At 68.0% G+C, this 55,866-nt stretch carries 59 protein-coding genes and 1 pseudogene (1 of these 60 only partly in view); 31 read left to right on the forward strand and 29 right to left on the reverse strand.

Annotated features, from left to right (window positions below; all coding sequences use genetic code 11):
• A pseudogene (locus B1790_RS07265) lies at window positions 1-491 on the forward strand (hypothetical protein); the annotation flags it as partial.
• Window positions 492-564: 73 nt separating this feature from the next.
• Here B1790_RS07265 and B1790_RS07270 read toward each other — a convergent pair.
• Both B1790_RS07270 and B1790_RS07275 read right to left on the reverse strand, forming a co-directional pair.
• Window positions 565-714 carry a DUF1059 domain-containing protein gene (locus B1790_RS07270; protein ID WP_079922554.1) on the reverse strand — a complete coding sequence of 50 codons (150 nt, stop codon included), beginning with the start codon at window positions 712-714 and terminating at the stop codon, window positions 565-567.
• 3 nt (window positions 715-717) lie between these two features.
• A complete protein-coding gene (locus tag B1790_RS07275) occupies window positions 718-1,302 on the reverse strand; it encodes an HhH-GPD-type base excision DNA repair protein (protein ID WP_079922555.1) in 585 nt (194 codons plus the stop codon).
• Between the two features lie 56 nt (window positions 1,303-1,358).
• On the opposite strand from B1790_RS07275, the gene B1790_RS07280 reads away from it, so the two are divergent.
• The 7 genes from B1790_RS07280 to B1790_RS07310 all read left to right on the forward strand — a co-directional run bounded on the left by B1790_RS07280 (window position 1,359) and on the right by B1790_RS07310 (window position 8,868).
• Window positions 1,359-2,558, forward strand: coding sequence for a sensor histidine kinase (locus tag B1790_RS07280; RefSeq protein ID WP_079922615.1), 1,200 nt, complete (start codon window positions 1,359-1,361; stop codon window positions 2,556-2,558).
• Complete coding sequence (locus B1790_RS07285) at window positions 2,555-3,358, forward strand: LytTR family DNA-binding domain-containing protein (protein WP_079922556.1); 804 nt, start codon at window positions 2,555-2,557, stop codon at window positions 3,356-3,358. The genes B1790_RS07280 and B1790_RS07285 overlap by 4 nt, the downstream gene beginning before the upstream one ends.
• On the forward strand, window positions 3,351-3,722 hold the full coding sequence (locus B1790_RS07290; protein ID WP_079922557.1) for a hypothetical protein: 372 nt from the start codon (window positions 3,351-3,353) through the stop codon (window positions 3,720-3,722). The genes B1790_RS07285 and B1790_RS07290 overlap by 8 nt, the downstream gene beginning before the upstream one ends.
• Complete coding sequence (locus B1790_RS07295; protein ID WP_079922558.1) at window positions 3,719-5,455, forward strand: cation acetate symporter; 1,737 nt, start codon at window positions 3,719-3,721, stop codon at window positions 5,453-5,455. The genes B1790_RS07290 and B1790_RS07295 overlap by 4 nt, the downstream gene beginning before the upstream one ends.
• Window positions 5,456-5,683: 228 nt before the next feature.
• Window positions 5,684-5,974, forward strand: coding sequence for a DUF485 domain-containing protein (locus tag B1790_RS07300; RefSeq protein ID WP_142271120.1), 291 nt, complete (start codon window positions 5,684-5,686; stop codon window positions 5,972-5,974).
• On the forward strand, window positions 5,971-7,599 hold the full coding sequence (locus B1790_RS07305) for a cation acetate symporter (protein ID WP_079922560.1): 1,629 nt from the start codon (window positions 5,971-5,973) through the stop codon (window positions 7,597-7,599). Before B1790_RS07300 ends, B1790_RS07305 begins: the two co-directional genes overlap by 4 nt.
• A 69-nt stretch (window positions 7,600-7,668) precedes the next feature.
• Complete coding sequence (locus tag B1790_RS07310) at window positions 7,669-8,868, forward strand: MFS transporter (protein ID WP_255407252.1); 1,200 nt, start codon at window positions 7,669-7,671, stop codon at window positions 8,866-8,868.
• Between the two features lie 10 nt (window positions 8,869-8,878).
• Here B1790_RS07310 and B1790_RS07315 read toward each other — a convergent pair whose 3' ends face one another.
• Entirely contained in the window at window positions 8,879-9,652 is a 774-nt protein-coding gene (locus B1790_RS07315; RefSeq protein WP_079922562.1) for an IclR family transcriptional regulator, read from the reverse strand.
• A gap of 143 nt (window positions 9,653-9,795) precedes the next feature.
• On the opposite strand from B1790_RS07315, the gene B1790_RS07320 reads away from it, so the two are divergent.
• From B1790_RS07320 to B1790_RS07365, 10 genes are all read left to right on the forward strand, one after another.
• Entirely contained in the window at window positions 9,796-10,758 is a 963-nt protein-coding gene (locus B1790_RS07320; protein WP_142271108.1) for a hypothetical protein, read from the forward strand.
• 20 nt (window positions 10,759-10,778) lie between these two features.
• The gene (locus tag B1790_RS07325) at window positions 10,779-11,720 is read left to right on the forward strand and encodes an acetaldehyde dehydrogenase (acetylating) (RefSeq protein WP_079922564.1); all 942 of its coding nucleotides are present in this window, start codon (window positions 10,779-10,781) and stop codon (window positions 11,718-11,720) included.
• A complete protein-coding gene (gene dmpG / locus B1790_RS07330) occupies window positions 11,717-12,721 on the forward strand; it encodes a 4-hydroxy-2-oxovalerate aldolase (protein ID WP_079922565.1) in 1,005 nt (334 codons plus the stop codon). The genes B1790_RS07325 and dmpG overlap by 4 nt, the downstream gene beginning before the upstream one ends.
• A 67-nt stretch (window positions 12,722-12,788) precedes the next feature.
• Entirely contained in the window at window positions 12,789-14,339 is a 1,551-nt protein-coding gene (locus B1790_RS07335) for an APC family permease (RefSeq protein ID WP_079922566.1), read from the forward strand.
• A gap of 154 nt (window positions 14,340-14,493) precedes the next feature.
• Window positions 14,494-15,015: a TetR/AcrR family transcriptional regulator gene (locus B1790_RS07340; protein WP_198951940.1), complete on the forward strand. Its 522-nt coding sequence runs from the start codon at window positions 14,494-14,496 to the stop codon at window positions 15,013-15,015.
• Window positions 15,016-15,018: 3 nt separating this feature from the next.
• On the forward strand, window positions 15,019-16,455 hold the full coding sequence (locus B1790_RS07345) for an aminobutyraldehyde dehydrogenase (RefSeq protein WP_079922568.1): 1,437 nt from the start codon (window positions 15,019-15,021) through the stop codon (window positions 16,453-16,455).
• Entirely contained in the window at window positions 16,455-16,772 is a 318-nt protein-coding gene (locus B1790_RS07350) for a hypothetical protein (RefSeq protein ID WP_079922569.1), read from the forward strand. The genes B1790_RS07345 and B1790_RS07350 overlap by 1 nt, the downstream gene beginning before the upstream one ends.
• Before the next feature lies 1 nt (window position 16,773).
• Window positions 16,774-18,501 carry an NAD(P)/FAD-dependent oxidoreductase gene (locus tag B1790_RS07355; RefSeq protein ID WP_079922570.1) on the forward strand — a complete coding sequence of 576 codons (1,728 nt, stop codon included), beginning with the start codon at window positions 16,774-16,776 and terminating at the stop codon, window positions 18,499-18,501.
• Window positions 18,502-18,503: 2 nt separating this feature from the next.
• The gene (locus B1790_RS07360) at window positions 18,504-20,255 is read left to right on the forward strand and encodes a dihydroxy-acid dehydratase (RefSeq protein ID WP_079922571.1); all 1,752 of its coding nucleotides are present in this window, start codon (window positions 18,504-18,506) and stop codon (window positions 20,253-20,255) included.
• Between the two features lie 63 nt (window positions 20,256-20,318).
• On the forward strand, window positions 20,319-21,632 hold the full coding sequence (locus tag B1790_RS07365) for an acyltransferase (RefSeq protein ID WP_079922572.1): 1,314 nt from the start codon (window positions 20,319-20,321) through the stop codon (window positions 21,630-21,632).
• On the opposite strand, the gene B1790_RS34170 is transcribed toward B1790_RS07365, so the two are convergent.
• Both B1790_RS34170 and B1790_RS07370 read right to left on the reverse strand, forming a co-directional pair.
• Entirely contained in the window at window positions 21,629-21,799 is a 171-nt protein-coding gene (locus tag B1790_RS34170; protein WP_142271110.1) for a DUF5302 domain-containing protein, read from the reverse strand. The genes B1790_RS07365 and B1790_RS34170 overlap by 4 nt on opposite strands.
• 19 nt (window positions 21,800-21,818) lie before the next feature.
• Window positions 21,819-22,265 carry a PPOX class F420-dependent oxidoreductase gene (locus tag B1790_RS07370; RefSeq protein ID WP_079922573.1) on the reverse strand — a complete coding sequence of 149 codons (447 nt, stop codon included), beginning with the start codon at window positions 22,263-22,265 and terminating at the stop codon, window positions 21,819-21,821.
• 69 nt (window positions 22,266-22,334) lie between these two features.
• On the opposite strand from B1790_RS07370, the gene B1790_RS07375 reads away from it, so the two are divergent.
• The 3 genes from B1790_RS07375 to B1790_RS07385 are packed head-to-tail and all read left to right on the forward strand — an operon-like array spanning window position 22,335 to window position 24,525.
• Entirely contained in the window at window positions 22,335-23,186 is an 852-nt protein-coding gene (locus tag B1790_RS07375) for a class I SAM-dependent methyltransferase (RefSeq protein WP_079922574.1), read from the forward strand.
• Window positions 23,183-23,707 carry a DUF1697 domain-containing protein gene (locus B1790_RS07380; protein ID WP_079922575.1) on the forward strand — a complete coding sequence of 175 codons (525 nt, stop codon included), beginning with the start codon at window positions 23,183-23,185 and terminating at the stop codon, window positions 23,705-23,707. Before B1790_RS07375 ends, B1790_RS07380 begins: the two co-directional genes overlap by 4 nt.
• Entirely contained in the window at window positions 23,704-24,525 is an 822-nt protein-coding gene (locus B1790_RS07385; protein ID WP_079922576.1) for a class I SAM-dependent methyltransferase, read from the forward strand. Before B1790_RS07380 ends, B1790_RS07385 begins: the two co-directional genes overlap by 4 nt.
• Here B1790_RS07385 and B1790_RS07390 read toward each other — a convergent pair.
• Window positions 24,522-24,887 carry a GntR family transcriptional regulator gene (locus tag B1790_RS07390; RefSeq protein WP_056559418.1) on the reverse strand — a complete coding sequence of 122 codons (366 nt, stop codon included), beginning with the start codon at window positions 24,885-24,887 and terminating at the stop codon, window positions 24,522-24,524. The genes B1790_RS07385 and B1790_RS07390 overlap by 4 nt on opposite strands.
• A 36-nt stretch (window positions 24,888-24,923) precedes the next feature.
• Here B1790_RS07390 and B1790_RS07395 point away from each other — a divergent pair, with 36 nt between their 5' ends.
• On the forward strand, window positions 24,924-25,637 hold the full coding sequence (locus tag B1790_RS07395) for an NAD-dependent deacylase (protein WP_198951941.1): 714 nt from the start codon (window positions 24,924-24,926) through the stop codon (window positions 25,635-25,637).
• Here the strand turns inward: B1790_RS07395 and B1790_RS07400 are convergent.
• Entirely contained in the window at window positions 25,634-25,945 is a 312-nt protein-coding gene (locus tag B1790_RS07400) for a hypothetical protein (protein ID WP_079922578.1), read from the reverse strand. The two genes, B1790_RS07395 and B1790_RS07400, sit on opposite strands and share 4 nt — an antisense overlap.
• Before the next feature lie 318 nt (window positions 25,946-26,263).
• Between B1790_RS07400 and B1790_RS07405 the strand changes: the two genes are divergently transcribed.
• Entirely contained in the window at window positions 26,264-26,701 is a 438-nt protein-coding gene (locus B1790_RS07405; protein ID WP_079922579.1) for a hypothetical protein, read from the forward strand.
• 6 nt (window positions 26,702-26,707) lie between these two features.
• On the opposite strand, the gene B1790_RS07410 is transcribed toward B1790_RS07405, so the two are convergent.
• The 3 genes from B1790_RS07410 to B1790_RS07420 are packed head-to-tail and all read right to left on the reverse strand — an operon-like array spanning window position 26,708 to window position 30,346.
• Window positions 26,708-27,340, reverse strand: a complete 633-nt coding sequence (locus B1790_RS07410) for a class I SAM-dependent methyltransferase (RefSeq protein ID WP_079922580.1) — start codon at window positions 27,338-27,340, stop codon at window positions 26,708-26,710.
• Window positions 27,340-28,020 (reverse strand): TetR/AcrR family transcriptional regulator, encoded by a 681-nt coding sequence (locus tag B1790_RS07415; protein WP_079922581.1) that lies wholly within the window; start codon window positions 28,018-28,020, stop codon window positions 27,340-27,342. Before B1790_RS07415 ends, B1790_RS07410 begins: the two co-directional genes overlap by 1 nt.
• Window position 28,021: 1 nt before the next feature.
• Window positions 28,022-30,346 carry an MMPL family transporter gene (locus B1790_RS07420; RefSeq protein ID WP_079922582.1) on the reverse strand — a complete coding sequence of 775 codons (2,325 nt, stop codon included), beginning with the start codon at window positions 30,344-30,346 and terminating at the stop codon, window positions 28,022-28,024.
• Window positions 30,347-30,468: 122 nt separating this feature from the next.
• On the opposite strand from B1790_RS07420, the gene B1790_RS07425 reads away from it, so the two are divergent.
• The 3 genes from B1790_RS07425 (at window position 30,469) to B1790_RS35625 (ending at window position 31,540) form a co-directional block, all read left to right on the forward strand.
• Window positions 30,469-31,014 carry a DoxX family protein gene (locus B1790_RS07425; RefSeq protein ID WP_079922616.1) on the forward strand — a complete coding sequence of 182 codons (546 nt, stop codon included), beginning with the start codon at window positions 30,469-30,471 and terminating at the stop codon, window positions 31,012-31,014.
• A gap of 84 nt (window positions 31,015-31,098) precedes the next feature.
• Window positions 31,099-31,221 carry a hypothetical protein gene (locus B1790_RS35620; RefSeq protein ID WP_142271112.1) on the forward strand — a complete coding sequence of 41 codons (123 nt, stop codon included), beginning with the start codon at window positions 31,099-31,101 and terminating at the stop codon, window positions 31,219-31,221.
• A gap of 196 nt (window positions 31,222-31,417) precedes the next feature.
• Window positions 31,418-31,540: a hypothetical protein gene (locus B1790_RS35625; protein ID WP_255354949.1), complete on the forward strand. Its 123-nt coding sequence runs from the start codon at window positions 31,418-31,420 to the stop codon at window positions 31,538-31,540.
• Between the two features lie 67 nt (window positions 31,541-31,607).
• Here B1790_RS35625 and B1790_RS07430 read toward each other — a convergent pair whose 3' ends face one another.
• The 3 genes from B1790_RS07430 to B1790_RS07440 are packed head-to-tail and all read right to left on the reverse strand — an operon-like array spanning window position 31,608 to window position 34,500.
• Window positions 31,608-32,603 carry a nitronate monooxygenase family protein gene (locus B1790_RS07430; protein ID WP_079922583.1) on the reverse strand — a complete coding sequence of 332 codons (996 nt, stop codon included), beginning with the start codon at window positions 32,601-32,603 and terminating at the stop codon, window positions 31,608-31,610.
• Window positions 32,600-33,352 (reverse strand): 3-hydroxyacyl-CoA dehydrogenase, encoded by a 753-nt coding sequence (locus B1790_RS07435; RefSeq protein WP_056559401.1) that lies wholly within the window; start codon window positions 33,350-33,352, stop codon window positions 32,600-32,602. Before B1790_RS07435 ends, B1790_RS07430 begins: the two co-directional genes overlap by 4 nt.
• Window positions 33,353-33,396: 44 nt before the next feature.
• Window positions 33,397-34,500 (reverse strand): CaiB/BaiF CoA-transferase family protein, encoded by a 1,104-nt coding sequence (locus tag B1790_RS07440; RefSeq protein ID WP_079922584.1) that lies wholly within the window; start codon window positions 34,498-34,500, stop codon window positions 33,397-33,399.
• A 105-nt stretch (window positions 34,501-34,605) separates the two neighbouring features.
• Between B1790_RS07440 and B1790_RS07445 the strand changes: the two genes are divergently transcribed.
• Together B1790_RS07445 and tet(V) are read left to right on the forward strand one after the other, a co-directional pair.
• Window positions 34,606-35,409: an enoyl-CoA hydratase gene (locus B1790_RS07445; RefSeq protein WP_079922585.1), complete on the forward strand. Its 804-nt coding sequence runs from the start codon at window positions 34,606-34,608 to the stop codon at window positions 35,407-35,409.
• Between the two features lie 112 nt (window positions 35,410-35,521).
• Window positions 35,522-36,805, forward strand: a complete 1,284-nt coding sequence (tet(V), locus tag B1790_RS07450; RefSeq protein ID WP_079922586.1) for a tetracycline efflux MFS transporter Tet(V) — start codon at window positions 35,522-35,524, stop codon at window positions 36,803-36,805.
• Window positions 36,806-36,810: 5 nt separating this feature from the next.
• On the opposite strand, the gene B1790_RS07455 is transcribed toward tet(V), so the two are convergent.
• The 13 genes from B1790_RS07455 to B1790_RS07515 all read right to left on the reverse strand — a co-directional run bounded on the left by B1790_RS07455 (window position 36,811) and on the right by B1790_RS07515 (window position 50,165).
• Window positions 36,811-37,506: a lysostaphin resistance A-like protein gene (locus B1790_RS07455; RefSeq protein ID WP_369832303.1), complete on the reverse strand. Its 696-nt coding sequence runs from the start codon at window positions 37,504-37,506 to the stop codon at window positions 36,811-36,813.
• On the reverse strand, window positions 37,506-38,651 hold the full coding sequence (locus B1790_RS07460) for an NAD(P)H-binding protein (RefSeq protein ID WP_079922588.1): 1,146 nt from the start codon (window positions 38,649-38,651) through the stop codon (window positions 37,506-37,508). Before B1790_RS07460 ends, B1790_RS07455 begins: the two co-directional genes overlap by 1 nt.
• 90 nt (window positions 38,652-38,741) lie before the next feature.
• Window positions 38,742-39,272, reverse strand: coding sequence for a gamma carbonic anhydrase family protein (locus tag B1790_RS07465; RefSeq protein WP_079922617.1), 531 nt, complete (start codon window positions 39,270-39,272; stop codon window positions 38,742-38,744).
• 57 nt (window positions 39,273-39,329) lie between these two features.
• Window positions 39,330-39,650, reverse strand: coding sequence for an AzlD domain-containing protein (locus B1790_RS34630; protein WP_158083784.1), 321 nt, complete (start codon window positions 39,648-39,650; stop codon window positions 39,330-39,332).
• On the reverse strand, window positions 39,647-40,390 hold the full coding sequence (locus tag B1790_RS07475) for an AzlC family ABC transporter permease (RefSeq protein ID WP_079922589.1): 744 nt from the start codon (window positions 40,388-40,390) through the stop codon (window positions 39,647-39,649). Before B1790_RS07475 ends, B1790_RS34630 begins: the two co-directional genes overlap by 4 nt.
• 43 nt (window positions 40,391-40,433) lie before the next feature.
• A complete protein-coding gene (locus B1790_RS07480) occupies window positions 40,434-41,816 on the reverse strand; it encodes an MFS transporter (protein WP_079922590.1) in 1,383 nt (460 codons plus the stop codon).
• A gap of 291 nt (window positions 41,817-42,107) precedes the next feature.
• Window positions 42,108-42,854, reverse strand: coding sequence for a FadR/GntR family transcriptional regulator (locus tag B1790_RS07485; RefSeq protein ID WP_142271114.1), 747 nt, complete (start codon window positions 42,852-42,854; stop codon window positions 42,108-42,110).
• A gap of 97 nt (window positions 42,855-42,951) precedes the next feature.
• The gene (locus tag B1790_RS07490; protein WP_079922592.1) at window positions 42,952-44,748 is read right to left on the reverse strand and encodes a methylmalonyl-CoA mutase family protein; all 1,797 of its coding nucleotides are present in this window, start codon (window positions 44,746-44,748) and stop codon (window positions 42,952-42,954) included.
• Window positions 44,745-45,740, reverse strand: a complete 996-nt coding sequence (meaB, locus tag B1790_RS07495) for a methylmalonyl Co-A mutase-associated GTPase MeaB (RefSeq protein ID WP_233164986.1) — start codon at window positions 45,738-45,740, stop codon at window positions 44,745-44,747. Before meaB ends, B1790_RS07490 begins: the two co-directional genes overlap by 4 nt.
• Window positions 45,737-47,062, reverse strand: a complete 1,326-nt coding sequence (locus B1790_RS07500; protein WP_198951942.1) for a phenylacetate--CoA ligase family protein — start codon at window positions 47,060-47,062, stop codon at window positions 45,737-45,739. The genes meaB and B1790_RS07500 overlap by 4 nt, the downstream gene beginning before the upstream one ends.
• A 107-nt stretch (window positions 47,063-47,169) precedes the next feature.
• Window positions 47,170-47,592 (reverse strand): cobalamin B12-binding domain-containing protein, encoded by a 423-nt coding sequence (locus B1790_RS07505; RefSeq protein WP_079922593.1) that lies wholly within the window; start codon window positions 47,590-47,592, stop codon window positions 47,170-47,172.
• Window positions 47,593-47,745: 153 nt separating this feature from the next.
• A complete protein-coding gene (cobA, locus tag B1790_RS07510) occupies window positions 47,746-48,897 on the reverse strand; it encodes a uroporphyrinogen-III C-methyltransferase (protein WP_233164987.1) in 1,152 nt (383 codons plus the stop codon).
• Window positions 48,898-49,208: 311 nt separating this feature from the next.
• Window positions 49,209-50,165, reverse strand: a complete 957-nt coding sequence (locus tag B1790_RS07515) for a GlxA family transcriptional regulator (RefSeq protein WP_079922594.1) — start codon at window positions 50,163-50,165, stop codon at window positions 49,209-49,211.
• 78 nt (window positions 50,166-50,243) lie between these two features.
• On the opposite strand from B1790_RS07515, the gene B1790_RS07520 reads away from it, so the two are divergent.
• Together B1790_RS07520 and B1790_RS07525 are read left to right on the forward strand one after the other, a co-directional pair.
• Entirely contained in the window at window positions 50,244-51,566 is a 1,323-nt protein-coding gene (locus B1790_RS07520) for an MFS transporter (protein ID WP_369832304.1), read from the forward strand.
• Between the two features lie 82 nt (window positions 51,567-51,648).
• Window positions 51,649-52,386, forward strand: a complete 738-nt coding sequence (locus tag B1790_RS07525; protein ID WP_079922596.1) for a fasciclin domain-containing protein — start codon at window positions 51,649-51,651, stop codon at window positions 52,384-52,386.
• A 79-nt stretch (window positions 52,387-52,465) separates the two neighbouring features.
• On the opposite strand, the gene B1790_RS07530 is transcribed toward B1790_RS07525, so the two are convergent.
• The 3 genes from B1790_RS07530 to B1790_RS07540 are packed head-to-tail and all read right to left on the reverse strand — an operon-like array spanning window position 52,466 to window position 55,570.
• The gene (locus B1790_RS07530; RefSeq protein ID WP_079922597.1) at window positions 52,466-53,608 is read right to left on the reverse strand and encodes an acyl-CoA dehydrogenase family protein; all 1,143 of its coding nucleotides are present in this window, start codon (window positions 53,606-53,608) and stop codon (window positions 52,466-52,468) included.
• Between the two features lie 19 nt (window positions 53,609-53,627).
• Window positions 53,628-54,428, reverse strand: a complete 801-nt coding sequence (locus B1790_RS07535) for a crotonase/enoyl-CoA hydratase family protein (RefSeq protein WP_079922598.1) — start codon at window positions 54,426-54,428, stop codon at window positions 53,628-53,630.
• Window positions 54,425-55,570 carry an acetyl-CoA C-acyltransferase gene (locus B1790_RS07540; RefSeq protein ID WP_079922622.1) on the reverse strand — a complete coding sequence of 382 codons (1,146 nt, stop codon included), beginning with the start codon at window positions 55,568-55,570 and terminating at the stop codon, window positions 54,425-54,427. The genes B1790_RS07535 and B1790_RS07540 overlap by 4 nt, the downstream gene beginning before the upstream one ends.
• 185 nt (window positions 55,571-55,755) lie before the next feature.
• On the opposite strand from B1790_RS07540, the gene B1790_RS07545 reads away from it, so the two are divergent.
• Window positions 55,756-55,866, forward strand: the beginning of a protein-coding gene (locus B1790_RS07545; RefSeq protein WP_079922599.1) for a FadR/GntR family transcriptional regulator. 687 nt of this gene lie beyond the right edge of the window; only the first 111 of its 798 coding nucleotides appear in the window; the start codon lies at window positions 55,756-55,758; its stop codon lies beyond the right edge, outside the window.

Consider the following 55,866-nt stretch of genomic DNA (forward strand, 5'->3'; position numbering starts at 1 on the left):
CCCCGGCCGCCGTGCCCGCCGCCGCAACCGTCCCCAGCCCGGACGGCGCCGCTCCGGCACCGGCGCCCAACTTCGGGCCGGACGCGCCGACCACACAGGACTTCATGTACCCGTCGATCGGCAACGGCTGCGGGTCCGACGGCGGCAACGTGCTGGCTGCGGCGATCTCCGTCGCCGGCCCTGCGTCGATCCCCAAGCCGGGACCCGCCGCCGGCCAGACGGCCTACGTGTTCACCGCGATGGGCACGCCGGGACCGGCCCCCGTGCAGAAGCTGCCGCTGAACGTCACCTGGGTCAACCTGACCAGCGGCAAGTCGGGAACGGTCACGCTCAAGCCGCAGGCCGACATCAACCCGGCGGGGCCGACGACGCTCACCGCGATCGCCGACACCGGCTCGGGCAGCATCATGTCGACGATCTTCGGACAGGTCACCACGACCGAGAAGCAGTGCCAGTTCATGCCGACGATCGGTTCGACCGTCGTCCCGTGATCTCCCCCTAGACAGCACTGGCTGCCGTCGCGCCTCGGCGTCGACGACAGCCAGTGCTGTCTTGGCAGCTGGGTCAGTAGGCCATGAAGAGGATCATCTCGCGGTCGTACTCCCTGCCGGGGTGTGCCTCGGAGAGATGCGACTGAGCCTTCTCGACGAGGTCGTCCTCGTCAGTGCCGACAATGGCTTCGCCGCAGGGACAGCTCAAGTGTGTTTTCGCCATGCCTCACGATCCCACAGCCCCGGCCTTCGCCGCCGCCTTGGCGGCCTTCTTGTACGAGCGCACCTTCTCCAGCGAGCCCTGGTCGACGACGTCGGCCACCGACATGTGCGACCCCTCGGTGCCGTAGTCGCCGGCCGCCGCACGCCAACCCTCCGGGGTCACGCCGTACTGCTTGCCGAGCAGCGCCAGGAAGATCTTGGCCTTCTGCTCACCGAAGCCGGGCAGCGCCTTCAGCCGGCGCAACACCTCGGCGCCGTCGGGGTCACCCGCCGTCCACAGCGCCACGACGTCACCGTCGTACTCGTCGACTATCGCCTGCGCCAACGTCTGCAGCCGCTTGGCCATCGAGCCCGGAAACCTGTGCACCGCAGGCTTTTCCGAGAACAGCTTGACGAAGGCATCCGGGTCGTAGTCGGCGATCTCGCGGGCGTCAACGCCACCCATCCGCTCGGCCAGCTTCTGGGGGCCTGCGAACGCGACCTCCATCGGGATTTGCTGATCCAGCATCATCCCGACCAGCAACGCAAAGGGATTGGACTCCAGAAGCTCGTCGGCGACGGGATCTTGCACTAGCTGCAGTTTCGCCATGGCGCCAGTCTAAGGTGACGTTCACTCCCGCAGACCGGCCGACCGTGCGAGGTGACATGCCTGCCGAGATCGCAATCGCCTTGGCGGCAGCGCTGTTCCTGGCCGTCGTTGCCGCCGTCATCGCGGTACGCACCCGCCGCGTGGTGGCCACCCCCACCGAGCGCGCCGTGCACGCTGCGCTGCACACCGCCTCGCTGGCGGCGCACGCACTGCGACACGGGCTCGACGAGGATTCGGCCGGTCGCGCCGCGCCGTTCCTCCGGCAGCTCACCGGTGCCGACGCCGTCGTCGTCTACGACGCGTCCGGCGAACACCTGGCCCACGATCCGTCCGACATGGCCGACGCCCTCGCCGCGGCCGGGACCGCAGCCAAGGAGGCTCTCGCCGGCCCACGACGCATCATGTCGAGCCACCGCGCGGGCGCGATGGTCGCCCAACCACTGCTGACCGACGACGGCGACGCCCTCGGCGTCCTGGTCGCGGTGACGTCGCGTCAGCCCGGCCCCGGCATGGTCGGCGCCATCGGCGAGGTGGCCGGCTACGCCGCCAGCCAACTCGAACTCGCCGACCTCGACGCTTCCCGCGCCCGCCTGGACCGCGCCGAGGTGTTGGCACTGCGCGCCCAGATCAGCCCGCACTTCATCTACAACGCCCTGAACACCATCGCGTCGTTCGTCCGCACCGACCCCGACCGCGCGAGGGAGCTGATCCTCGAATTCGCCGACTTCACCAGGTACTCGTTCCGCGCAGCGGGCCAATTCACCACCCTGGCCGACGAGCTGCGCAACATCGACCGCTACCTGACGCTGGAACGGGCTCGCTTCGGCGAATCGCTCACCGTCAGGCTGCAGGTCGCCCCCGAGATGCTCGCGGTCGTCGTCCCGTTTCTGGCACTGCAACCGTTGGTGGAGAACGCCGTCCGGCACGGGCTGGCAGACCGCGGCGGCGGAACCGTCGAGATCCTCGCGCGCGACGACGGGACCGACTGCGTCATCACCGTCGAGGACGACGGCGTCGGCATGGACCCCGAGGCGTTGCGGTCGGGCCCCGCCGACGCGCTGGCCGACGGAGCGCCGGACGCGAGCGGGCATTCCGCGCACGTCGGGTTGACCAATGTCGACCATCGCCTGCGCGCGGCCTTCGGAAACGACTACGGTCTGGTGGTCGAGACGGCCGTGGGCGCGGGTACCAAGGTCCTCATGCGGGTCCCGAAATTCCGGTCGGGAGTCCGGGCCGGCGGAGGTGCGTTCAGGTGAAGCCGCTCGTGGTGCTCGCGGTCGACGACGAGGCGCCTGCCCTCGACGAACTGGCTTACCTGCTCGACGCGCATCCCGACATCTCCGAGGTGCTTCGGGCAGGCGACGCGACTTCGGCGCTGCGCGAACTGAACCGGCGGCCCATCGACGCGGTGTTCCTCGACGTCAACATGCCCGGCCTCAGCGGGCTGGAACTGGCGGGGGTCCTCGCCAACTACTCCTACCGTCCCGCGGTGGTGTTCGTGACCGCGCACGACGACAAGGCCGTGGAGGCGTTCGACGTCGGGGCGGTCGACTACCTGCTCAAGCCCATCCGTGAGAGCCGGCTCGACGAAGCCGTCCGCAGAGTGCTTGCCGTCGCGTCCGAGCCGAGCCGCGCTGCCGACGAAGACGACGACGAACGGGACGACGTCATTCCCGCCGAGCTCGGGGGCATCACCCACCTGGTTCCGCGCGACACCATCAGCTGGGTCGAAGCCGAGGGCGACTACGCGCGCCTGCACTCCGAATCGGGCGCCCACCTGGTGCGCATTCCGTTGAGTACCCTCGAATCCCGTTGGCGGGAACGAGGTTTCCAGCGAATTCACCGCTCCTATCTGGTGGCGCTTCGGATGGTGACCGGACTGCGGACCAGCGACGGCGCGGTGCTCGTCCGCCTGCGTTCCAACGGCGCGACGCCCGCGGTGGAACTGCCGGTGAGTCGGCGTCAGGCCCGTGAACTCCGTGATCGTGTCATCCGCGAACCGATGCGCAACCTGCGGCCCTTGAGCTCGACCGGGGAATTGCTCGACGATGACTAGCCCACGCCCACAACGCGAACGCGTGATCCTGGCCAACCGGCGTGGCGCCAGGGTCATCCGCACGCGGGTCGAAGTGCAGGAACAAACCCGCGTCGGTGACGCGTTGGTCCGCGGTCTGGTGCGGGCCCAACTCGGGTTGGCGTTGCGCCTTGCCGCCGTGGCCGTCTGCGCGGTCGCGTTGATCCCCCTGCTGCTTGGGCTCTTTCCCCAAGTCGACGACGTTCACATCGCCGGCATCCGGCTGAACTGGCTCATCCTCGCCGCCCTCGTCTATCCGGTGCTCTACGGCGTCGGGCGGCTCTACGTCCGGCTGGCCGAACAGGGTGAGCGGGACTTCGTCCGCGTGGTCGACGGCGAACCATGACGGGTGCACCGCTCACGGCAGCGGCCCTGCTCGCCGCGGCGTTGGCCACCGTCGGCATCGGCTTCTACGGAATTCGATTGTCCCGCACAACGTCGGACTTCCTGGTGGCCTCACGCAGCATCGGACCGCAGTGGAATGCCGCCGCCATCTCCGGTGAATACCTCTCGGCTGCCTCGTTTCTCGGTGTCGCGGGACTGATCGCCAAGTACGGCGCCGACGCGCTGTGGTACCCGGTCGGGTTCACCGCCGGCTACCTCGGCCTCCTGCTCTTCGTCGCCGCCCCCCTGCGCCGCTCGGGCGCCTACACCGTGCCCGACTTCGCCGAGTTCCGACTGGGTTCGGCGCGACTGCGCAAGGTGGCGATGCTCGTCGTGGTCGTCATCTGCACCTTCTACCTCGTCCCCCAGTACCAGGGCGCCGGGCTGGCACTCAAAACCCTTCTCGGCCTTCCGGTGTGGGTGGGACCGGTGGCCGTTGGCGCCATCGTCGTCGTCAACGTCGTCGGCGGCGGCATGCGTTCCATCACGTTCGTGCAGGCGTTCCAGTACTGGTTGAAGCTCACGGCGATCGCCGTTCCCGCGCTGGCGCTTCTCGCCCTCTTCCTGAGCGACACCACGAAGTTGGACGGGCCGTTGCCGCCCGTCATCCAGCACCAGACGACGGTCACCGTCGAAACCGACGTCGTCGTCCAGGTCGCCGAGCCTGCGGGCATCACCGTGACCGGCGACGTCGACGGCACCCGCATGGACGGCGCGGCGTTCCCCGCACCCGGTCAGTACACGTTGGCCCACGGGAGCACGCTGACCCTGGCCGCGGGTTCGGCGACACCGGTGGTCGCTGGCGCACCCAGCTCGGGCGACGACTGGCTCGCCTCAGGCCGCGGACTTGGTGGCGGTCATCCTCTCTATCAAGTCATTTCGATCATCATCGCCACCTTCCTCGGCACGATGGGACTGCCCCACGTGCTGGTGCGCTTCTACACCAACCCCGACGGCACGGCAGCCAGACGAACGGCGTTGGCGGTGATCGCCCTGCTGTCGCTGTTCTACCTCTTTCCGACCCTGCTGGGGGTGTTTGCGAGGCAGTTCGTGCCGCAATTGCTCATCACGGGCACCGCGGACGCGGCCGTGCTGTTGCTTCCCAGCGCGGCGATCGGGGGTGGGGCAGGTGCGGTATTGGCAGCCCTCGTCGCCGCCGGCGCCATCGCGGCGTTCCTCGCCACCTCGTCCGGCCTTCTCGTCAGCATTGCGGGCGCACTGTCGACCGACGTGCTGCGCGGCCGCGTGCGCGACTTCCGCGTCGCCGCGGTCGTCGGTGGCATGGTGCCCATCCCGCTGGCGCTACTGGCGTCGTCGCTGGAACTGTCGCGCAGCGTCGGCCTCGTCTTCGCGGTGGCCGCGTCCACGCTGTGCCCGTTACTGGTGCTTGGCATTTGGTGGCGTGGGCTGACCAGCGTCGGTGCCGCTTGCGGTCTGGTGGTCGGCGGCCTCGCCTCGGGAGCGGCGACGACGCTGGCCGTCGTCGGCAGTGTCGACGACCCGTTGCTCGGCGGGTGGCCCGCCGTCGTCGTCGGCTATCCCGCCGCGGTGACCGTTCCGCTGGCATTCCTGACGATGGTGGTGGTCAGCCTGCTGACTTCGGCGTCGCGACCGCCGGACGTCGCCAGGATCTTCGCCCGCATGCACGTCCCAGAGCGGCTGGGCATGGGAGTGGAGCGACTCCCACGAGAATGAGGCTTGAACACTTCCCGTCGCTTCGCTCTGCCCTCCGAACCGTTCGTCGTAGTCGGCCGACCGCTCACCGCACGTCGCCCCGGCTTTGGCGTCCCATCCTGCAAAGGTGCTGAGAATGTGACGTGAGTCTCAATAGGCTAGCCACGAGACCTCACTTCCAGCGTCAGGAGCACCGCGGTGGCGACCACCGATAGGCAGCCGGTCAACACGGCTCAACAGTTCGTTGACATGCAGGCCAGCCCAGAGTTTCAAGAGTTACGAACACGGCTGCGCCGCTTCGTCTTTCCGATGACGGCGTTCTTCCTCATCTGGTACGCCACCTACGTTCTGCTCGGGGCCTTCGCCACTGACTTCATGGCGACCCCGGTATTCGGCAACGTCAACGTTGGCCTGCTCATCGGGCTCGGGCAGTTCCTCACCACGTTCCTCATCACCGGGATCTACGTCCGGTTCGCCAACCGGGAACTCGATCCCCGGGCAGCGGCGATCCGCGCCGAGATGGCGGGTACCGAGCGATGACACTCCTGGCAGCCACCGAGGCCGTCGGCAACCCGGCGGCCAACATCGGCATCTTCGCACTGTTCGTCGTCATCACGATGATCGTGGTGATCCGCGCCAGCAAGAAGAACGCGACCGCCGACGAATTCTTCACCGGTGGCCGGGGTTTCAGCGGCCCCCAGAACGGCATCGCCATCGCCGGCGATTACCTGTCCGCGGCCAGCTTCCTCGGCATCGCGGGCGCCATCGCCGTCTACGGCTACGACGGTTTCCTGTATTCGATCGGCTTCCTGGTCGCATGGCTCGTCGCCCTGCTGCTGGTGGCCGAATTGATGCGCAACACAGGACGATTCACCATGGCCGACGTGCTGAGCTTCCGGCTCAGCCAACGCCCGGTACGGATGGCCGCGGCCACGTCGACCTTGACGGTGTCGCTGTTCTACCTGCTCGCGCAGATGGCCGGCGCCGGTGGCCTGGTGGCACTGCTGCTCAACGTGCAGAGCAGGAGCGGACAGTCCATCGTCATCGCCGTCGTCGGCCTGCTGATGATCGTCTACGTTCTCGTCGGCGGCATGAAGGGCACCACCTGGGTGCAGATCATCAAGGCGGTGCTGCTGATCGCCGGGGCCGGTGCGATGACGGCGATCGTGTTGGTCAAGTTCGGGCTCAACTTCTCGGAGATCCTCGGCTCGGCTCAGCAGGCGATCTCGAGCGCCACCACCGCGGGCGTGGCCAACCGCGACGTCTTGGCGCCCGGCGCCCAGTACGGCGGGTCGTTCACCTCGCAGATCAACTTCATCTCGCTGGCCATCGCCCTCGTTCTCGGCACTGCGGGTCTGCCCCACGTGCTGATGCGCTTCTACACCGTGCCAACGGCCAAGGAAGCCCGCCGGTCGGTGGTGTGGGCGATCGCGCTGATCGGTGCGTTCTACCTCTTCACCCTGGTGCTCGGGTACGGCGCCGCCGCACTGGTCGGGCCCGACCGCATCCTCGCCGCGGCGGGCGGGGTCAACTCCGCGGCGCCACTGCTGGCGTTCGAACTCGGCGGCGTGATCCTGCTCGGCGTGATCTCCGCGGTCGCCTTCGCGACGATCCTCGCCGTCGTCGCCGGGCTCACCATCACCGCGTCGGCCTCGTTCGCCCACGACATCTACGCCAGCGTCCTGAAGAAGGGTCAGGTGAGCGAGAGCGAGCAGGTCCGGGTCTCCCGCATCACGGCGGTGGTGCTGGGTGTCCTGGCGATCGGGCTCGGCATCCTGGCCAACGGTCAGAACGTGGCGTTCCTGGTAGCGCTGGCCTTCGCGATCGCCGCGGCGGCCAACCTGCCGACGATCGTCTACTCGCTGTACTGGAAGCGGTTCAACACCCGCGGCGCGCTGTGGAGCATGTACGGCGGGCTGATCTCGACGCTCGTCTTGATCGTCTTCTCCCCGGCGGTGTCCGGCGCCAAGACCGCCATGATCCCCGGCGTGGACTTCGCGTGGTTCCCGCTGGCCAACCCGGGCATCGTGTCGATTCCGCTGGCGTTCGCGCTCGGCATCATCGGCACCATGACGTCCAAGGTGCCCGGCGATCCGGTGCTCGACGCGGAGATGGAGGTCCGGTCGCTGACCGGCGTCGGCGCCGAGAAGGCAATCTCACACTAGGCGGGTCGGGGCGCCGGGAAGTCCCGGTGCCCCCGGCGCGTTGACCGCCACGTGCCTACGATCAGCCAAGTGACCGAGCAGCAACCAACGCCCACCCGCCAGCGGTTCGGGTTCGCCCTGCTCGCATATGCGTTCGCGGCGATCATGCTCGGCACCACCCTGCCGACGCCGATGTATGCGCTCTACTCCGACCGCATGCACTTCCAAGTGCTGACGACGACGGTCATCTTCTCCACCTACGCCGTCGGCGTGCTCGCCGCATTGTTGGTGTTCGGCCGCTGGTCCGACGCGCTCGGCAGGCGCCCGGTGCTGCTCGCGGGCGCCGGGTTCGCCTTGGCTAGCGCCGTGGTGTTCCTGTTCGCCGACGACGTGCCGCTGCTGCTGGTGGGCCGGGTGCTGTCGGGCTTGTCGGCCGGCATCTTCACCGGGACCGCGACTGCCGCCATCGTCGAGACTGCGCCGCCGCATCAGCGCGACCGCGCGACGGCCATCGCGACCGTGGCCAACATCGGTGGCCTTGGCGCCGGGCCGTTGGTGGCCGGGGTGCTGGTGCAGTACGCCCCCGCCCCGCTACAGCTGTCCTTCTGGGTGCACATCGTGTTGGTGCTCCTCGGCGTCGGCGCTGTGCTGATGGCCCCCGAAACGTCGTCGCGCACCGGAACACTTGGTCTGCAACGACTCTCGGTGCCGGCCGAGATGCGACCCGTGTTCCTGACCGCGGCGACGGCGGCGTTCGCCGGGTTCTCCGTCACGGGCCTGTTCATGGCGGTGGTGCCGACGTTCGTACGATCGGTCATCGGCATCGAGAACCACGCCGTCGCCGGGGTGGTGGCGAGCTCGATCTTCGTCGCCTCGGCGATCGCCCAACTGTCGGCGCGTCGCATCCCGCCGCGGCGGGCCGTCGCGATCGGCTGCGCGATCCTGGTCGTGGGCATGGTGGCACTGGCGATCGCGCTGCACCTGGCGTCGCTGCCGCTGCTGGTCGTCGCCGCCCTGGTGGCGGGCATCGGGCAGGGCATCAGCTTCAGCCGTGGCCTGGCCGCCGTCGCCGAACTGGCACCCGCCGACCGCCGGGCGGAGGTCAGCTCGACGTACTTCGTGGTGGCCTACGTGGCGATCTCATTACCGGTGATCGCCGAGGGCTTCGCCTCCCAGCACCTTGGCTTGCGTACCGCCGGGGTCAGCTTCGCGATCGCCACCGCGGTGCTCGCCGCGATCTGTCTGGTCGCGATCCTGGTGCAGGAACGGCGGATCTCCGCCGGCGTGTGACGGCGGCGGATTACGGCAGCTTGGCTGCGATTTCGCGGGCACCCGCGACGACCTGGGTCCCCGCGTGCGCCAAGCTCTCGGCGGTCAGTCGGTGGGTCAGGAAGCTGATGCTCAGCGCGTAGCGCGACGGCGCCCCGTTCGGCGTGGGGACGGCAGCGGCCACGCAGGTGAGTTCCTCGGCAGCCTCTTCGCGGTCGACCGCGAAGCCGTGCTCGCGAATCTCCTTGATCTCCGCAGCCATCTTCTTCATCGACGTGATGGTGTGCGCGGTCAGCTCCGGGAGTCCCGCCGAGGCGACGACGTCGTGCCAGACGCTGTCGGGCATGGTCGCCAGGAGTGCCTTGCCCAACGCGGAGGCATGCCACGGATCGGTCTGTCCGACGTCGCTGACCTTCTTGACCGCACGCCTGCCTTCGACGACTTCGAGTATGACGACGCTGCGGTCCTTGTGCGCGGCGAAGTTCACCGTCTCGTTGAACTCGTTCACCAGCCGCTCCATGGTGGGTATCACCGCGTCGGAGGGAACCTGGTTGGAGAAGGCGCGCTGTCCGAGCCGGAAGATCTCCCAGCCCAGTCGGTACTGGTTCGCGTTGAAGCGTTCCACGTAACCAAGCGTGGCCAGGCTGTTGAGATAACGCAGCACGGTGGCCTCGTTCAGCTCTGTGCGCCTTGCGATTTCGGTGAGATTGCCGATGTCGGAGTCCGCCACCGCGGTGAGGATCCTGGCCGTGCGTTCAACGCCGATCAGGCTGGTGGACTTCTCCGATGCCGCAGCTGGTTTCACTCAGTGAAGGTTACCAGTACCCAGTGAATCGACCGTTCCTGTTGACAGGTGCGTCCACACCTCCTAGATTTTCATTCAGCGCAGTCAGATATCACTCAGTGAAATTCCGGATGTTGCGCGATCCGGCCTTCGAAGGAGAAGCGATGCCCACCGCAGCCGACAGCCGCAGGTCCAAGGTCGACGGGGCCAGCATCCTGGCCGCACAAGACCTCATGACGGCCGACGACTACGCCCTCACCCCGTCGACCAAGGCGTTCGACGACGGCGGAAAGTATCGCTTGGAAATCTCTGGCGTCGAACGGCTTTCGACCCTTGAGGCCATGCTGGACGAGGCCGACGAGCACGGGGTGTTCATTCACCGCGTCATCGCCTTCGGCGGCGGAACGACCTTGCTCACGACGAAGGAACTGGCCGACGTCAACGCTCTGGCGGCGGAGCGCAGCATCGAACTGATCGCCGTCCCCGGGCCGCGCACCGGCTGGGACCTCGGCCGCCAGGCGCTGAGCACCGAAGGCCAGGCCGGTGGGCGACGCGTACGCGGCCTCGACAACATCCGCTACCTGCTCGACGACTACCTCCGCATCTTCTCCACCGGCATCCGCGGCGTATTGGTGTGGGACGAAGGCGTTCTCGACATCCTGAACAAGGCGCGCGACGCCGGCCACATCCCCGCGGACGCCAAGTTCAAGATCTCGGTCTACGCCGGTCACGCCAACCCGGCTTCGATCCGGATCCTCCAGGACCTCGGCGCCGACAGCGTCAACCCCGTCGGCGACCTCTCCCGCCCGATGCTGGCCGCCATCCGCAACTCAGTCGACGTCCCGCTCGACGTCTGGGCGGAGACCTTCGAGTCCTTCGGCGGGATGAACCGGCTGTGGGAGGCCGGCGACATCGCGCGCGTCGCGGGGCCGGTCTACTTCAAGATCGAGCCCGGCGAGTCGGAGGCCGTCATGTACAACGGCTGGGTTCGCCCCGAGTTCCACGCCGAACTCATCCGACACAAGGTCCGCCACGCCGCCATCCTCAACGAGCTGGTGCAGACCAACGCTCCCGACGTCGCGGTGTCGCCGAAGCCGCGTCCCGCGTTGCGCGCGCACACCAACTGATGCAGACGAACGGAGTAGTGATGACTCGACGTCATCGGGCCGCGATCATCGGCTCAGGGAACATCGGCACCGACCTGCTGATGAAACTGCGCCGCTCGAACGTGCTCGACGTCGCGGCCATGGCCGGGATCGACTCGGGCAGTGACGGTCTCGCGCGGGCCGCCGCGCTGGACGTGGCGGTCACCGCCGACGGCGTCGACGGTCTGCTGAGGCTCGGCGCCTTCGACGACGTCGAGGTGGTGTTCGACGCGACCAGCGCAGGCGCCCACCACGTGAACGACGCGGCGCTGCTGGAGACCGGCAGACGGATCGTCGACCTCACCCCGGCAGCCATCGGCCCGTTCGTGGTGCCAGCGGTCAACATGGCGCGGCTGACGGGTCAGCGGAACCTCAACATGGTGACGTGCGGCGGCCAGGCCACGATCCCCGTCGTCGCGGCGTTGGCCGGGGTGACCGACGTGCACTACGCAGAGATCGTCGCGTCCATCTCGTCGCGGTCGGCGGGTCCTGGCACGCGGGCCAACATCGACGAGTTCACCGACACGACGGCGCGCGCCATCGAGATCGTCGGCGGCGCCACCCGGGGCAAGGCCATCATCGTGCTCAACCCGGCCGAGCCGCCGATGCTGATGCGCGACACCGTCGCCGCGCTGGTGTCCACGACCGACGAGGACGCGATCGACTCCGCCGTCACCGCGATGGTCGCCGAGGTGGCGCGCTACGTGCCGGGCTACCGCCTGGCACAACGGGTTCGCGTCGACCCGGTTCCGTCGACGGATCCACGTCGTCGCCTGGCCGGGGCGGCCAGCCGACTCGACCTTCAGCAGGTGACGGTCTTCCTCGAGGTGGAGGGCGCCGCCGACTACCTTCCTGCCTACGCAGGCAACCTCGACATCATGACGGCCGCCGCCGTCCAGGTCGCCGAGCAGTTGGTCACCCTGACGCCCGAGCCGGTCCGATGACCACCGAGGTCTACGTCCAGGACGTGACGCTGCGCGACGGCATGCACGCCGTCGGGCACTCGCTGAGCCTGGACGACGTCCGGCGCATCGCCGGTGCGCTCGAGGCCGCGGGCGTCGCGGCGATCGAGGTCGCGCACGGTGACGGACTTGCCGGCGGCAGCCTGACCTACGGGGCGGGCGCGCACGACGACGGCGCCTGGATCGCCGCCGCGGCCGAGGTCGTCCAGACCGCCCGCCTGACAACGCTTCTCATCCCCGGCATCGGGACGGTCGACGATCTGCGCGCGGCCGTCGACCTCGGCGTCACCTCGGTGCGGGTCGCGACCCACTGCACCGAGGCCGACATCGCCCGCCAGCACATCGGCACCGCCCGCTCGCTCGGAATCGACGTCGCCGGTTTCCTCATGATGTCGCACCTCGCCCCGCCGGATCGGCTGGCCGCCCAGGCCAAGGTCATGGAGGACGCCGGTGCGGAGTGCGTCTACGTCACCGATTCGGCAGGCAGGTTGACGATGACCGGCGTCCGCGATCGAGTGCGTGCCTACCGCGACGTGCTCGCACCCACGACGTCGATCGGGGTGCACGCGCACCACAATCTGGCTCTGGGAGTGGCCAATTCACTGGTGGCAGTCGAGGAGGGCGCGCACCGCGTGGACGCCTCGCTGACCGGACTGGGTGCGGGAGCGGGCAATTGCCCGCTGGAGGCCTTCGTCGCCGTCGCCGAACTCAACGGGTGGCAGCACGGGTGTGACCTCTATGCGCTGATGGACGCCGCCGACGACGTCGTCCGGCCGCTGCAGCAGCGTCCCGTGCGAGTCGACCGCGAGACGCTCACACTGGGCTTCGCCGGCGTGTACTCCAGCTTCCTTCTGCACGCCGAGCGCATCGCCGCCGACGTCGGGATCGACACCCGCGACCTGCTCGTCGACGCCGGCCGCAGGTCGATGGTCGGCGGCCAGGAAGACCTGCTCCTCGACCTCGCTCTCGGCGCGAGGGGGTGACGGACCGCCGCGCAGCCCGGCCACCGAAGCATCGTCACACGCCCAAAAACACGAAAGATGAACGACTATGGAGAACGTCACCGCATCCCTACCCCCACGACGGCCGGCTCCCCCGACCGGCACCTCGCCTTCGCCCGACACGCCGCTGCCTGCCGGGCGGCGCAACCATGGCCTCAAGCAGAACAGCCTCGGCGTGCCGAGCATCTTCTTCTACATCATCGCCGCGGCGTCCCCGCTGACCGTCGTGGTCGCGCTGTTCCCCATCATCATCGGCTCGGGCAACGGCGTCGGGATGCCGGGTGCGTTCGTCATCGCCGCGGTGGTGCTCATGATCTTCGCCGTCGGATACGTGGCGATGAGCCGACACGTCACCAATGCGGGGGCGTTCTACGCCTACGTGACGTTGGGACTCGGGCGTGTCGCCGGACTGGGGTCGGCGTTCCTCGCGATCTTCGCCTACAACGCGATCCAGGCCGGGCTCTACGGCGGCTTCGGTTACTACGCCGCCGAGCTGATCAATCCGCGACTGGGTGTCGAGATCCCCTGGTGGGCATACGCATTCGTCGGCCTGCTGTTGTGTCTCGGCCTCGGCGTGCAGGGCGTGCACTCCGGCGCGAAGGTCCTCGGGGTCTTCATGACGCTGGAGGTCACCATGATCACCATCCTCAGCGCGTTCAGCCTGTTCGGTGACGCCGTCCCCGTGTCTCAGTTCTCCTTCGAGCCGTTCGCGCCGAGCGTCGTGCTGGGTGGCGCGCTGGGTGTCGCGCTGATGTTCGCGCACGCCTCGTTCATCGGCTTCGAGGGATCGGCGATCTACGGCGAGGAAGCGCGGGATCCGGCGCGCACCATCCCGCGCGCCACGTACCTGTCGATCGCGTTCATGGGCGTCCTGTACGCGGTGTCGGGCTGGCTCATCATCAACGCACTCGGCGTCGACCAGGTCGTCGGGATCGCCACCGAGACGGGTGGCAACTTCATCTTCGTCGCCAGCGACACCATCATCGGCCACAACATCTCGCTGGTGTTCCAGATGCTGATCGTCACCGCGACGTTCGCGGCCATCGTCACCTTCCACAACAACGTCGCCCGGTACACGTTCTCCCTCGGACGGCAGGGCCTCATCTGGCAGCCCCTTGGCTGGACGCTGCCCCGCCGCCAGACGCCGTGGGTCGCGTCGATCGTCCAGAGCGTGACCGTCGGCATCGTGATCGCGCTGTTCGCGCTCTTCGGGCAGGACCCGTTCGCCACGCTGTTCACCTGGGCGACGGGCATCGGCACCGTCGGGGTGATCCTGTCGCAACTCGTCGCTGGCATCGCGATCTTCGCGTTCTTCCGCAAGTCCGACGTCGACAAGCGGCCGTGGAACACCGTGATCGCACCCCTTCTCGCAATCGTGGGACTCGGTGGGTTCTTCGTCCTGACCCTCGACAGCCTCGACGTGCTGCTCGGCGTGCAGGGCACCATGGCGGCGATCATGCTCTCGCTGGTGTTCATCGCGTTCCTCGCGGGTGCGGCCTACGGCGTCTACCTCAAGGTCGCGGCGCCCGCGAGGTATGCCCTCGTCGGACAGGCGCTCAACGAGCGGGACGTGCCAGAGCCCGCTCCCGAAGCGTCTTAGCACCAACCACTTTCACCGTTCGCCGCGCGCCCACGCCCAACGTTACGTACATTTGTCCGCAACGATGCGTACGAATGTTCTTAACGAAGGAGTTGGCATGGGATCCGCACCGCGGCGGGCACGTCGACACGACCCCGACAGAAAGGAGCGCATCGTGGCATCGGCCCTGGGAGTACTCGCCAGTGACGGCGTGGCCGGCATCACCCACCGCGCCGTCGCCACCGCCGCCGACGTGCCGCTGGGCTCGGTCACCTACCACTTCGCCACGCTGGACGACCTCGTCCAGCACGCGTTCGAGGCCCACGTCGACGCGCTGGCCACGCGCTTCGAGGCCCGCTTGGCGTCGTGCGGCAACGGCGACGACCTCATCCAGACCATCGCCTCGGCCATCACCGACGACCTCGCCAGCCATCCCAACGAACTCGCCGTCACCTACGAGCTGTACGGCGGCGCCGTGCGCAGGCCCGCGATCCGGCACCTCACCCAACGCTGGATGGAGCGCGCCGAGGACGCCCTCGCGGAGCACTTCGACCGCACCACCGCACGGCTCGTCGACGTCGTCGTCGAGGGCCTGATGGTGCACACGTCCATTGCGCAACAACCCATGTCGAAAGACGAAGTTCGCGCCCTGCTGACCATGGCGGCCGGCGGCGCACCCACCACCACCGAGGAGTGACCCATGACCTTCCACACCAAGATGTTCATCGACGGCACCTGGACCGAGGCCGCAGACGGCGGCGTCGACCAGGTCAACGCCCCGACCACCGGTGAGGCCTTCGCCGAAATCGCCCGTGGCGGTGCAGCCGACGTCGACCGCGCCGTCGCGGCCGCCGAGGCCGCCTTCCCGGACTGGTCCAGGACGCCCGTTGGCGAACGGGCCAGGGCATTCCTCACCCTGGCCGACCGCGTCGAGGCCGACCAGCGCACGCTTGCCGAGATCGAGTCGCGCAACGTGGGCAAGCCCATCGGCCTCGCGCTCGAGGAGATGGAGATGATCCCCGATCACCTCCGGTTCTTCGCGGGCGGCGCCCGCACCATGGAGGGTCGCGCCGCAGCCGAGTTCGTGCGGGGCAAGACCAGCATCATCCGACGCGACCCGCTCGGCGTCGTCGGCTCGGTCGCCCCGTGGAACTACCCCCTGCTGATGGCGATCTGGAAGATCTCCCCCGCGCTGCTCACCGGTAACACGCTGGTGCTCAAGCCTTCCGAGCACACCCCGTACTCGGTGCTGCGGCTCGCCGAACTCGCCGAGGATCTCTTCCCGGCGGGAGTGTTCAACGTGGTGACCGGCGACGGCAAGGAGGTCGGCGCCCGATTGGTTGCCCACCCGCGGGTACGCATGTCCTCGCTCACCGGGTCGGTCGCGACGGGACGGGCGCTGATGCACGCCGCCGCCGAATCCAACCTCAAGCGGCTGCACCTCGAACTCGGCGGCAAGGCCCCGGTGCTGGTGTACTCCGACGCCGACGTACCCCTGGCGGTTGGCAAGATCATGGAGGGCGCGTTCTGCAACTCCGGGCAGGACTGCATGGCCGCATCCCGGCTCTACGTCCACGAGTCCGTACACGACGAGTTCGTCGCCGGCCTCGAGAAGGCAGTCAAGGAGCTGAACTTGGGCGACACCGCCGACGAGAACACGTCGATGGGTCCGGTCATCACCGCGGCCCACCGCGACCGGGTCGAAGGCTTCGTCGCGCGCGCCAAGGCCACCGGCCACACCGAGCTGATCCAGGGTGACAACCCCGGCACCGGTTTCTACACCGCACCCACCGTCGTCGTCGGCGCGCGTCAAGGCGACGAGATCGTCAGCACCGAGGTGTTCGGTCCCGTGACGTCGGTGACGAAGTTCGACGACGGCGACGACGTCGTCGCCTGGGCCAACGACACCGAATACGGGCTCGCTGCATCGGTTTTCACCAACGACCTGTCGCGGGCGATGACCGCGTCGAGTGACCTTCAGTTCGGCACCGTGTGGGTCAACGACCACCTACCAGTCACCCCCGAGATGCCGCACGGCGGCTTCAAGCAGTCCGGTAACGGCAAGGACATGTCGGTCTACGCCCTCGAGGAGTACACCGCGGTCAAGCACGTCATGATCAACCGCGAGATCGCCTGATGCCAGTCAGCGCGGTCAACACCTTTCGCCTGCGCTCCGGGGTCACCGCCGAGCAGTTCGAACGGTTCTCGGCCGACCTCGACCGGCCGACGTGCCTGGCGTTCGACGTGGTCTTCGACTTCGAGGTGTATCTAACCGAGGGCGAGGGCACCGAGGTCGTCGAGATCATGACCGTCTCGTCGTGGCCCGAATGGGAACGCGTTCGCGACGCGTCACCGGAACTGAAACCCGTGGTCGAGAGGTTCGACGAACTCGTCGAGCCCAGCAGCGTCGCCACGCTGCTGACCCGCAAATCACCCCTGCCGCAGGAGATCTGACATGACCGCTACACCGGATTACGACGCCGTCATCATCGGCGCGGGCCACAACGGCCTGGTCACCGCCAACTACCTGGCCAAGGCCGGCCAACGGGTCCTGGTGCTGGAGGCCCGCGACCTCGTCGGCGGGGCCTGCGTCACCGAGGAACTGATCCCCGGCAGCAAGTGGTCGTCGTGCGCGTTCATCGCGGGTCTGCTGCGACCCGAGATCATCGCCGAACTCGAGCTGGCCAGGTTCGGCCTCGACCTGTACCAGGGAGACGCGCTGTCGTTCAGCCTGTTTCGCGACGGCACCTCGTTCACGATGTGGAAGGAGACCGACCGCACGCTGCGCGAGCTGGAGAAGATCAGCAAGAACGACGCCCAGGCCTTCCTCGACTTCGGGGTCCGGCTGCAGCGCTTCGCCGGGCTCGTCACCCCCTACCTGCTGTCGCCACCGCCGCAGCGCTCGGAGGTGTTCGCCGCGTTCGAGGCGGCGGGCGAGCAGACACTGTTCGACGAGTTCACCCTGCTGTCGGTCCGCGACCTGCTCGACCGGTACTTCGAAGACGAGCGACTGAAGAGCATGCTGACGTTCTTCGGCATGGTGTCGATCTTCGGCGGACCCTCCACGCCCGGCACGGCGTACACCTACGGGCACCACTCCTGGGGTGAGTTCAACGGCAACTTCGGTCAATTCGGCCTGGCCCGCGGCGGGATGGGTGCCATCAGCGAGGCGCTGGCCGCCGGCGCGCGTCACCACGGCGCGACGATACGCACGTCGACCCCGGTCGACACGGTGATCGTCGAGCGCGGCGCGGCCACCGGGGTGCGCCTCGTCGACGGGACCGTCGTCACCGCCGCCAGGGTGATCTCCAACGCCGACCCCAAGCGGTCGCTGCTCAAGCTCATCGAGCCAGGGGTGCTGGGCGCCAAGCTGATCCGCGACGTCGAGAACATCGACACCCGCGGCTCGATGGCGCGCATCCACCTCCTGATCGACGAACTGCCGCAATACCTTCCGTTCCCCGACGCCGCCGAGGGCCCGCAGCATCATGGGCATCAGCTGCTCGGTCCCAGCCGGGAGGCCTTCGAGGAGGCCTACGAGGCGCAGCGCCGCGGGACCTTCCCGAGCACCTTCGTCATCGAGGCGGTCACGCAGTCGGTGACCGACGACTCGCTCGCCCCCGCCGGACTGCACACCATGACCCTTGGCATCCAGCAGCTGCCGTCGGAACTCACCGGCACCACGTGGGCGGCCGAGAAGGAGAAGTGGGCCGACCTCGTCCTCGAGGACCTGTTCATCTACGCGCCGAACCTGCGCGAGCACATCCTCGACCGCGTGGTCATCACCCCGGACGACCTCGACCACGAATACCTGATCACCGACGGCAACATCTTCCACGGCAGCATGATGCTCGACCAGCTGTTCGGCGCGCGGCCACTGCCCGAGCTGGCGAATTACCGGACGCCCGTGCGCAATTACTACCTCTGCGGGTCGGGCACCCACCCCGGCGGCGGGGTGATGGGGGCCAACGGCCACAACGCGGCCAAGGCCGTCCTCGCCGACGCGTCGGGCACGGCCGCACCGGTCCGCCCCGCGACGGCAGCGGGCGGTCGCAAGGCGCCGTGGCAACAACGCGTCGTCGGCGGCCTGATGTCCACCAGGCCCGGGCGCTGGGTGGGCTACCGGGCGGCGCGTCAACCCGCGCTGCGCAAGGTCACCGCGTACGCGGCCCGGGTCCGCTGACCGTGACGACGCCGCCGGACGGGTTGCGCAGCGCCAAGTGGTTCGCGGGCAAGGACGTGCCCGGCTTCGTGCACCGCTCGGCCATGCGGGCGTCGGGATTCTCCCGGATGGCCTTCGAGGGCAGGCCGATCGTGGGCATCTGCAACTCGTGGTCCGAAGTCGTCAACTGCAACATGCACTTTCGCGGCCTCGCCGACTCGGTGCGACGCGGCGTGCTGGCGGCGGGCGGCTTCCCGCTGGAGTTCCCCACCATGTCGCTCGGCGAGCAGTTGATGAAGCCGACGACCATGCTGTTTCGCAACCTGATGGCGATGGACGTCGAGGAGTCGATCCGCGCGTATCCCTTCGACGCCGTCGTCCTGCTCGGCGGCTGCGACAAGACCGTCCCGGCACAGCTGATGGGGGCCGCCAGCGCCGACGTCCCCGCGATCGCGCTGACCGGCGGGCCCGCCGCGCCAGCGGTGTTCCGGGGCAAGCAGCTCGGGGTGGGCACCGACCTCTGGGAGTACGTCGACGACGTACGAGCCGGTCGGATGTCGATGGCCGAATACGAGCAACTGGAGGCGGCGGCGGGACCGTCGCGGGGACACTGTCCGGAGATGGGCACCGCCTCCACGATGGCCACCCTCGTCGAGGGCCTCGGCATGACCCTGCCCGGTGGCGCGGCCATCCCCGCGATGGACTCACGCCGGCTGCAGGTGGCCGAGGAGGTCGGCGCGCGGGCGGTCGGATTGGCCGTCGAACGGCTGCGGCCGTCGCAGGTCATGACGGCCGAGGCGTTCGACAACGCCATTACGCTGATGCTCGCCGTCGGCGGGTCGACCAACGCGATCGTGCACCTGCTGGCCATCGCAGGCCGGGTGGGAGTTCCGTTGTCGCTGGACCGCTTTCACGAACTCTCGGCGCGCACACCGCTGGTGGTCAACGTGCGGCCCGCCGGTGAGCACCTCGTCGAGCAGGTCTTCCACGCCGGCGGAATACCTGCGGTGATGAAGTCGGTCGAGTCGCTGCTGCACACCGACGCCGTCACCGTCACCGGCAAGACCGTGGCCGACAACCTTCCCACCGCCGCGGCGACCGACACCTCGGTCATCGCGCCGTTGGACGCGCCGTTCCAGCCGCCGGGCGGCCTCGCGGTGGTGCGGGGCAACCTCGCACCCGGTGGCGCGGTGATCAAGTGCAGCGCCGCCAGCCCCGAACTGCTGGTGCACCAAGGACCGGCCGTGGTCTTCGAGGACATGAAGGACCTGATGCGACGGTTCGACGACCCCGACCTGGAGGTGACGCGCGATTCCGTGCTGATCCTGCGGTCGGCCGGGCCGCGCGGCGCACCGGGCATGCCGGAGTGGGGTCAGCTGCCCATGCCGAGCAAGCTGCTCAGGGACGGCGTCACCGACATGGTGCGCATCTCCGACGCCCGGATGAGCGGCACCGCCTACGGCACCTGCGTGCTGCACGTCAGCCCGGAATCGGCGGTGGGCGGCCCGCTAGCCCTGGTGCGCGACGGCGACGTCGTCGCGCTCGACGCCCGCGCAGGCACGTTGGACATGCTGGTGTCGGACGACGAGTTGGCCGCGCGCCGAGCCGACCTGACGCCAAGACCGTCGCGTCACACCCGCGGATACGCCTCGATGTACGTCGAGCGCGTCCTCCAGGCGGACCGGGGCTGCGACTTCGACTTTCTCGTCGGCCGCTCCGAGAATCCCGACGACGAACCGGATGCGATCTTCGAGGGCTGGATCGGCGGATGGTGACCACGGGACGAGCCGCAAAAGTCGGGTAAAACTACCTACGCCCTCCGGACCTAGATTCAGTTCATGGGCGTAACCAGCATCTTTCCCACCGCCGACGCGATCGAGTGGGCCACCCCGGCGAACCGGGACCGGGCCATCGACGTCATCCGGATCGCGTCGCTGATCGGCGTCGTCGCCGGCCACACGATCATGGCCACCAGCATGATCGCCGACGGCGTGTTCGCATGGGGCAACCTGCTCACCACGTCACCTGTGTTCCAGGCGTTGACGTGGATCTTTCAAGTCATGCCGCTGTTCTTCTTCGCGGGCGTGGCGGCGTCGGTCGGCTCGTGGGACGCCGGCGGCAGCTGGGGCGGCTGGCTGCTGAAGCGATGCACGCGGCTCTATCGGCCGGTGTTCTACTACCTCGCGTTCTGGGCGGCGACACTGGTCGTCTTGCGTCCGCTGCTGCCGACCCGCGTGTACGAGTCGATCGCCGGAATCAGCATCCAGCTGCTGTGGTTCCTCGGCGTCTACGTCGTCGTCCTCGCCGCCGTCCCGCTGCTGGCACGCATCACGACGGTCGCGCGGTTCGTGGGCTCCGTGACCGCCCTGTACGCGCTGATCGCGCTCGTCGACGGCATCAGGGTGCACGACGCCGCGTGGTCGGCGTTGGGCTATCTCAACCTCGTCGCCTGGTTGATCCCCGGCATGTTCGGCGTGGCGTACCGGCGTGGGTTGTTCACCGTCCGGACCGCTCTGGTCGTCGGGGTGGCGATGTTCGCGGTCAACGTCGCACTGGTGTGGTTCGGCCCGTACGAGCTGAGCCTCGTCGGCATCGACACCCAGGAGCTGAAGAACATGATGCCGCCGTCACTGTTGCTCACCGGGCACGCAATCATGATGTGCGCGTTCGCAATTGCCGCGGCTCCCGCGATCGCCCGCTGGGCGGGTCGGCCGCGGGTGTGGCGCCTGGCGGTGATCGGAAACAGCGGCGCCATGACGCTGTACCTGTGGCACATGCCCGCGCTGCTGGCCGTGCACCTGGCCTTCGACTACCTGGGCTTGGACCGCTGGCCGGGGCAGCCGAACTTCTGGACGATCAGCGCCGCGCAGGTCGCGGTGATGGCGGTGTTGGTGTGCGGCTCGTTCGTGGTCTTGCGGCCGTTGGAGAACGAGCCGCTGCCACTGTGGGACGGCGGCCACGTCGCCCAGCCAGGGCTTCGCAGTGCCGTCGTCGGCACCCTGCTGTGCGTCGCGGGCGCAGCGACACTCGCCGCGGCCGGGTGGGGCCTCAAAGATGAAGGGCTCGACTACGTTCTGGTGGTGTTGGCGGCGCTGGTCGGAGCCCGCCTCCTAGCCCGCGAGAATCCGGTCGCGCCCACCAGCGTGCGCTAGCCGCTCTTGCGGCGGAACTCCCGATGGGCCTCTGCCGGCCCTGTCGAGCGCGGGCCGTGCTTGCGTCCGCCGTCCTTGTGCTCGGAACCGCCGCCTGCATTGGCCTTCTTGCGCTCGAGCGCCTCGCGGAACTTGCGCTTGTTGTCGTCTTCGGGTTGCTCGGCCATGCGTTGAGACTAGCGCGTGTCAGCGCATGCCAGGCGGCATGCCGTACAGATGCGAGATCGGAAGCGTCATCAACACCCGCCGGTCGTCGACCATGGCCCGGCGATAATCGTCCCAGTCCGGATGATCCTTGCCAGCGATGCTGCGGTACAACGCAATCAGACCCTCGACGGTGTCGTCGTGCGGGTCGCTCGCGGGCGGGGTCAGGCGTGCGTCGCCCTCGGCGACCGCATACGACCAACCGTCGTCGGAGCTGACGTGAATCGACGCCCGCGGGTCGCGGCGCAGATTGCGGGTCTTGGCGCGCGGCTCGGTGATCGACACCGAGATCGTCAGCTCGCGCGCGTCGAAGTGGTAGGACACGTTCGACAGCTGAGGTCTGCCGTCCCGCTTGAGGGTCGCCAGAACGCCCAGCGAATTGCCGCCGATCAAGGCCAGCAGCTTGTCGTCGAACACGTCGCGGCTCATGCTCGCCAGCCTACGACCGTGGCGCGGTGTGCGGTCCGATTCGGCCTCGACGGCTCCTACCATGGAGCCATGAGCCAAGAGGATCCCCCGTCGCTCCGCTCGCCCCAGGTTTCGGGAATCGCGTTGGACGGCGTCTCCGCCACCACGCTGTGGACGTTGCACAACCGCGGCAGCGAGGCCAAGCGCTCCGACGGGGTGATCCGAGATCCGTGGGCGGTCACGCTGCTCGACACGATCTCCTACGACTACCTCAAGTTCGGCAAGCCGAACCAGTCACACGGGCTGCGCGCGGTCGCGTTCGACGCCGCCGCCCGCGACTATCTGACCGCGCACCAGAAGGCTTCGGTGGTGGCGCTGGCCGAGGGTTTGCAGACCAGCTTTTGGCGCCTCGACCGTGACGGCATGCTCGACGAAACCACATGGTATTCAATCGATCTGCCACCGGTCATGGAGCTGCGGGACCAGCTGCTCCCCTCGGACGACAGAATCGTCGCGTTGGCCCAGTCGGCGCTGGACCGCAGTTGGATGGACCGCGTCGACGCGACCAACGGCGCCTTCATCACCGCCGAGGGGTTGTTGATGTACCTCGAGCCGGAGGACGCACTCGGCCTGATCGCCGACTGCGCCGCCCGCTTCCCCGGCGGCCAGATGATGTTCGACTCGATCCCCCGCTGGTTCAGCGCCCGCACGCTGAAGGGCATCAAGCTGTCGTCGCGCTACATCGCGCCGCCGATGCCGTTCGGCCAGTCCGCCGACGAGGCCCTGGCGCTGGCGGGCACCATCCCCGGCGCGCGTTCGGCGCGCGACGTCGCCCTGCCACCGGGCCGGGGACTCTGGCGGCTGGGAAGCTCCTCGGTGATGGACTACGTCGGGCCGCTCCGCAGGAACCGCCCGAGCATCACCCTGCTGGAGTTCGGATGACGCGGTACGTCGCCTTCCTCAGGGGCGTCAACGTCGGAGGCGTCAACCTCAAGATGGCCGACGTCGCGCGGGCTCTGACCGACGCCGGCTTCACCGACGTCGCGACGATCTTGGCCAGCGGCAACGTTCTGATGACGAGCGACACCAAGGTCGGAGCGGTCCGCACCGCGGCGGAGACGGCGCTGCGCGACGCCTTCGGGTACGACGCCTGGGTGCTGGCCTACGAGCTGAGCACGGTCGCCGAGATCTCGGCGCGCTATCCGTTCGCGCGCGAGGTCGACGGCCGCCACTCGTACGTCACCTTCGTGACGGACGCCGACGTGCTCGACGAGCTCGCGGCACTGGCCGCCGACGCCGGGCCCGACGAGTTGATCGAACGTGGCGACGGCGTCGTGTACTGGCAGGTGCCCAAGAGCGGCACGCTGGACACCACGATCGGAAAGACCATGGGCAAGAAGCGGTACAAGTCGTCGACCACCACCCGCAACCTACGAACCGTCGAGAAGGTGCTCGCGAAATGAAGATGAACGTCGACCTGTCCGGAGTCTCCGAAACTGCCCTGCTGACGTTGCAGGTCCGGGCGCACGAGGCCCGCCGGGCCGACGGCATCATCGACGACCCGATGGCGGTGAAGCTCGTCGACTCCATCGAGTTCGACTTCGCCAAGTTCGGCTACACCCGCCGCCAGGACATGGCGGTGCGAGCGCTGGCCTTCGACCGAGCCACCCGCGACTACCTTCGCGTGCATCCCGCGGCGACGGTCGTCGCGCTCGCCGAGGGGTTGCAGACCAGCTTCTACCGGATCGACGCCGCCGACGTCGGCCATCAATTCCGTTGGCTGACCGTCGATTTACCACCGGTGACACAGTTGCGCGAGAAACTGCTGCCGCCGTCAGAGCGGGTGACCGTCTGCGCCCAGTCGGCGTTGGACTACGGCTGGATGGACCGGGTCCAGACGAAGGACGGCGTGTTCATCACCGCCGAGGGTCTGCTGATGTACCTGGAGCCGGTCGACGCCATGGGTCTGATCACCGAGTGCGCGCGACGCTTCCCCGGCGGCCGGATGATGTTCGACCTGCCGCCGTCGTGGTTCGCCGCCCTGGCGCGCCGGGGCGGCCTGTGGACCTCGACGCGCTACCGGGTGCCCGCCATGCCCTTTGGCATGTCGCCGTCCGAGGCGGCCCGGCTAATCGACGTCGTGCCCGGCGTCCGCGCGGTGCACGACGTGCCCTATCCCCGCGGGCGCGGTCGCGTGTTGAACGCGGCGCTGTCCGGGATGCAGCGCATCCCGTTGCTCGACCCGGTCCGGCCGTCGCTCACCCTGCTCGAATTTGGCTAGGTGAACGCCGTTTCCACGTAGCGCAGCGCATCGTCCTTGCAGACGCCGAGCGCCTTGGCTGCGGCCGCAAACTGGTGCGCGGCGGTCGCCATCGCGGCGTCGGCAGGATCGATGCGAGCCACGAAGCTGCCGAACCTGCCGCGCGTCTCCAGCAGACCGGCCGCCTCCAGCTCCCGGTACGCACGCGCGACCGTGTTGACCGCCATGTTCAGCTGATGCGCCAGGTCACGAACGGTCGGCAGCCGGGTGCCAGGCGGCAGCCTGCCGTCCCGAACGCCCCCGATGATCTGCGTTCGCAACTGGTCGAACAGCGGCCTGGCCCCGTCCGGATCTACTTGAACCCACTCCCCCAAATCCCCCACGTGCCCAGTATCACAAATAGCGGCTAGTTTGGTGGCGTGCGAGTGACGGTGCTCAGCGGAGCGGGGATGTCCGCGGAGAGCGGCGTCCCGACGTTTCGCGACGTCGAGACGGGTCTGTGGGCCAAGGTCGACCCCTACGAGATCTCCAGTTCCGACGGGTGGCGCCGGCATCCGGACAAGGTCTGGGCCTGGTACCTGTGGCGCCACTACATGATGAAGGCCGTCGACCCGAACGACGGCCACCGCGCGGTCGCCGCCTGGCAGGACGGTGCCGAGGTGCACGTCGTCACCCAGAACGTCGACGATCTGCACGAGCGAGCGGGCAGTGCGCGGGTGCACCACGTCCACGGCAGCCTGTTCAGCTTCCGCTGCGACCGTTGCGACGCGCCCTACGTCGGCCCGCTGCCGCCGATGCCAGAGCCGGTCGAGACCGTCGACCCGCCGAGGTGCGGCTGCGGCGGTCTGATTCGGCCCGACGTGGTCTGGTTCGGCGAGCCGTTGCCGTCCGAGGAGTGGGACCGTTCGGTGGAGGCGGTCAGCCGGGCCGACGTGGCGATCGTCGTCGGCACGTCGGCGGTCGTCTACCCGGCGGCAGGCCTGCCCGAGATGGCGCTCGCCGAGGGTATCCCGGTCATCGAGGTCAACCCCGAGGAGACGCCTTTGTCGGATCGGGTCACCATCTCGCTGCGGGAGACGTCCGCGACGGCACTGCCGGGGCTGCTTCAGCGGCTGCCCGCACTGCTGGGCTAGGGGCACTGCCCGTTGTTCACGCATCCGGGCGCGGCGGTCGCCTTGTACGTCGGCGCGGCCATCGGTGTCGCCAGTGTCGTGGGAGCCAACTCGTTGGTGGTTTCGGGGGCTTGGACGACCGTCGCCGGGAGCTTCATCGCCGACGCCGTCGGCTGGACGTAGGTGGTGCCCGTGGCCGAATCACCGGAACCCCCGGCGACGACGTCGGGCGCGGCGCCCGGACCCATGACCGACACGACGGCGCCGGCGACTACGACGGCTCCGCAGGCGATCGACGCGGCGACCAACTTGATGCGTTCGACGGTCATTTCTCCTCCAACGATTCAGGGGCCCACATTCGGCGAATGCGACCGGCCATGTGAGAAGTCAACCGCCAGGAACTGGCGGCGTCTAGTATTTTCAAAGCTATCCAAGGGCACTGGCAGGAGTTGAACATGTTGAACGACAACACAATTCGAACTTCACCCGACGTCACGCAGCGCGCACGTCAAGTGCCGGGACCACACCCGCCTACCCACCTAAACGCCAGCGGCGAACGCAGTATTCCCACCTGCGGCGATCTCCGCCGTCGGGCTGCGAACGGTCGACACGTGGCACGGACTCTTGACTACTGCGCTGGAGGAATCATGACCGCAGTCCGCGGCGTGGCGGTGACCCTGATCGCCGCCGGGGTGTCGGTGGGGTTGGCGGGCCCGGCCTGGGCCGACGACTTCAGCGGCAGGTACACGTTGAACCTGATCGGCGCCGGCGCCCACACGTCCTGGACGGCCCGCACCACCTGTCCCCCGTCGAGCCAGTGCGTCGCGCACATCGCCAGTTCCAGTGGATGGAGCGGCGACGCCCGGCTGGCAGGCGGCCGGTGGACGATGACGGTCGACAGGCCCGACGGCCACAGCTGTCCCGACGGCACTCGCGGCGCGGAATTGCAGACGTGGTCATGGAATTCGACCACCCTGGTAGGTCAGGTGAGCGGTGTCTCGGCTCAATCCGCAACCTGCCCGGTGGGTCCGGCGAACGACTTCACGCTGAGCAAGACCGCCCCTGGCACCGTCACACCCGTGTAGCCGTCGCTACGCGGGCCTTACCGCCCGGCCGACTGCGGCCTCCGACACCGGCATCGGCACCCAGGCCGGCATGACCCACTCGTGACGCACCTCGCGCACCTCGAAACCCGCGCCGACGATCGACCGTTCGGTGTCGCGGTGGGTATGACAGTTGCCCAGCAGGCGTGGCCAAACCGTCGCGTCGGCCAGCTTCTGCAGCGTCGCCCGTGCCCCGCCGCTGGCGACGTGCTCGAAGAACCGGAGCTCGCCGCCGGGTCGCAACATCGAGAACACTTGGCGCAGAACGCCGTCGGGGTCGTCGACCGAACACAACACCAGGGAGCAGACGACGGCGTCGAACGGCTCGTCGGTCACGAACTCCTCGACGGTGTCGGTCGTGACCGTGACCGGCACGGACGCCGACGCGGCCGCCCGCGTCGCGATCTCCGCGAGCCGCCGTTCCGGCTCGATGGCGACCACCTCGGTGACCGTCGCCGGGTACAGCTCGAAATTGGTTCCGGTGCCGGCCCCCACCTCGAGCACGCGACCGGAGAGCCCGACCAGGTTCTCGCGCCGCAGCCGCCGAACGGACTCCGGCTCGTGGGTCGTCATGTTCGACCACAGCCGGGCGAAGAACGGATTGTCCACCAAGTCAGCCATCAGGTCACCAGCCCCTTGATCTTCGTGACCGCCTCCATCGGCGGCACGTCCAGTCCCAGCATTCCCGTCACGATGTGACCGCAGCACGCGGATCGCATCACCCGGTCGGCGAACGCCTCGACGTCGCCAAACGGAAGATAGGGCCGCGAGATGGCAAGGGCGGCAACACCATGCGCCACCGTCCACAGTTCCAGTGCGGCCATGGTGGGATCACCCACCGGATAGACGGCTTCGGCCATCAGCGATTCCACCGACGCCCTCATGTGCACGAACGCCGAGCTGTTGAGGGTGACGTCGACGTCGCTTCCCGGCCTGCCCTCGCCCATCGTGGCGATGCGATACAGCTCGGGGTTCGCCATGGCGAAGCGGACGTAGGCCAACCCTTGCGCCCGCAACCGGTCGACGGTCGACGGTTGGTCGACGGCGACCTGCTGCATCACCTGGTCCAGTGCCTCGAAGTACCTGGCGCACACCGCATCCAGAAGCGCGTCCTTGTCGGCGAAGTGCAGATAGATCGACGGCGAGGTGACCCCGACGCGTTGTGCGACGGAGCGGATGGACACCGCCTTGGCGTGGCCCGTCTCCAGCAGCAGGCCGGTGGCGGCGTCGAGTATCTCCTCGCGGAGGTGGTCCCCGGATCCCCTCGCGGCCCGGCGACGCTTGAGCGGCTTGACCGTCATGTCAGCGATTGTCAGCCGAGGCGACCATGCCAAGGTCCGTCGTCGTCCGAATTGGATGATCGGCTTCGGGACCAGATTCGCTGATGCCGATCCGTTGGTGCAGCCAGACGAGCGGCTTGGGCGCCCACCAGTTCCAGCCGCCAAGCACATGCATGAAGGCGGGCACCAGCACCATCCGGACCAGCGTGGCGTCGACGAGAACGGCGAGCGTCAGGCCGACGCCGAACATCCGCATGAACGACACTTCGGCGGCGATCAGGGCGGCGAACGATATCGACATCACCAGAGCTGCGGCCGTGATCACCCGCCCGGTGCGGGCCAGGCCGAGGGCGACCGCCTCGTCGTTGTCGGCTCGCGCCGCGTGGATGGCCCGCAGCCCCGACGGTGTGGCGTCGCCGTTGGCCCTGAGCCCGAGCCAGTACTCCCGGATGCGGGCGACGAGGAACACTTCGTAGTCCATCGACAGGCCGAAGGCGATGCAGAACAGGAGCACCGGCATGTTGGCGACGAGCGTCCCGGTCGGCGTCGTCCCCAGTGCGTTCAGATGACCGTCCTGGAAGATCCACACCAGGGCACCGAAGGCTGCGGTCAGCGAAAGCACGTTCAGCAGAACGGCTTTCAGCGGCAGGATGACGCTGCCGGTGAGCAGGAACAACAGACCGAACGTGATGACTGCGATGAGCCCGAGGACCCATGGCAGCCGCGTGGTGATCGCCTCGACGCTGTCGCGGTTGATCTGAGCGACACCCCCAAGGACGACGCCGCGGCCGTCCGGTCCCGCCACGCCGTGCAGTTCGTCGAGCTGCTCCTCGGAGGCGTCGGAGAACAGCGGCGCGGTGCCGTCGACGGTGAGGAAGGCGCTGCCGTCGGCCACTCCGGTCGGGGCGGACGGCGGGCCGACCCGTGCGCCGCCGACGAACGTCCCCACCGGGGCGGACACCGACGTCACGTCGGAGACCTTGGACAGGTCGGCGGCGTACCGTCCGAGCGTGTCCGGCGACAGACCGTCGGCGTCGGGGACGACGACGGTCACCGCGGTGGACGAGTCGTCTGCGAAGTCGTCGCGGAGTTGGTCGCCCACCTGGTGCGCGGACGCCGAGGACGGCAACACCCGGTCGTCGGGGAAACCCCACCGAACGCTGAGGAACGGCGCGCCGAGCGCCAGCAGCAGCACCACGACGGCCAGCCCGATGGGGATCGCGTTGCGCATGACCGCCTTGGTGGAGCGGTACCAGAAGATCCGGTCGACCGGCTTCGGCGCGGGCTCGCCTCGGCGGGTGAGTCGTCGCAGCGGTCGACGCACGTCGAGGCCGTCGAGCCGGTCGCCGAGCAGCCAGATCGCCGCCGGCGTGACGATCACCGCGGCTGCGGCGGCGAACGCAACGGTGGCGACGCCCGCGTAGGCGAAGGACTTCAGGAAGTACATGGGGAACATCAGCATCGCGGCCATGGAGAGCGCGACCGTGGTGGCGGAGAACAACACCGTGCGGCCGGCGGTCGACATGGTCCGAATCAGGGCCTTGTCGCGCGGTGCCCCGTCGGCGAGTTCGTCGCGGTAGCGGCTCAGAATCAACAGCGTGTAGTCGATGGCCAGCGCCAGCCCGAGGGCCGTCGAGAGGTTGAGGGCGAAGATCGACACGTCGGTGCCGAGCGTGATCAGCCGCAGCACCGACATCGACCCGACGATCGCCAGGCCACCGACGATCATGGGCAGGGCGGCCGCGACCAGCCCGCCGAACACCCACACCAGCACGAGGAAGCTCAGCGGGATGGCGATCGATTCCATCAGCAGCAGGTCGCGTTCGGTCTGCGAGGTGATCTGGGCGTTGACGATGGCGAGGCCGCCCGAGCGCACGGTGACGCCGTCGCGGTCCTGGGTGACGGCATCGGACAGGTCGCTGGCGTACTTCTGAGCGTCGTTCTCGCCGCCGGTGATGCCGGCGACGATCAGGCCGGAGGTGCCGTCCTTGCTGGTGAGGTCCGCGGCGGCGGCTGGGGGGACGGTCCACGCGGAGGTGACGTCGGCGACGTGCGGCGATTGCTTCAGTCGTGAGAGGACGTCGTCGGCCACCCTGGTCGCCTGCGGGCTCTTGATGCCGCCGGGCGCGGTCACGGTGAGCAGCATTTGCATGTCGCCCTGACCGAACTTGTCCGTAAGCAGCCGGCCGGCCTGAGACGATTCCGCGTTCGGGTCCTGGAAGCCGCCTGCCGAAAGACTCTTGGCGACGGGGATGCCGAATATCGCGGCGGCCACCATGACCAGCGCGGCCCCGACCAGGATGCGTCTCGGCGCGGCGATTGCCGCCTGTGCGATTCGGTGCAGCACGTCCGCCCCTTCCGGTAGTAGCGGCGATAACTTATCAACGTTAAGTTGGAGGGGTCAACGTCTCTCCCCTCATGGCACGACGGAGCGGGGCGGATCGTTCAACGCCCCCTAAGGTGGTCGCCATGGCGACCACGGACGTGATCAAACGGCGCACCTCGAACCCTTCCGCCCTACACGACCTCGGCGTTCTCATCCTCCGACTCTCCGTTGGCGCCACGATGGTGCAGGGCGGCGTCCTCAAGGCGGTCGACTTCCGCAGCACCGTCCAATTCATGGAAGACGGCGGCTGGGAGTCGCCGACGTTCGCCGCCTATCTGGTGACGGCCACCGAGATCGCCGGCGGCGCAGCCCTGCTGCTGGGCCTGCTGACCCCGTTGGCCGCGTGCGGCATCCTCGCGGCGATGATCGACGCCTGGGCCGTCAACGTGTCCGGCGCCGCCGTGTGGTCGGATCCCTTCAACGTGCCGTTCCTGGTGGCGTTTGCCGCGGCGGCCCTGTTGTTCGTGGGCGCCGGCGGCTACTCCGTCGACGCGCGGGTGTTCGGCCGGCCGCGGTGGCCGGGAGCCGTGACGATCCCCTTGTTACTGGTCGCAGTGGCCGCGGCCGTGACGACCTGGGTGCTGCTGAACGGTGTGAACCCGCTCCACCTGAGCACTCCGACGCCCTAGAACCCTACTTAGGGGTAACAATTGCCAGGGTTTTCCGAATCGTGACTCAAAGAACTCTTAATAGTGATGGTTACTGTCCAGTACATGTGGATCGACGACACCAGCGCAGATGTCATCAAGGTTGACTTCGAGGCCTTCTATCACGGGGACTTCCTGGTCGAGGGTGACTGCTCCGAGCAGTTCCCCGACCTAGCCCAAGCCGTCTGACCGAACGCGGGGATCACCCGCGTTCGACGACGTGCCGACCGGTCGTGCGCACCTCCTGGGTGCCGACGTGGTCGCGGTATGCCCATGGCGTGCAAGATGCCGCGACGGCGCCGAACCTACTTCCCGGTAACAATTGCCACCATTTTCAGAACCAGCGCTCAGAGTTCTCTCAAAACTCGAAGTTACTGTTCAGTACATGTGGATCGACGAGAGCAACGCCAACGTCATCAAGGTTGACTTCGAGGCCCTGTACCACGGGGACTTCCTCATCGAGGGAGTGACTGCCGAGCAGTTCCCGGATCTCGCCGAGGCCGTCTAGACGCCCCGCCACGCAGACACGCGAAGAGCCGCCGACCACTGGTCGGCGGCTCTCGTGCGTCTAGGGCTCAAACAGTGGCTGCAACCGCAGCGGACATCATGCCGCCCAGTCGTGCGGTGATGATGCCCTCGGCCTCTGCGACGATGCGCGAGATCAACTCCGCGCACGTGGGGATGTCGTCGATCAACCCCATCACCGTGCCCGCGGTCCAGATGCCCGCGTCGACGTCGCCGTCCTCGAAGACCTTGCGACCGCGCACCCCGGCGACCAAATCCTTGACGTCCTCGAACTGGCCACCGCCCTTGAGAATCTCCACCACTTCCCGCGAGACCACGTTGCTCGCGACGCGGGCGGTGTTGTGCAGGCTGCGGAAGATCAACTCGGTGCCGCGCTCGTCACCGGCGACGATCGCATCCTTCACGTTCTGATGAATGCACGACTCTTGCGTGCACATGAACCGCGTGCCCATGTTGACCCCGTCAGCACCCAACGCCAACGCCGCCACCAGACCGCGAGCGTCACCGAAACCGCCCGAGGCGATCATCGGAATCTCGATCTGATTGGCTGCCGCCGGAATCAACACCAACCCGGGCACGTCGTCCTCCCCCGGGTGACCGGCGCACTCGAACCCGTCGATGCTGATGCCGTCGACGCCGAGGCCTTGGGCCTTGACCGCGTGCCGCACCGAGGTGCACTTGTGCAGCACCTTGATCCCGTTGTCGTGGAACATCGGCAGGTGCGGCGCCGGGTTGGAGCCGGCGGTCTCCACGATCTTGACGCCCTCGTCGACGATGACCTGGCGGTACTCGTCGTACGGCGGCGGGGTGATCGACGGGAGGATCGTCAGGTTCACCCCGAACGGCTTGTCGGTCAGCTCCCGGGTCTTGGCAATCTCACGCGCCAAGTCAGCCGGAGTGGGCTGCGTCAGCGCGGTGATGAACCCGAGCCCGCCCGCATTGGCAACCGCGGCAACCAGTTCCGCGCGGCCGACCCACTGCATGCCGCCCTGGGCAATCGGATGCTCGACACCGAAGACCTCGGTGAACTTCGTCCGAATGCTCATCGCGGAGCCATCCGGATTGCCCCGTCCAACCGGATGACCTCACCGTTGAGCATCGGGTTCTCCACGATGTGCTGCGCCAGCGCGCCGTACTCGTCGGGATCACCGAGCCGCGCGGGATGCGGCACCTGCTGACCAAGCGAACGCTGCGCTTCCTCGGGAAGTGAACCCAGCAGCGGGGTCTTGAACAGACCCGGCGCGATGGTGCAGACGCGGATCAGTTCGCGGGACAGGTCGCGGGCGATCGGCAGGGTCATCCCGACCACACCACCCTTGGACGCCGAGTAGGCCGCCTGCCCGATCTGACCGTCGAACGCCGCCACCGACGCGGTGTTGACGATGACGCCGCGCTCCTCACCAAGGGGTTCGGTCTTGGCGATCCGCTCGGCGGCCAACCGGATCACGTTGAACGTGCCGATCAGGTTGACCTCGACGACCTTGCGAAACCCGTCGAGTGGGAACGGACCGTTCTTGCTCACCGTCTTGACCGCGTTGCCGATGCCGGCGCAGTTGACGTTGATGCGCAGCGGGCCCATCGACTCGGCGACGTCGAGCGCCTTGGCCACCGCGTCCTCGTCGGTGACGTTCGCGGCGACGAACTTGGCGCGCTCACCCAGCTCGGCGACCACTTCCTCACCCTTGAGGTCGATGACCACGACACTGCCGCCGGCATCCAACAGTCTCTTCACGGTTGCCAGGCCCAGGCCAGACGCACCACCCGTGACGACCGCTACCGAATCCTTGATCTGCACTGATCGATTCCCTTTCGTTGTTTCAACCGACTGGTTGGTTGGGACTATACCCAGTCGCTCAGGACGGCGTCGGTGTCCCCGCCCTTCTCGCCGGGCGGGGTAGGCGTCGGAGGCACACTGCGGGAGAACCGGGGCGCGGGCGCCGGCTCGAGGTTGTCACCGTCGGCCGAAACGTCATGGAAGAAGGTGCCGCGTTCGGTGATGTGCGGTTCGGTCTCCACCTCGGCGAAGCTCAGGACGGGGGTCACGCACGCGTCGGTGCCGTTGAACACCGACGCCCAGTGATCCCGGTCGTGACGCAGGAATGCCTCGGTGAAGGTCGCCCTCAACTCCTCGGCGCGCGACGCGTCGTGCTGGCCGGGCAGGTCGGCCTCGGCCAGCCCGAGCCCCTCGAGCAGCTGCGCATAGAACTGCGGCTCAATGGCTCCGACGGCGACGTACTTGCCGTCGGCGGTTTCGTAGGTGTCGTAGAACGGCGCACCGGTGTCGAGCATGTTGACGCCGCGCTCGTCGCTCCACATTCCGCTGGCGCGGAAGCTCCACATCATCTGCGCCAGCACGCTGGAACCGTCGACCATGGCGGCGTCGACGACCTGCCCCTTGCCGGAGGTCTGTCGTTCCCACAGCGCGGAGAGGATGCCGACGATGAGGAACATCGACCCGCCGCCGAAGTCGCCGGCGAGGTTCAGGGGTGGCACGGGCCGCTGGCCCTTGCGGCCGATCGCGTGCAGCACGCCGTTGAGCGAGATGTAGTTGATGTCATGGCCGGCCTGCTGCGCGCGCGGCCCGGTCTGACCCCAGCCCGTCATGCGGCCGTAGATCAGACCTTCGTTGACCTTCGCGCAGTCCTCCGGGCCGAGGCCGAGGCGTTCGGTCACGCCGGGGCGGTATCCCTCGATCAGCACGTCGGCCTTCGCGATCAGCCGCATCACCAGTTCACGGCCTTCGTCGCTCTTCAGGTCGGCGGCCACCGAACGGCGGTTGCGCAGCATCGAGTCGCGACCACCGACGGGCACCGCGCCACCCTTGCCCGGCCGTTCGACGCGCACCACGTCGGCGCCGAGATCGCCAAGAATCATCGCCGCGTGGGGCCCGGGGCCGATGCCCGCGAGCTCGACGACCCTCAATCCGTGCAGTGGTCCAGTCATCGTTGACACCCTCCAGCAGTTCGACCCAGTTGACCGCGACATAGCTTACTTGTATAACCAAGTCGACCGATCGCGGGCCTAGCGCTCGCTCAACCAGAGGCGGGCATGACCAATACCGAGTCCTACACCGGCATCGACGATCTCACCGTGAACCTGCACGACGGGATCCTCGTGGTGACGCTCAACCGGCCCGACAGTCTCAACTCGCTGACGGCCGCCATGCTCGAGACCATCGCCGACACGATGGAGCGCGCAGCCACCGATCCCGCCGTGCGGGTCGTCCGCCTCGGCGGCGCGGGGCGCGGCTTCAGCTCCGGCGCCGGCCTGAGCGTCGAGGATCAGACCAACCCCATCGCCGACGGGGCCGACACACTGGCGGCCGCCAACCGCGCCGTCCGCGCCATCGTCGCGCTGCCGAAGCCCGTGGTGTCGGTCGTTCAGGGCCCCGCGGCCGGGGTCGGGGTGTCGTTGGCGATCGCGGCCGACGTGGTCCTGGCCTCCGAGAAGGCCTACTTCCTGTTGGCGTTCACCAAGATTGGGCTCATGCCCGACGGCGGCGCCTCAGCGCTGGTTGCCGCGTCGATCGGCCGGGCCCGTGCGATGCGGATGGCGCTGCTGGCCGAACGCCTCTCCGCCACAGAGGCATTCGCCGCGGGACTGGTGAGCTCGGTGCACGACGCCGACGACCTGGAGGCCGAGGCGAACGCGGTGATCGAGCGATTGAAGTCCGGGCCCGCGGTCGCTCTTCGCAAGACCAAGGCCGCCGTGAACGCCGCCACGCTCGGCGAGCTCGATGGCGCCCTCGATCGTGAGACCGAGGGGCAGTTGGAGCTGCTGTCGTCGCACGACTTCCGCGAGGGTGCCAAGGCGTTTCAGCAGCGACGGCCGGCCACCTTCACCGACGACTGACGGTCGCGATTCCGGGCGGGGACCCGACCCCTGGGGATGAGCAGTCGGCGACGACCCATTGTTCCGAGCGCCGATAACCATTCGACGCTACGGGGGTCGGTCAGCCACCATCATGTGCGTGAGCACGCATGTAGAGGTCGACCAGCCGGGCACCGGTGGCTGGCGCGTGCTCGCACCGTTCCGGTTCCGCGAGTACCGCCTGCTGATCGGCGCACTGTCCATCTCGATCTTCGCCGAGGGCATGTGGGCCGTCGTGATGGCGATGCAGGTGATCGCACTCGACAACGATCCCGCGTCGCTGTCCCTGGTGGCCACGTGCCTTGGCACCGGCCTGGTCGCGTTCGTCCTCGTCGGCGGCATCGCGGCCGATCGACTCAACCAGCGGAGCATCATCATCGCCGTCGAGGCGGTCAACACCGCCGTCGTCCTGACGGTCGCAACGTTGAGTTCGCTTGGACTGCTGAGGATTTGGCAGATGGCCGTCGCCGCAGGCGCTCTCGGCATCGCCGCGGCGTTCTTCTTCCCGGCCTACAGCGCCATGCTGCCGCGCATCCTGCCCGCCGACCAGCTACTGGCCGCCAACGGTGTCGAGGGCGTCGTGCGGCCGGTGTTCCAGCGCGCCGTCGGACCGGCGGTGGCAGGTGTTCTGGTCGGCGTGACGTTCCCCGCTCTTGGGGCGTTCACCGTTGCCGCGCTGTTCGCGGTCGGCTTGATCCTGCTGGTGGCCACTCGGCCGCCCAAACCCGTTGCCGCGAGCGGCGATCAGGAACGCACGCACGTGCTGCGCGACATGCGGGACGGGGTCCGGTTCATGGTGCGCACCCCGTGGCTGCTGTGGACGGTGCTCTTCGCCAGCGTGTTCGTGCTGGTGGTTCTGGGTCCGATCGAAGTGCTGCTGCCCTTCATCGCCCAGAACCGCTTCGCCGACGGTGCGCGGATGTACGGCTTCATCCTGGCGGCCTTCGGGATCGGCAGCGCGATCGGTGCGCTGGCGGTGTCGTCGGGCCGGCTGCCGCGCCGCTATCTGACGGTGATGATGGTGATGTGGGGCGCGGGCTCGCTGCCGCTGGTGATCGTCGGAGCGACGTCGTCGTTCCCGTTGATGGCACTGGCGACGTTCGTCGTCGGCGTGACCGACGGTGCGGGCAGCGTGATCTGGGGAACGCTTCTGCAGCGGCGGGTGCCGAGGGAGATGCTGGGCCGGGTGTCGAGCCTGGACTTCTTCGTCTCACTGGCGTTCATGCCCGTGTCGTTCGCGATCGCGGGCCCGTTGTCGAAGGTGGTGCCGATGGAGACGATCTTCGTCGCCGCAGGCGTGGTGCCTGTTCTGCTCGCCGCGATCGCGATCGTGGCGGCCAAGATGCCCCGCGACGAAATCGAGAACCCGCTGAGATAGCGCGGTCAGACGCCGAACATCGGCGGCAGTGCGAGCACCATGACGAGGCCCCAGAAGAAGTGGGTCAGCATGGGCGCGAGCACTCCGCCGGTGATTCGGCGTTCGTAGGCGCACACCGCGCCGAGGATGATGCCCGCGAAGCCCAGCATCGGGTTGCCTGCCGCCGACACCGCGAGGGCGTAGACGATCGTCGAGACGATCTCGGGATGGAACCGGCCGAGCGAGCTGTACAGCGCGCCTCGGAAGAACATCTCCTCGGCGACGCCGTTGATCACGGTGATCAGCACGACCAGCCACAGCGAGCCGTAGTTGGCGTACTCCAGGACCGCGACGATGTACTCACGTACCGGACCGATCTCGCGGCACACCAACCCGCCGACGATGAACACCAGGCCGAGCGCTATGCCGACGCCCGCACCGGTGAAGACCGGCCGCCGGAGCTTGCCGCGGAACGTTACGCAGCCGAGGTGCAGCGGCCCCGACAGTCGGGCGCCGACGGCCCATACCGCCGCCAGGGCCAGCGTCAGCACGTAGAACGCGGTCTCGCCCGGCGTGGTGCGCAACGAGGTCCCTAGCAGCGACGCGCCGATGATCAGCACGACGACCACGACGATGCGGCGCCGACGGACCAGGGTCGGCGGCTCGTCGTGGGGTGCGGCCGGGGTCGCCGCGATCGCACCGATGTCGGAGAAGAATCCGATCACGACAATCCCTTCGGGGCGAGTCCGATCACGGTGTCCAGGCCGGTTCGCACCCATCCGGCGACGGGTCCGGGCATGGCGCAGAGCAAGCCGAGTGCGGGGTGTGCGACCGACGGGGTGACCATCGACGCGAGGCTGCGGATGCGGGTGACGTCGCCGCCTGCCCAGTCGGGATCGGTGTCGGCGAGGTGGTGCGGGTCGGCCAGTCGGTCGACGGGCCGTCGGCGGTGGCCCGACAGGGACAACCGGATCGCATCTTCGATGCCGACCTGGCCGCCCGGCGGATCGGGCACCAAACCGGTCAGCCCGTCGTTGGACGCCGTCATCGGATAGTCAAGGGACTGAACGAGATCCGCGGCCAACGCGTGCGGCACCGGGACGAACAGCGCGGCCACCTGCGACACCAAGTCCATGTTGACGTCGGGCACGGGCACCCCGCTGCGCCACAACCCGGACACCCGCGCGTAGGTGAGCAGCAGCTCGCCGTAGGTCGTCGTCTCCGGACCCTTGACGTCGTAGGACCCGGGCGGCACCCGCTCGGAGTCTGCCGCCGCGACGAGGTAGTACAGCACGTCGCTGATCGAGATGGGGTCCAGCGGATTGTGCGCCCATGGCGGCATGGGGATCAGCAGGAAGCGGTCGCCGACGGCGCGCAGCATCTCGAACGAGGTCGACCCGGCGCCGATGATGATGGCGGCGCCCAGCCACACCACGTCCGGCCCGCCGTCGACGGTGAGCGCCTCGGCGACTTCGGCGCGGCCGGCGAGGTGCTCGGAGAGGCCATCGCCGTCGGGCACGAACCCGCCGAGGTAGACGATGCGCCGCACGCCCGCGTCCTTCGCGGCGTGCGCGAAGGTGGCGGCCGCGGCGTTGTCGGCGTCGCGATAGCCGGGTTGCCCGATGCCGTGCACCAGGTAGTAGGCGACGTCGACCGGCCCGGCGACCCCGAAGGCACTCGCCACGGACTCCGGGTCAGCGGCGTCGAGCATCACCGGGGTGACGTCGTCCATCCAACCGAAGTCCCCAAGCCGCTCGGGATTGCGGCTCGCCACGACCACCTCGTGCCCATCGCCGAGCAGGGCGGAGACCAGCCGGGAGCCGATGTAGCCGGTCGCCCCGGTGACGAGTGTGCGCATGGGTTTCACCGTAGGTACGTACCCGCGCGAATGCCATTCCACCGCGGTGCGGTGGACGTCACTCGAACGCTCGTAGACCTGCGCGTTGAGGCTGCGGGTTCATGCAGTCGGGGTCGCGGCCCGGTGCACGCCGACGAGGTATTCGTAGGCCGGCGCGTTCACCCCGTTCAACGCGATCTCCTCGTCCCCGAGCTCGCGGCGGACCTTCGCCGGAACACCCGCGACGAATGACCGCGGCGGAACGGTCATCCCCTGTGGCAGCACAGCGCCCGGTGCGACCAGTGACTTCGCGCCGATCCTGACGCCGTTCCCGATTATCGCCCCCATTCCGATCAGGCAGTCGTCCTCGATCGTGCACCCGTGCAGAACTGCGTTGTGGCCGATCGTGACCCGCTCGCCGATGGTGACCGGAAACCCCGGGTCGGCGTGGACGGTGACGCCGTCCTGGACGTTCGACCCGGCACCGACCTCGATCGGATCGAAGTCCGCACGAAGCGTCGCGGAGTACCACACGCTGACGCGCTCCCCAAGGGTCACGGCACCTATCACCGAGGCGTTCGGAGCCACCCAGCTGTCGGGGTGGACTCGAGGGATGCGTCCCTCCAGGGCAAGGATCAGAGGCTCGGCCATGGGGTCATTGTGCCCAAGGACGTCCGAGGCCCTCGCCGTGCCCGACGTCACGCGGCGTCACAGCACCGTGTCGAAGAGCGCGTAGGCGGCGAGTCCGGCGACGATGCTCACCGCGAGGCTCTTCCACCGCAGCGCGACCACGAGCGCGGTCGCACCGGCCAACGTGGCCGGCGACAGGAGTTTCAGCTGGCCGTCGTCGAGGAATATCGCGGGCGCCACGAGCGCGGCGAATGCGGCCGCCGGCACCATCTCCAGCACGAGACTCACCCGCGGCGGGAGGTCCCGCGGCAGGAACGGGATGAGGATGAAGGCGGCTCGTAGCGCGAATCCGCCCACCGCGATCGCGGCGATGACCAACCAGATCGTCGGACTGCTCACGGCTCCGACGATCCTTCGGCGGCCCGCTTCCCCGCCGCACGCCAACCGACGGCAACTCCCGTCACGATCCCCGCCGCGGTGCCCAGCATCATGCCCGCGTTGGCAGGCAGACCGGCACACGCGACCGCGACGACGGCCGCGACGGCCGCGGCGAGGGCGCGGGGCTTCTGCGCGAGTTGCGGCGCAAGGAGTGCGAGAAACGACACGGGTACCGCGAACGCGATGACGCCCGCTTCGGGCAGGGACCCCAGGAAGGACCCGATCAACGAGCAAATCTGCCACGTGCACCAGAACACCGCGCACGCGCCGAGGTAGAACGCCGCCTGCTCGCGTCGCGGCCTGCCGTCGGTGCGAGTGAGCGTCAGCGGGACGGCGTGGTCCACCAGGAGGTACGAGCCGACGATCCGCTCGCGGAAACTGGCGTCGCCGAAGATCGGCGCCAGCGTCGCCGAGTAGACGATGAATCGGAGATTGATGGTGAGCGCCGTTGCGATGACCACGCCCGCCCCGGCGCCGCTGCCGATGAGGTCAGACGCGGCGATCTGAGCTGCGCCCGCGAATGCCAACAGGGAGAATGCGGCCGTCTCCAGGATCGACAACCCGTTGTGACTGCCCGCGAGCCCGGCAACGGCGGCGAACGGCGCGATCCCGATGAGGATCGGAAGCATCGCCCTGGCCCCGGAACGCATCGCCCGCCGCCTCGACTCGCGACCGTCGGACCGATCGCCTTCTCCCGTCATCGCTCGAGGAGATGCCTCTGCCGTGACGGAGAACCGTCGATCGTCATGCGCGCTTCTCGCCGGCGACCGAGGTGAGGTCGTTGTCCTTGGTCTCGGGTAGGGCGAGCACGCAGAGCAGGCTGACCGCGGAGAGACCGGCGAGCAGCACACCCACCCAGATGCTGGAGTAGTTGGCCACGATCTGCGCCGCCAGGATCGGCGGAATCGCCCCGCCGATGATTCCGCCGAGGTTGTAGCTCAGGCCCGCGCCCGTATAGCGGAACCGCGACTCGAACATCTCCGGCAGCAATGCACCGGCGGGGCCGTTTGCGACCCCGTACAGCGACAGGGTGATGGTCACGCCGATGAGGAACGCGATGGGAACACCGGTGTCGAGGAGGGGGAACAGCAGAAGCGACCAGAAGAACGACCCCACGTACGCGCCCGCAATGACCTTTCGGCGGCCGATGCGGTCCGAGAGCAGAGCGGCACCTGCGGTGGCGGCGGCCAGGACGAGGGCGGCGATCATCCCGAACCCCAGGATCATCGTGCGGCTGAACTCCAGCCGTCCGGTGCCGTAGCTGGTGAGGAATGTGCTGCCGATGTAGAACATCGCGAACAGCGTCGACATCGCCAACCCGGAAATCACGATCTGCTTCCATTGCAGCCGCATGGCGTCGGCGAACGGCAGCTTCACCGGAGCGGTTTCCAGCTTCTTCTCCTCCAGGTGGGCGGTGAAGACCGGTGTCTCCTCGACCCTCAGCCGGATGTACAACCCGACCATCACCAGGATGAGCGACGCGATGAAGGGCAGTCGCCACCCGTAGTCGACGAACGTCTCACTGGTGGCACCGATCGTGATGGAGGCGATGAAGAACGTGCCGCTGGCAAGGAAGAACGCGAACGGCGGGCCGAGCTGGGGGTAGATCGCCATTCGTCCGCGTTCGCCATCTCGCGCGTATTCGGCGGTGAGGAGTGTCGCGCCCGCCCACTCGCCACCCATGGCGAGGCCCTGCAGGAAGCGCATCACGACGAGCAGGATCGGCGCCCAGATGCCGATGCCGTTCTCGAAGATGCCGAAGACGCCGGTGTCGTACCCCGGAAACAGCCCGATCAGGACGGTGGAGAGTCCCATGATCAGGAGCGTCCACACGAGGGTCCGCTTGCGGCCGATCCGGTCCCCGAAGTGACCGAAGAGGATCGAGCCGACGGGGCGCGCGAAGAACGCGACGCCGAACGTCGCGAACGACGCGATCGTCCCGACGGTCGGGCTGGAACTTGGAAAGAAGACCGCCGGAAATACGAGTGCGGCTGCCGTGCCGTACACGAAGAAGTCGTAGTACTCGATGGTCGTGCCCACCATGCTGGCGGCTCCGACCCGTCGAAGGCCCTTGGCTTCGGTGGCCTTCGCCAGCTTGAGGGTCTCGGCGTGACTCGATGGATGCATGGAGCTCTCCAATGGTGGACGGATCTCTATATGGTCCTACCACAACTGTGGTACACGCCACAAGGAAGCCACTGAAGTTGCATCCGTCACACGATTTTCCTTGACCCTGGACGGTCCTGGGGATATGGTCCAACCACAGAGTCGGTTCGTCGTCGGGCCGCTCGGACCGCCCTAGACAGACCTCTTCGAAGCGCCCGGCAGCATCTGGACGCGCAGGGACGCAGTGCAGCGACGCCCTGAGAGCAGAGCGGCCCTAAGAGCAGCGACGCCCTGAGAGCTAGAGCCGGAACGTCAGCCGGCCCACTTCATGTCGCTGAAGCCCACGGACTGATAGAAGCCCCGGATGTGCTTGCCCACCAGATCGGCGGCACGGTCCGGGTCGCCGGCCGCGATGGCCTCGACGATGGCTGCGTGCTCGTCGGTCAGTAGCGTCATCGTGCCGACGGGATCTTCGAGGCTCTCGAAGGCAGTGACCATGGCCTGGCGAAGAGCCTCGCGCAGTGCGGCCATGAGGATGGCGGCCAAGCCATTCCCCGACGCTCGCACGATTCTGACGTGGAAGGCGGCATCGAGGTCGTTGTAGGACGCCGTGGTGTGGACACCGCGCATCTCGTCGATCATCCCGCGCAGGTCGGCGATGTCGTCCTCGGCGGCGTTCTCCGCCATCTTGCGAACCGCCATCCCCTCGAGCAGGAGTCGGATCTCCACGAGGTCTTCCTGGGTGAAGGACGCCAGCTGCAGATGGATCCTCAGCACCATCGCCATCCCGGCGATGCTGTCCTTGACGATCATCGATCCCGACGTGGGCCCGGACCCGGTGCCCGCCTCGACCACCCCGATGGCTTCCAGGATTCGCAGCGCCTCGCGCACGGCACCACGGCTGACGCCGAGGGCTTCGGCGAATTGCCGCTCCGGCGGCAGCCGGTCACCCGCCTTGAGCGCTCCCGAGATCAGGCGATTCTCGATCTCCGCCATCACCTGCTCGTGGGTACGCATCCTCGGCAAGGGCTTCCAGTCGGACTGAGTTCCCTCGGTCACGGCGCCACCTCTTCCTTCGCCAGGACGGTCCTTGCGGACCGATGGTACCGACCACCCGTTGGTTTACCCCTCCAGTGGCCGGCACCGGCACAGCGCGTCAGAACACCGGCGTCTCCTGATAACTGCCGAACACCTCGCGCAAGGCGCCGGTGATCTCGCCCATCGACAGGTGCGCGCGGACGGCCTCGATGGTCGCCGGCAAGAGGTTTGCCTCGTCGTCGCGGGCCACCGCGAGGAGGTCGGCCAGCGCCTTTTCGGCGCGCTCCGGATCGCGATCCGCCCGCGTCTGCTTCAGCCGGGCGATCTGGCGTGCCTCGGACTCCGGGTCGAGTTTGTGGATCTCGATCTTCTGGTCCTCACCCGAGTCGACGTACTTGTTGACACCGATCACCGGCCGGTCTCCACTGGCCTTCCGCTTGGCGTAGTCGTAGGCACTGTCGGAGATCTCCTTCTGGAAGAAGCCCTGCTCGATGGCCGGGACGACGCCGCCCATCGCCTCGACCTTGTCCATGTACTCGCCGATGCCCTTCTCGATCTCGTCGGTGAGGGCCTCGACGTAGTACGAGCCGCCGAGAGGGTCGATCACGTTGGTCACGTTGGTTTCGTCGGCGATGATCTGCTGGGTGCGAAGGGCGAGCTTCATCGCCATCTCACTGGGAATCGTGTACGCCTCGTCGAGTCCGTTGGTGTGGATGGACTGCGCGCCACCGAGCACGGCGGACAGGGCCTGCAGGGCGGTGCGGACGATGTTCACCATCGGCTGCGGCTTGGTGAGCGTGGCCGCCGCGGTCTGGGCGTGGAAGCGCAGCCGCATGGAGTTGGCCTTCTTCGCGCCGAAGTGCTCCTTCATCATCTTCGCGTAGTACCGGCGCACGGCGCGGAACTTCGCGACCTCCTCGAAGAGGTCGGCCTGCGAGACGAAGAAGAACGACAACCGCGAGGCGAACGAGTCGACGTCGTAGCCGGCGGCGACGACGTCCTCGACGTAGGCCTTGGTGATCGCCATGGTGAAGGCGACCTCCTGCAGTGCGTTCCCGCCCGCTTCGCTGATGTGGTAGCCGCTGATGTTGACCGGGTTGTAACGGGCCATGTGCTCGGCGCCGTAGGCGATGCAGTCGCGCACGATGCGCATGCTTGGACGGACCGGGAAGACCCACTCCTTTTGTGCGACATACTCTTTCAAGATGTCGTTCTGAATGGTCCCGGACAGCTTGTTCAGGTCCATGCCACGGTCTTCTGCGACCGCCACGTACATCGCGAGCAGGATCCACGCCGACGGGTTGATGGTCATCGACACCGAGATGTTCTCCAGGTCGATGCCGTCGAACAGCGCCGCCATGTCGGGCAGCACGTCGATCGCCACGCCCTCGCGACCGACCTCGCCGAGGCTCATCTCGTCGTCGCTGTCGAGCCCCATCAGCGTCGGCATGTCGAAATCGACCGACAGCCCGGTCTGACCCTGAGCGATCAGGTACTGGAACCGCTTGTTGGTCTCCTCTGCCTGACCGAAGCCGGCGATCTGTCGCATGGTCCACTTACGCCCGCGGTACATCGTGGGGTACGGCCCGCGGGTGTAGGGGAACTTGCCGGGGAGGCCGACCTCGTCGTAGCTCTCGGGCAGATCCTGCGGTCCGTATACGCGCTTGACGGGCATGCCGGCGCCGGTGAGGTAGGTCTCCCGGGCCTCGGGAGCGCGGGCGATGAAGTCGGCGAGCTCGTGGTCCTCCCAGTGCTCGAGTTCGGCCTGCGCGCGCTTGCGCAGCGCGTCGCTGGCGAGGCGCAGTTCCTCGGCCGTCGGCTCCTCGCCGGGGTGCGACACGGGATCGGTGGCGGGTCCCCGATCCTCGGCGGCCGACGCTTCCACGGGGTCTGACAGGGGGTCGGTCGTCGTCATGCTCGTCCTCTTCCGTTGACGTCGGTGGGGTCTACTTCCATGGCGCTCAGCAACCGGGCAGCCGCGTGCCTCGGTTCTTCCGCGCGGGCGATCAGCGCCTCGACGGCGGCGTCGAAGTCACGGTTGCCAGAACGGAGCCGATGGGCCACTAGCGCCTCGGCGGCCCAACGGATCCGGGTCGCAGCGTTGCGTCGCTCGATGTCCTGCAGAGCGCCGTGCTCGGCCAGCCAGGTGCGGTGTTCGGCCGTCCTGTCGAGCAGTTCGACGACGCCGTCCCCGGTGGCGGCGGTGACCTTCAGGATCGGCACGTCCCACTTGCTCGCCAGGTTGTGCGCCAGGCGCAGCGACTCTCGCAACTGCTTGACGGTCATGTCGGCGCCGGGGCGGTCGGCCTTGTTGACCACGTGAATGTCGGCGATCTCGATCAGCCCGGCCTTGATGGCCTGGATGTCGTCGCCGAGACCGGGCACGCTGACCACCAGCACGGAATGCGCGACGCTAATCACGTCGACCTCCGCCTGGCCGACGCCCACGGTCTCGAGGATGACCACGTCGAACCCCGCGGCATCGAGCAGGACGATGCCGTCGAGCACGGCGCGCGACAGGCCGCCGGTCGCGCCGCGCGACGCCATCGAACGGATGTAGACGTCGTCGTGGCCCGCCAGTTCGGTCATCCGGATGCGGTCGCCGAGGATGGCCCCGCCCGAATAGGCGCTGGACGGGTCGACCGCCAGAATCGCCACCCGCATTCCGCGAGCGAGGTACTCCTGCGTCATCCGCAGCACTAGCGTGCTCTTGCCGCTGCCCGCAGGACCCGTGATACCCACGACGTGAGCCCGGCCGCTGTCCTTCCACATCTCGGCCAGCAATTCCATCGCTGCGTCCGACCGACTCTCGACGAGGGTGAGGCCTCGCGCAAGGGACACCTGCGATCCGGCTCGGATCCGATCGGCCATCGCCGCCACGGGACTCGCGGCGGTGGTGCTGCTCACGACAAGGACTCCCGCCCAAGGGATTCGAAGAGGTTGCGGTCGTCGACGACGCGACGTGCCTTGAAGTCGGTGCGCTCGAACGTGGATGGCGACACCGTCACGACCTTCGCACCGACACCCAGCACGTGCCGCAGGTCCTCGCCCACGCGCTTGACGAACAAGTCGTGCGTCACCGTCGTCCTGGCGGGATCGAACTCGACCTGAACCATCAACTCGTCCATCGACGCCTCGCGAGAAATGACGATGCGATGTTCTCCCCCATAGCCTTCGGCGCTCATCACCACCTCGTCGATGGCGTTGGGATGCACGTTCTCCCCGCGGATCTGGAACATGTCGTCGATGCGGCCGTAGATGCCCTTCGGCAAGAACGGATACGTCCGGCCGCGGGAGGCGTCGGGCGCCTCCCAGCTGGTGAGGTCGTTGGACAGCAGCCGGATCATCGGCTGGGACGTGCGCTCCAGCGTCGTGTACACCGGGGTGCCTTCGCTGCCGTACGGAACCCGTCGCATCGTCGCGGGATCGCACACCTCCGTGTAGACCAGGTCCTGCCAGGCGAAGACGCCGGGCCCGTTCTCGCTGGCGCCCAGGTGCATCCAGGGTGCGACCTCGCCCATGCTGCCCGAGTCGTAGACCTCGACGTCGAAGGCGTCGACGATCCGCTGCCGAATGGCGGGCACGCTCGCGCCGGGTTCACCCGAGAAGAACATCTTGCGCAGGCCAAGCGCCCGCGGATCGATGCCGTTCTCGGTGGCGACCTCGGCCAGGCGCAGCGCATAGGACGGCGTTCCGTAGAACACGGTCGTCGACATCTGCTTCATCCACTGCAGCGTTCTCAGGCTCTGACCGGAGAAGCCTGCGCCGAACGGGAACACCGCGGCGCCAAGGCGTTCCGCTCCGCTGTAGGCGCCCCAGCTGCCCCAGTACTGGGTCAGCGGTGAACCGATCAGGACGACGTCCTCCTGGCGGATGCCCATCCCCCACATCACCCGGGCGTGGGCGTTGGCGACGGCCACCCAGTCGTCCTGACTGATGCCGAATGCCGTTGGCCGACCAGTGGTTCCCGACGTGCCCTTGATGTGGGTGACGTCGACCGGGTCGATGCACAGGTAGCTGCCGTAGGGCTCGTTGGCGGCCTGGTCGGTGCGCAACTCCTCCTTGTAGATCACCGGGACCCGTTCGAAGGCCTCGAGGGAAGTGATGTCGCCCGGTTCCAGACCGGCCTCGGACCACTTCCGTCGATAGAACGGCGCGCGCTCCCACGCATAGGCCATCAGCTGCTGAATGCGTTCGAGGATCTTCGCGTCGCGCCGTTCGGGTTCCATGGTTTCGCGGATTGGGAACCAGTGGTCCTGATCCGCCGAGGGTCGGTACCCGGGGTCGTAGCGTGGAGGCCAACTCCACGACTCCATCTCCGGCTGCGGCGTGGACACTAGGAAGTCGCTTCCACCGGGGCGGCCGCCGTGATGGTTTCCACAATGGTCTCCGGCGTGGTGTCCTGGCCGAGAACGGCTGCGACGCCCATCTTCTGGAGTTCCACCTCGTCCTCGTCGGGCATCACGCCACCGGCCACGATGGCGAACCGCGGCCGCTCCTCCATGCCGTCGAGGATCTCGAAGATCTTGGTGAAGATCGGCATGTGCGCGCCGGAGAGCAAGCTGACGCCCAGCACGTCGACGTCCTCCTGGGTAGCGGCCTCGATGACCTGCGCCGGGCTGCGATGCAGCCCCGTGTAGATGACCTCCATACCCGCGTCGCGCAGGGTGCGGGCCACGACCTTCACTCCGCGGTCGTGCCCGTCGAGGCCGATCTTCGCGAGCATCACGCGGATGGGCAGCGCCGACGGTTCATTCATGGATGTGCCTAACTATGGGACGACCAATGTGTGGTTCTACCATAGAGCCGACAACGTGATGTGCGCAACAAATTGGCGGGGTTGGCTCGACGGTCGCCCGCGTCTTCGACCCGATTGGCACACCGCTTCACCTGCGTAGCTGGTGGTGCCTCCTCAGGACAGCGGCGCCAGGCCGTTGAGAAGTGCGGCAGGACCGGCGAAACCTCGTGCACCGCTGCGTGTTTCGAACGCCGCAACCGCGCCGATCACGGTGACGGCGGGCGGTGTCATCGCGGCCTCGGCCACCGCGTCGGCGATCCCGGCCAGCGTCGAACGGACGACGCGCTGGCGGGGCGTCGTCCCGTTCTCGATCGTCGCTGCGGGAGTCGCGGGATTCAGCCCGTGCCGCAGCAGCGCACGCGTGATCGCGGGGAGAGTGGCGACCGCCATCAGGAAGACGAGCGTCGTGCCGACGCGCGCCAGACCTTCGTAGTCGACCGTCGACGCCGGGTCCTCGGGCGGCACGTGACCGGAGACCACCGTCACGCCCTGGGTGAGCCCACGGTGGGTGATCGGCATGCCTGCCATCGCAGGCACCGCCAGCGCCGACGAGACGCCAGGGATCACGGTCACGTCGACGCCCGCCTGCGCGCAGGCCAACAACTCCTCGCCGCCACGGCCGAACAGGAAGCTGTCGCCGCCCTTGAGGCGCACGACGTTTCGGCCTGCGGCCGCATGCCCGATGAGGATCCGGTTGATCTCACCCTGCGGAGTGGCCTTGCCGAACGGAATCTTGCCGACGTCGACGACGTCCACTCCGGGGTCCAGATCCGCGAGTAGCGAGACCGGTGCGAGCCGGTCCGTGACCACGACGTCGGCATCGTGCAACGCCTCGAGACCGGCAACCGTGAGCAGTCCGGGGTCGCCGGGGCCACCGCCCACGAGTGTCACGCGCCCGGTCGCCGAGACGCGACGCTCGGCGGGCCGCTCCACCAGGCACCAGATGCGCCGCTCATCGCAGAGGGCGGCGATCCGGCAATCGGTGTCGGTGCCGTCGGTGGCGGCCACGGCCAACCATGCGCCGTCGAGATCGGCGGGGACGAACGTACGCCGATGCCACGTCAGCGAGCCGCGCCCGGCCAGGTCCGCGATCGTGGCACCGACCCGTTCGCTCACCACCGAGACCACCGCACCGGCCTGGATCAACGCCGCCACCTGCCGCAGTGCGGAACCGCCGCCGCCGACCACCACGGCCGCGCGCCCCGCCACGTCCAGGGTCGGCCGAAAGCGGCGTCGCCGTGGCGAATCGTCCGACGGGTGGGTCACGGCTCGCTCCCAACCGCGCCGACGATCGGGCGGGGCGTCACGGGCACACGCCACCGGCTACCGACGCGGCGCAACAGGTCAGGATCACAGGCCGGCGAGTCGCATTGAATCCGTTGCGGGACAGCGCGTTTCGCATGTTCATCTCCAGTTCTCGCCAGCGGGGCCCACTCGCGCCGACCGGAGCGCTCGCGAACCACTGGAAGGGCGCCGTCGCCCACTGTGGATGACCACAGAGTGGTTCTACCATAGTGAGCAGGGGTGATCCGTGCAACACCCGAGACGGATACACGTGGGCCCGGGACCGCTCTCGGCTAGGCGCCCTGAAAGACCTTGCGATAACTCGACGGTGACATCCCCAGCCCGCGGCGCAGCTGGTGACGCAGATTGCCGCCGGTTCCCAGGCCCGCGAGGCGGGCGACCTCGTCGACGGTCAGGTCGCCGGACTCCAGGAGCTCGCGGGCATGGTCGACCCGCCGGTTGCGGATCCACGCTCCTGGCGCCTGACCCGTCTCCTCGCGGAAGCGGCGGTTGAAGGTGCGCGGGCTCATGTGGGCGTGCCTGGCCAGCTGCTCGACTGTCAGGTCCTCGCCGAGGTTCGCCAACGCCCACGCCCGCGTCGACGCGGTGGTCGCGTCGTCCTGCACCGGCAGGTGCCGATCGATGAACTGCGCCTGCCCACCCTCCCGCCACGGCGGCACGACGCAGTGTCGGGCGACCGCGTTGGCGACCTGAGCCCCGTGGTCGGAACGAATCACGTGTAGGCACAGGTCGATTCCCGCCGCCAGGCCCGCAGAGGTCAGCACGTCGCGGTCGTCGACGAAGAGGACGTTCTCGTCGACGGACACCCTGGGGAACATGCCGCGCAGCTCGGACGCGTACTTCCAGTGCGTCGTGGCGCGCCGACCGTCGAGGAGGCCGGCCGCCGCCAGGACGAAGGCGCCGGTGCAGATGGACACCATGCGGGTCCCCGGCCGGATCGAGTCGAACGCGGCCCGCGCGGCAGGGGTCAGGACGCCGTGGTTGCGCGCCGAGGCGAACTTCGTGCCGGGGACGACGACGGTGTCCGCAGTCGACAGCGCTTCAGGACCTGCGGTGGGGACCATGCCGAAGCCGTGGATCGTCGCGACCGGGTCGGTGCCGAGGCCGCAGACCACGACCTCGTAGAGCGGCTGCCCGTCGTCGTCGGCTGCCTCGCCGAACAATAGCGGGGCGATTGCCGCGTCGAAGCCGACGACGGGCGGCAGGAGTAGGACGGCCACGCGGTGCATCCGTCGAGTTTGGCACGTTTTTGACGAGTCGTGTCATTCATGCCACTGGCGGTTTCGTTCGGTGGACGCCATCGTGTGCTGGTGACAATCGCCGAACCCGACGTCGAACGCCGACCCCGCCTGCACTGGGCCTGGGTGATCGCCGCGGTCAGCTTCGTCGCCATCCTGGGCGCCGCCGGCTTCCGTTCGGTGCCCGGCGTGATGATGAACCCGCTGCACCACGAGTTCGGCTGGTCGCACGGCACGGTCGGGTTGGCGATGTCGGTCAACATGACGCTGTTCGGGCTGACCGCGCCGTTCGCCGCCGCGCTGATGGACCGCTTCGGCGTCCGGCCGGTCCTGACGGTGGCCCTGCTCCTGGTTTCGGCGGGGTCGGCGCTGTCGGTGACGATGACGGCGAGCTGGCAGCTGGTGCTGCTGTGGGGCGTGCTGGTCGGCGTGGGGACCGGATCCATCTCGATGGGCTTCGTGGCGACCGTCGCGACGCGTTGGTTCGAGCATCGGCGCGGCCTGGTCACCGGCGTCCTCACCGCGGCGAGCGCGACCGGGCAGCTGATCTTCCTGCCGGTCGTCGCCGAGGTGACCACCCGTCACGGCTGGCGGTGGGCGTCGATCATCGTGGCTGCCGCGGCGCTGAGCGTCGTCCCGCTGGTGCTGGTGTTCATGAGGAACTACCCGAGGGACGTCGGGCTCAACGCATATGGCGCGACGACGAGCGTGCCCGCGGTGGTGCCGACCGGCAGCTTCCGCGCAGCGTTCGACGGGTTGCGGATCGGGCTGCGGGTGCCGGCGTTCTGGCTGCTCGCCGGCAGCTTCGCCATTTGCGGGATGACGACCAACGGTCTCATCGGCACCCACTTCATCCCGGCCGCAAACGACCACGGCATGCCGACCACCGTGGCGGCCGGGCTGCTCGCGACGATCGGGATCCTCGACGTCGCGGGGACGATCTTCTCGGGGTGGCTGACCGACCGCGTGGATCCGCGACTGCTGCTCGTCGTCTACTACCTGGGCCGGGGCGTCTCGCTGCTGCTCCTGCCGTCGCTGCTTTCGCCGCACGCCGAGCCGAGCACCTGGGTGTTCGTCATCTTCTACGGACTGGACTGGGTCGCGACGGTGCCGCCGACCATCGTGCTGTGCCGCCGCTACTTCGGGGCGCGGACACCGGTGGTGTTCGGCTGGGTGTTCGCCTCGCACCAGCTGGGGGCCGCGGTCGCCGCAGCGGGCGCCGGGTGGCTGCGCGATCTACAGGGCGACTACGACCTGGCGTTCTACCTCGCTTCGGGGCTGTGCGCCGTGGCTGCGCTGCTGTGTCTCAGCGTGCGGAAACAGCACGTCGCCCCCCTTGATCAGGCCGGTCCGGAGCCGGTCGCGCCGGACGCTGACTTTGCCGATTCGTGATCTGAGCCCTTACGCTTCGGTTGGCGTCGCCACGAGAGTCGGGCTCTAAGGCGGCGCGATCAGACACGTTGAGGAGCCGAAAGTGAAGACTCGCACCAGCCGAGCCATTGGAATGTCCGCCGCGGTCGCCGCGATCGCCGTATCGCTGCCGTTGGCCATCAACGCCCAGGCGGATCCCCCACCGACTGCGACGGCCGACGCCAAGCCGCTGCCGGACTGGCAGGGCAACTGCGATCCGGTACGCGCCGAGCTGGCGCCAAGTGGTGCCACCAAGGAGACCCTGGCCACCCTGCCGGTCGGTCAGGTGCTGGCCAAGATTCCGTCGCTGAGCACCTTCACGTCGGCGATCAACGGTGGACTGAACCCCGCCGTCAACATCGTGCCCGTTCTCGAGAACGGCCCGTACGTCGTGTTCGCGCCGAACAACGACGCCTTCGCCAAGCTCGATCCCGCCGCGCTCGAGGCCATCAAGGCCGATCCGACCGCGCTGAGCAAGCTGGACTACTACCACGCGTTCCTCGGCCTGCTCGGCCCAGGTGACGTGGCCGGCCAGCGCCCCACCCAAGAGGGCGCCGAGGTCAAGGTCACCGGCAAGGACGGCGACATCAAGGTCAACGACACCGCCAAGGTGATCTGCGGCGGCATCCAGGCCGCCAACGCCAGGATCTACATCCTGGACACCGTCCTGGATCCGAACTCGCCGCCTGCGCCCGTCACCCCGACGACGTCGTTCAACGGGACGGGCAAGCCGCTCACCCCGACCAGCACCCCGACGTCGACCGAGGCAGCCGAACCGGCCCCCGCGCCGGCCGCGGGCTGACCCCACCCGCTTACGCGACTTCGGCGCGCCCATCCGCGATATCCGCGGGTTGGCGCGCCGAAATCATCTGTAGCACCGGTTAGAGGCCGAGATCCTTGCCGATGATCTCCTTCATGATCTCCGTGGTGCCGCCGTAGATGGTCTGGATGCGGACGTCGACGTAGTCGCGGGCCACCTTGTACTCGTTCATGTATCCGTAGCCGCCGTGCAGTTGCACGCAGTGGTCGACGACGCGCTTGCCAAGCTCGGTGCACCACCACTTGGCCTTGGACGCCTCGACGGCCGTCAGTTCACCGTCGACGACGGCCTGTAGGCACCGGTCGACGTACGACTCGGCGATCTCCAGTTCGGTGTCCATCTCGGCCATGACGAACTTGTTGTGCTGGAAGCTGCCGATCGGCTGCCCAAAGGCCTTACGGTCCTTGACGTATGCCAGCGTGTCGTTGAACGTCGCGCGGGCGCCTGCGACACCGGCGATCGCGATCGACAGTCGCTCGGACGGCAGGTTGGTCATCAGGTGATAGAAGCCGCGACCCTCCTTGCCAAGCAGATTGGCATTGGGGACGCGCACGTTCTCGAAGTTCAGCTCGGCCGTGTCGGCGAAGTGCTGACCCATCTTGTCGAGCTTGCGGCCGCGCGTGAAGCCCTCCATGCCGCGTTCGACGACCAGGAGCGAGAAGCCCTTGTGACCGGCGTCGGGATCGGTCCGCGCCACCACGACGACGAGGTCGGAGTTGATGCCCGCGGAGATGAACGTCTTGGAGCCGTTGAGGATCCAGTCGTCCCCGTCGCGGACCGCGGTGGTCTTGATACCCGCAAGGTCGCTGCCCGCACCGGGTTCCGTCATGGCGACCGCACCGATGAGCTCACCGGTGACGTACCCCGGCAGCCACCGCTCCTGCTGCTCCTCGGTGGCGAGGTTGGCGAAGTAGGGGCCGACGATGTCGTTCTGCAGACTCAGCCCGGGCGACGGGAGGCCGTACTTGGAGAATTCCTCGACGATGACCGCGTTGAACCGGAAGTCGTCGACGCCGCCGCCACCGAACTTCTCGGGCATGTTGAACCCGATCAGCCCGTACTTGCCCGCGGCGACGTAGGACTCCCGGTCGACGATGCGCTCGCTCTCCCACTTCTCGGCGTATGGCGCACATTCCTTCTCGAGGAACTGGCGCGCCGTCGCCCGCAGCTGCTCGTGCTCTTCGGCAAAGATCAATCGCTTCATGGTGTTTCTCCTAGTTGGCTCACTTCGCCATCCATACGGGCTGTCTCTTCTCGGCGAATGCCAGTGGCCCTTCCCTGGCGTCCTGGGACCGTAGGACCGTGCCCATCTCGCGCATGGTCCTCGTCCAGCCGGCTTCGTCGGCGGTGATGACCCCGTCGTCGATGCCGGCGGCCAACCGCTTGCTCGCCCAGACGGCAAGCGGAGCGTTGACGGTGATGCGCTCGGCGAGGGCCAGGGCGGCGTCGACGACGGTGCCGTCGGGTACCACCTGGTTGACCAGACCCCACTTCAACGCGTCGGCTGCGGACATCGGCTCACCGGTGAACACCAGTTCCATCGCGACCTTGCGCGGTAGCTGCTCGACGATGCGGAACACCCCGCCCGCCGCAGCGATCAAGCCGCGCTTGACTTCTGGCAATCCGAACGTGGTGCGCTCCTCGGCGACGACGAGATCACTGGCCAACGCCAGTTCGGTGCCGCCACCGAGCGCGGTGCCGTTCACCGCGGCGATGACCGGTTTGTCGACGACGTGCTGCACGAACCCGGCGAACCCCCACTCGGCGTGCTCGGGATGAAAGATGTTCTCCCGCCGCGAGATCGCCTTCAGATCGGCGCCGGCGCAGAACGACTGGCCGGCGCCCGTGACGACGATCGCGCGGACGTCGGGATCGTGCTGAGCCGCGTGAAGCGCGTCGCCGAGCCCCGTGCTGACGGCGGCGTTCACGGCGTTGCGCGCCTCGGGCCGGTTCAGCGTGATGAGCAGGACGTTGCCGCGCCGCTCAGAGAGAGTAGCGGGGACGTCCGTCGCGCCTTCGCTCACAGCAGCTCGAGAATCGTCGCGTTGGCCTGGCCACCGCCCTCGCACATGGTCTGCAGGCCGTACTGAATTCCGTTGTCCCGCATGTGGTGGAGCATCGTCGTCATGATGCGCGCACCGGAGCCGCCGAGGGGGTGACCAAGCGCGATGGCGCCGCCGTTGGGGTTCAGCCGCTTCTCGTCGGCCCCAATGTCCTTGAGCCAGGCCAGCGGAACGGGCGCGAAGGCCTCGTTCACCTCGAAAACGCCGATCTGGTCGACCGACAGGCCCGAGCGCTTGAGCGCCTTCTGCGTCGCGGGGATCGGCGCGCTGAGCATGATGACCGGATCGGCGCCCGCCAGCACGGCGGTGTGCACCTTGGCCAGCGGCTTGAGGCCCAGCTCCTTGGCCTTCTCGGCCGACATGAACAGCAGCGCTGCCGAGCCGTCGGAGATCTGGGAAGCGTTGCCGGCGTGGATGACGCCGTCTTCCTTGAACGCCGGCTTGATTCCCGCCATCTTCTCGATGGTGCCGCCGCGGCGGATGCCCTCGTCCTTCAGCACGGTGTTGCCGTCTTGGTCCTTGATCGCGACGATCTGACCTTCGAACGCGCCGGCATCCTGTGCAGCGGCGGCCTTTTGGTGGGAATCGAGTGAGAATTGGTCGAGCGTGGTGCGGTCGAAGCCCCACTGTTCGGCCATCATCTCGGCGCCGGTCCCCTGGTTCGGGGTCTGGGTGTAGCGGGCGCGGAACGCCTCGGGGTAGGGATGGCCGCCGTTGGCCAGCGAGGCGCCCATCGGGGTGCGTGACATCGACTCGACGCCGCCGGCCACGACGATGTCGTAGTGCCCCGCCACGACGCCCGCGGCGGCGAAGTGCACCGACTGCTGACTGGACCCACACTGCCGGTCGACGGTCACGCCGGGAACGGTCTCGGGCCAGCCGGCCGTCAGCACCGCGGTCCTGGCGATGTCGAGCGCCTGCTCGCCCGCCTGCATGACGCAGCCCCAGATGACGTCGTCGACCAAGGCCGGGTCGACCCCGGCCCGCTGGACGAGGCCGTTGAGGACCTGCGCCGAGAGTTCACCGGGGTGAACGCCGGAGAGTCCGCCGTTCCGCTTTCCGACTGGTGATCGGACCGCTTCTACGATGACGGCTTCGGCCATGGACATCTCCTTTGACGTGGTGTGATCGAACAGTTCGCGTGATGATGCGATAGTTCCGAAGGTAGATCAGTAGGTTTACTAGGTCAACCTACTGGTTGGTAGACGCGAGGTTGCGTAACCGGGCCAAACTTGCCCTACATGGTTTACTGAGTTGAACAACCAGCCGTATACAGCTCGGAGATCTCGTGGCTCGCAACACGCCTTTGGCACCCATGATGGGGCCAGACGCCGTCGCGCAGCGCGGTGGCACGACCATCCGCTCCCCCAAGACCGCCGAACTGGTCGCCGGGACGCTG

Origin of the sequence: Mycobacterium sp. AT1, assembly GCF_002043095.1 — a bacterium.
Lineage (GTDB): Bacteria > Actinomycetota > Actinomycetes > Mycobacteriales > Mycobacteriaceae > Mycobacterium.

Excerpts from the sequence above, each read along its gene's own strand:
- B1790_RS07270 (WP_079922554.1), bottom strand. The coding sequence starts at position 714 with ATGGCGAAAACACACTTGAGCTGTCCCTGCGGCGAAGCCATTGTCGGC.
- B1790_RS07275 (WP_079922555.1), bottom strand. The coding sequence starts at position 1,302 with ATGGCGAAACTGCAGCTAGTGCAAGATCCCGTCGCCGACGAGCTTCTG.
- B1790_RS07280 (WP_079922615.1), top strand. The coding sequence starts at position 1,359 with ATGCCTGCCGAGATCGCAATCGCCTTGGCGGCAGCGCTGTTCCTGGCC.
- B1790_RS07290 (WP_079922557.1), top strand. The coding sequence starts at position 3,351 with ATGACTAGCCCACGCCCACAACGCGAACGCGTGATCCTGGCCAACCGG.
- B1790_RS07295 (WP_079922558.1), top strand. The coding sequence starts at position 3,719 with ATGACGGGTGCACCGCTCACGGCAGCGGCCCTGCTCGCCGCGGCGTTG.
- B1790_RS07300 (WP_142271120.1), top strand. The coding sequence starts at position 5,684 with ATGCAGGCCAGCCCAGAGTTTCAAGAGTTACGAACACGGCTGCGCCGC.
- B1790_RS07305 (WP_079922560.1), top strand. The coding sequence starts at position 5,971 with ATGACACTCCTGGCAGCCACCGAGGCCGTCGGCAACCCGGCGGCCAAC.
- B1790_RS07320 (WP_142271108.1), top strand. The coding sequence starts at position 9,796 with ATGCCCACCGCAGCCGACAGCCGCAGGTCCAAGGTCGACGGGGCCAGC.
- B1790_RS07325 (WP_079922564.1), top strand. The coding sequence starts at position 10,779 with ATGACTCGACGTCATCGGGCCGCGATCATCGGCTCAGGGAACATCGGC.
- dmpG (WP_079922565.1), top strand. The coding sequence starts at position 11,717 with ATGACCACCGAGGTCTACGTCCAGGACGTGACGCTGCGCGACGGCATG.
- B1790_RS07335 (WP_079922566.1), top strand. The coding sequence starts at position 12,789 with ATGGAGAACGTCACCGCATCCCTACCCCCACGACGGCCGGCTCCCCCG.
- B1790_RS07345 (WP_079922568.1), top strand. The coding sequence starts at position 15,019 with ATGACCTTCCACACCAAGATGTTCATCGACGGCACCTGGACCGAGGCC.
- B1790_RS07350 (WP_079922569.1), top strand. The coding sequence starts at position 16,455 with ATGCCAGTCAGCGCGGTCAACACCTTTCGCCTGCGCTCCGGGGTCACC.
- B1790_RS07355 (WP_079922570.1), top strand. The coding sequence starts at position 16,774 with ATGACCGCTACACCGGATTACGACGCCGTCATCATCGGCGCGGGCCAC.
- B1790_RS07365 (WP_079922572.1), top strand. The coding sequence starts at position 20,319 with ATGGGCGTAACCAGCATCTTTCCCACCGCCGACGCGATCGAGTGGGCC.
- B1790_RS34170 (WP_142271110.1), bottom strand. The coding sequence starts at position 21,799 with ATGGCCGAGCAACCCGAAGACGACAACAAGCGCAAGTTCCGCGAGGCG.
- B1790_RS07370 (WP_079922573.1), bottom strand. The coding sequence starts at position 22,265 with ATGAGCCGCGACGTGTTCGACGACAAGCTGCTGGCCTTGATCGGCGGC.
- B1790_RS07375 (WP_079922574.1), top strand. The coding sequence starts at position 22,335 with ATGAGCCAAGAGGATCCCCCGTCGCTCCGCTCGCCCCAGGTTTCGGGA.
- B1790_RS07380 (WP_079922575.1), top strand. The coding sequence starts at position 23,183 with ATGACGCGGTACGTCGCCTTCCTCAGGGGCGTCAACGTCGGAGGCGTC.
- B1790_RS07385 (WP_079922576.1), top strand. The coding sequence starts at position 23,704 with ATGAAGATGAACGTCGACCTGTCCGGAGTCTCCGAAACTGCCCTGCTG.
- B1790_RS07400 (WP_079922578.1), bottom strand. The coding sequence starts at position 25,945 with ATGACCGTCGAACGCATCAAGTTGGTCGCCGCGTCGATCGCCTGCGGA.
- B1790_RS07405 (WP_079922579.1), top strand. The coding sequence starts at position 26,264 with ATGACCGCAGTCCGCGGCGTGGCGGTGACCCTGATCGCCGCCGGGGTG.
- B1790_RS07410 (WP_079922580.1), bottom strand. The coding sequence starts at position 27,340 with ATGGCTGACTTGGTGGACAATCCGTTCTTCGCCCGGCTGTGGTCGAAC.
- B1790_RS07415 (WP_079922581.1), bottom strand. The coding sequence starts at position 28,020 with ATGACGGTCAAGCCGCTCAAGCGTCGCCGGGCCGCGAGGGGATCCGGG.
- B1790_RS07425 (WP_079922616.1), top strand. The coding sequence starts at position 30,469 with ATGGCGACCACGGACGTGATCAAACGGCGCACCTCGAACCCTTCCGCC.
- B1790_RS35620 (WP_142271112.1), top strand. The coding sequence starts at position 31,099 with ATGTGGATCGACGACACCAGCGCAGATGTCATCAAGGTTGACTTCGAG.
- B1790_RS35625 (WP_255354949.1), top strand. The coding sequence starts at position 31,418 with ATGTGGATCGACGAGAGCAACGCCAACGTCATCAAGGTTGACTTCGAG.
- B1790_RS07430 (WP_079922583.1), bottom strand. The coding sequence starts at position 32,603 with ATGAGCATTCGGACGAAGTTCACCGAGGTCTTCGGTGTCGAGCATCCG.
- B1790_RS07440 (WP_079922584.1), bottom strand. The coding sequence starts at position 34,500 with ATGACTGGACCACTGCACGGATTGAGGGTCGTCGAGCTCGCGGGCATC.
- B1790_RS07445 (WP_079922585.1), top strand. The coding sequence starts at position 34,606 with ATGACCAATACCGAGTCCTACACCGGCATCGACGATCTCACCGTGAAC.
- B1790_RS07465 (WP_079922617.1), bottom strand. The coding sequence starts at position 39,272 with ATGGCCGAGCCTCTGATCCTTGCCCTGGAGGGACGCATCCCTCGAGTC.
- B1790_RS07475 (WP_079922589.1), bottom strand. The coding sequence starts at position 40,390 with ATGACGGGAGAAGGCGATCGGTCCGACGGTCGCGAGTCGAGGCGGCGG.
- B1790_RS07480 (WP_079922590.1), bottom strand. The coding sequence starts at position 41,816 with ATGCATCCATCGAGTCACGCCGAGACCCTCAAGCTGGCGAAGGCCACC.
- B1790_RS07490 (WP_079922592.1), bottom strand. The coding sequence starts at position 44,748 with ATGACGACGACCGACCCCCTGTCAGACCCCGTGGAAGCGTCGGCCGCC.
- B1790_RS07500 (WP_198951942.1), bottom strand. The coding sequence starts at position 47,062 with ATGGAACCCGAACGGCGCGACGCGAAGATCCTCGAACGCATTCAGCAG.
- B1790_RS07505 (WP_079922593.1), bottom strand. The coding sequence starts at position 47,592 with ATGAATGAACCGTCGGCGCTGCCCATCCGCGTGATGCTCGCGAAGATC.
- B1790_RS07515 (WP_079922594.1), bottom strand. The coding sequence starts at position 50,165 with ATGCACCGCGTGGCCGTCCTACTCCTGCCGCCCGTCGTCGGCTTCGAC.
- B1790_RS07530 (WP_079922597.1), bottom strand. The coding sequence starts at position 53,608 with ATGAAGCGATTGATCTTTGCCGAAGAGCACGAGCAGCTGCGGGCGACG.
- B1790_RS07540 (WP_079922622.1), bottom strand. The coding sequence starts at position 55,570 with ATGGCCGAAGCCGTCATCGTAGAAGCGGTCCGATCACCAGTCGGAAAG.